Below are 57,671 nucleotides of genomic sequence, written 5' to 3'. Positions count from 1 at the left end.
GGTGGGGTTCCAGCGTGAACTCGAAATGCTCCGGGCCGCGCAGAACAGAAGCATGGCGACCCTCGCCTACGTTCGAACGGTGACAGAGGCACAGCAGGCGGCCGAAGCCGGCGTGGACATCATCAATCTCAATCTCGGCTGGAACGTCGGGGGAACCGTCGGAGGCCGCTCGGGGCTCAATCTGACGCAGGCGGCCGAGTTTGCGAAGATCGTTTTTCGTCAGATACGCGGCATTTCGGAGGACACCCTATGTGTTCTGGAGGGCGGCCCCATCGTCAGCCCGGACCAGATGTACGAGGTCTCGGCGGCTTCCAAAGCGGACGGATATATCGGCGGCTCCACCATCGACCGAGTGCCCCTCGAGGCCTCGATGGAGCAGATCACATCGGCCTTCAAATCCGTCGGCACGTTGCAAAAGCGCATTGATGAACTGGAGCGCCAACTCGAACATGTGCAGCGCGAATACTGGATCGTCGGGCGGTCGCCGTCGATCCAGCAGATCAAGCAACGGATCAAACAGCTCGCAGCCTCTCCTCTCCCGGTCCTGGTTACCGGGGAGGCCGGAACGGGAAAGAGGCTTCTGACACGAGGCATTCATGAAGCTGCCGGACGGCCTGCCAGCAAGCTCATCAGCGCGAGCACCCTCGAGCCAAGCGGAGAGTCGCTGTTCGGCTTTGCCCCCCCCGAGGGCGGCCGCAAGGTGCTTGGGCTGTTTCAGTACCATCCCAAGGCAACCTTGCTGATCGAGAATTTCGAAACACTGTCCGTTGACGCCCAGGAACGGCTGGTGGAGGTCATTGAAACAGGCGTCTACCGGCGCCTAGGCGATAGCGACAGAGGGCGATTCGAAGGACGCCTCATCCTGACATCAGGGCGGCCGCTCTCCCAGCTCTGCGCAAACGGGTTGCTGATACCTTCGCTGGAGGCGCGCCTCGCCCCCGGACACGTCTTCCTTCCCAATCTGCGCGATCGCCTTGAAGACCTTCCCCTTCTTGCGGAACACTTCCTCCAGGCTCTCCGAAAAGATCGTCGTAGCCGCAAACTGTCGGTTCACCACTCGGCCTACCGCGTTCTCATGACATATGGCTGGCCCGAGAACATCCGTGAGCTGCGCTCCGTGATCGAGACCGCCGCCATTCGGTGCGAAGGGGACTGGATCAAAGCCGAGCATCTGCCGCCCCTGAGCGATGCGGACGCGCCGCAGCCGAAGCCGGCAGACGAACGTGAATGGATACTCGACGCACTTCAGCGTCATCGTTTCCGTCGCGGAGAAACAGCGCGCTATCTCGCGATTTCGCGAAAGACCCTTTACAACAAAATGCGTGCTTGCGGCCTAACTTTGCAGCCACGGACAAACGCGTAGGCCAAGGACCCCTGCCTCATCTACAGGACACTTTCAATTTATCGCGAACCGCTGCATTCTTCCGCTGATTGTGAATACCTTCTAAGCATCGCAGTGGCGTTGATGCCGCGCACGCTGACTCTCACCCGCCGAATGTTCAACATGCAAACGGCCGCAGCGCGGGCAAGTGGCTGAAATTCGCGACTTGGGTGTCCTTATGTTGGTTCCAGCTTGTGAGGACGGTGCAGCGCCCTGCCTGGGAGAGGTTGCCGGTGATGACGGGCACACTTTGCGGGACCGGCTCCGTTGGCTTCCGAGCGGGCCGGCGCGATGCTGATGAATGGAAGGAGACGCCCCTGCTTCATGACGCCGCAAGGCTTCTTGAAAAAAGTCGAGATGCGGTTACTGCTGGTCGTAGCCCATCATCTTATGTCGCGCCAGATGGGGTGAGCTTCACGCTTACCCTCAAGCGGCGCCAAAGCCACAAGAACGCGGCACCCTGGATCAGGATACCAATCCCAGTTACCATGGAGGCGACGGCCGCGATGCTGGGCGTAATCTCGAGATTGATGGAACGCCACATCAAGCTCGGAATAGTGAGTGTTCCGCCTTGTCCGACAAAAATGGCAATGACAGCTTCGTCGAACGAGTTCACGAACGCCAGCGCCGCGCCCACCACGATTGCAGGCACTACAAAGGGAAGCAAGACGGTCCGCCACGCGTAAGAACGCGACGCGCCAAGCGACTCCGCAGCTTCGATAAGCTGATCATCGAAATACTCGAGCGCGGTGGACACCGACACGAACACAAATGGCATGACGAGCAGGCCATGCCCAATCGCCACACCAAATCGCGTCCCTACAACGCCGAGTTTGGCCAGCACGAAGAAAAGGGCGATAGCAAGTACGATGACAGGGACAATCATAGGGCCTGCGGCCGCCGACCTCACGAATGCCCGCCACCTAGGTGGAGCGTAATGGTTCGCGAGGGCCAGTCCGAGGCCGGCGGGAAGTGCAATAGAAACCGCGAGCAATGCTATTGAAAGAGAATTCAGAGCGGCTTGGCGCCACTGCCCGTTGGTAAGCACTTCTTGGTACCATCGAAGTGACAGTTCCTTGGGCATCGTGAGAAACTGCCCTGCAGAAAACGACATAATGACAATCACGGACAGCGGCAGCAAAAGGAAAAGAATCGTCATGATCGTCCAGAGGATCAGGAATCGCTCGCGCCATCCCTCTGCATCGAACGACCGTCTCATTGGTTTTCTCCGTGCGTTTGGCAGAGCTGCCGAAGCGTCGGCCGATTCATGCTGGTAGGATAATTTCGGAGATGTGCTGAGTGACATTGTCGAGTGTCCTATCGTCTAGGATAGCGAAGGCAGTGGCAAGCCGGGCTGCTTTGGAAGGACCGTAACCAAAAGTGCAGAGCCTCTCAAATTTCTCCAAGAGTTCGGAGCGGGTCATTGCGTTGTCTGGCTCTCCCTTTGGGAAGTCGACTTGGTGTTCATAGACGCCTGATCGCGTCTCCACGACCAACCGGGCGCTAGTCTGAGCCGGGAAAAGGGCGTCGAGTTGGGGATCGATCCTTAGGTCGACCTTCCGCGCGAAGCTGATGAGATCCGATCGGTGAAGGACGGCAGGATCGGGCAGGACCAGGGCATTACTTCCTTCAATCGCTGCCACCGCAAGGCAGAATGGAACACTGAACTGGGCCTCGAAATGTGCCGATGGATCCGGTTTGTTGTTCAACCGGACCGCGGGTCCGATCGTATGGACCTCTACGCGTGAGATGTCACGTGCCAGCACCGCCTCGCGATCCATGATAATGCGCAGAGCATCAATGGCTGCGTGAATCCATCTGCAACACGAATAGGGCTTCGTGTAGGTGCGTTCGATCTCGAACACCTCTCCCCAGTCGCGATGCAATGCGCTCCCATCGAAAAGCTCTGGTATATCGAAGACGTCGAGCGATGCAGTGAATCCATTCTGTGCAAGGTCGACCGCCACGAAGCCGGTGAAGGAAGCCCAAGCTATTCCCTCCTTAGCGTGTCCTAGCTGTTTGCTGGTCCCACTTGGCAGTTGCGCTGGGCGATGGGTCGCGGCTATCGCCAAGGCCTGCGCAAGGCTCGCCCTGTCGAGGCGGCGGAGAAAGCCAAGCCCCGCAGCAACAGCGACCGGTGCCCACCGCCCCGTCGCATAGAGGCGGCTATCCTGTCTGTTGGACTGGGCTGAGGCGACACGGATGCCAGCCTCATATCCGACAACGATCGCGGCGAGCAATTCCTCGGAACTCGCGCCGCGTGCTTCCCCTTCAGCGATCATGGCCGGAATGATTGCCGCACCCGGATGCCCGATCGCTCGCCGGTGTCCATCATCAATGTCGAGGGCAGCTGCAGCCGCGCTATTTGCAAACGCAGCGGCGGCAGGTGAGAGCCTTCTGTCAGTGAACCAGCACAGTGCCAAGCCGGGAAAGAAGAGGCCTTGGCACACGGCGCGGGTTGCAGCGGCGGCCTCGGTGCGAGCGCCGGCCGCGGCGGCGCCAACGATGTCAATGACCAGATCGGATACCTTTCCACGCGTGGCCTGCGAAATGACCGAAGGATCAAATTCGGTGATGAGGCCCGCCAATTTTTCGGCCGACCACATCAGAGAATCCCCAATTTGCGTTCATCGGCCCGCGACCTCGCCGAGGTTTCGTCAAGGCTCACCCACCTCCGTTCCGCGAGCGAAGTGCCGATGGCTTTGAGGGCGCGCTGGCTTTCGAGTCCGTCGTGAAAGCCCGGAGAGCGCCTAGGAGCCCCTGCGATCTCGGCGGTGAACTGGTGGGCGAGGCCGTTCATGAAGCAAGCACGCCACGATTCCGCCCAACCGACACGGTCGGTATAGCGCCGGTCGATCTCGACCGGCTGCATCTCTCGCGTGGGATCTATACTTGACAGAACCTGGCAAAACGGCCAGCTCTCGGTCTTACGCCAACCTAAAGCTCCTTTCTGACCGAAGACCGCGAACTCGACGCCAAAGCTAAGACTCGAACTCCAGCTGACGTGGAATAGGCCCTCCGCCCCTCCGGAAAAGTTGGCAAGCCAGGAGCAGACTTCATCCACGTCGACCTTCTGCATGGCGCCTCCGACATCCGGCCGTTCGGGAACAAGCGTGCGTGCATTGGCGCACAATTCTGTAATATCTCCGGCCACGTATCGAGCGAGGTCCAGACCATGGCAGCCGTATTCGACTGAGACACCGCCGCCGGTGCGTTCGGCGTCCATTGTCCAGTGGCACGGCGTCTGCGGATCGAAGAACTGAGCAAAATGCGAATGGTAAAGGACGCTGTGAATTGGACCCACAGCACCACTTTCAAGCAGCTCTTGCAACTGAAGGAAGGCTGGGCTGAAGCGCAACATAAAGCCCATGCAATCAACCAGTCCGGCTGACCCGGCCATCTCCTTCAGTGCCGCAGCTTCGTCAACCGTGCGCGCCAGTGGCTTTTCGCATAGTACATGCACCCCCCTGCGCAGCGCCGCAGACGCTATCTGAAAATGCTGGTCAACAGGCGCCGCAATCGTGACGGCGTCCACACCGCCGGCAAGCAAGTCCTCATGATTATCGTAGACGCTGGGTATACCAAAACGGTTGGCGAGCTCCCGCGCTCGATTGGTATCGGGGTCCGCGATGCCGACGATCTTCACTCCGCTGATGCGGGCAAATGCCGGCAGATGCGCTCGCTCAGCCCAAAGGCCGGCCCCCACGATGCCGAGCCGAATCTGTTTTGAACTCATTGTCTTTGCCCCGCTTTGGAGACCCACTGCACCGCACTGAGCAAGAAAAGTGTAATCACCATCAGCAGGACGCCGGCCGCCGCCGCAAAGCCGAAATCACCGAACTTCGATATGCTGATGGCGATCAACTGCCCCAGCATCATTTCGCTTGGACCGCCAAGGAGCGCAGGGGTGATGAAGAACCCCAGAGCAATAACAAAGACTAGTGACCCGGCGTTGATGATGGAGGGCAGCGCAAGCGGAAAATAAACGGTACGTAGCGCGTACCAGCGCGATGCGCCAAGACCTTCAGCTGCTACCACCAGATCAAAGGGCATGTTGCGAAATCCCGCGAAAGCGGTCAGCGCGTAGATAGGAAGGAGGAAATGAATCATGCCGACAACCACTGCTACCTGGGTTGCGAGGAGGGTATGTACATCCAGCCCGGCTGCGTTGAGAATTGCCACGATCGGCCCCTGTGCTCCGAACAAGATCATCCAGGCGAACGCGCGTATGAGCGAACTCGTGAGAAACGAGAGCCCCAACACGGCGAGGGTAGCGACGACCAAGGCGCGACGCTTCGAATGGGCAATTGCATAGGCAACGGGCGTGCCGATGAGGACGCACCCGGACATTGCAAGGAAGGATATCCAGATGGTGCGCCACCCCACTCGTAGGTAAGTCTGGGACCCTAGTACCGCTTTATAGTTACCCAAGCCAAACTCCGGGTCTGTGAGACTGCGAACTGTTAAGTTGGCGAGCGGAATGGCAAAGAAGATGAGGAGCAGAGCAATTCCGGGGGCAGCGGCGAGAACTATCGGATTGATTTTGATCCGGTGAGCTGGCATGGCAATCAACCCGCTGGCAGAACGATTAGATTTCCGGCGCGCCAGGCAACGTCTACTGACTGGCCAGGCGCATAGTCGTTGTTCAGGTGAGCTGTGATTTCCCCATGCCGGGTCGAAAAAACCACCTGGTAGTGCGTACCCATAAAGGTCGTGCTCAACACCGGCCCGGACATGGCGACCACGCTCGTATCGATCCGGTAGCCAGTCTCGGCTTTCTCCGGTCGTAATAAGAGAAGCGATTTTTCGCCCACACCAAGCCGCTCAGTAACACCTGCCGGAATGGGAACACCGACCTCCGTCCCATCCCCGAGCTTGACCGTTGCGAGCCGCCCATTGCGAGCAGTGACGGAGCAACACACGATGTTGCTGTTGCCGATGAAGCCCGCTACAAAGCGAGAATTCGGTTCAAGATAGATCTGCTCGGGTGATCCCACCTGCTCCAGGCGACCATCACGCATAATGACCACCAGCGATGAAAGCGCCAGAGCCTCAGACTGATCGTGCGTAACGTGAACAAAGGTAATGCCGAGGTCTCGTTGCAACTCCTTCAGGAAGTCCTGCATCTGCCCGCGTAAATGTTTATCGAGCGCGCTCAGAGGCTCATCGAGCAACAGAAGCTTGGGTCCGTAAACCAGACTGCGTGCCAAAGCCACGCGCTGCTGTTGTCCACCGGACAACTCGCGCGGATAGCGATCGGCCCACTCTGCCAGGTGCACCCGCTCCAGGTATTCCAACGCACGTCGGCGTCGCTCCTCGCGCGGCAACCTGCGGACTTTAAGCGGGTACTCAACGTTTTCTCTCGCCGTGAGATGGGGAAAAAGGGCATAGTTTTGGAAGACCATGCCGACATCCCTGGCGCGGGCAGCTCTGTCGGTTACGTCGACACCTGAAATGCTGACTGTCCCCTCACTAACACTGGCAAAACCAGCGATAATCCTGAGGAGGGTCGTTTTTCCAGAACCGCTCGGCCCAAGAAAGGTTGTGTAGGAACCTTCCGGAATTACAAGGTCGAGACCTCGCAACACTTCCACTGCGCCATAGCACTTCTTCAGTCGGCTGATCTGGATTGCGGGTGGCGACCCGCAATCCTTACTGGCGTTGGACACTATTGTTACCTCATTGCTTGCTATCGACCCGTAGGCGATCGAACTCGCCTACTTGGTGAGCCATTCATTAAAACGCGCGGTGACGTCCCGTGCGTTTTTTGCCCAATATTCGTCGTTCCACACGACGACGCCCTTCAGATTATTCGGGTCGACAGTGAACTTCTGATTGGCAGGCAGCAGGTCGTACGCCTTACGAAGGGCTGGAGCGTAGCCGATGCAGGTTGCGAATTTGGCCTGTCGTTCAGGGTTGTCGATGAAGGCAAGAAAACGAGCTCCGAGTTCGGAGTTGCCCCCCTTTGGCAGAATCCAAAGATCCGGCTTAACGATCGCCTGCTCAGTGGAGAATTCGATCGTACCGCCGTCTCGCTGAAGGGCTTTCACTCGGCCGTCCCAGCCGGCCCCGATCACTGCGTCGCCCTGTTGCAAAAGCGCGACTTGCTGAGTTCCAAAATCATACCAAAGGATGTCGCTCTTGATAGAGTCCAACTTCTTCAGCGCACGGTCTATATCCAGTGGGTAGAGATTTTCAGGCGCGACCCCATCGGCCAGAAGTGCAACTTCCAGCACACCGAAGTCGACGGGGACGTTGGAAAACAAACGTTTGCCCGGGTACTTTTTGGCGTTGAAGACATCAGCCCAGGTCTTGGGCTTGTCGCCCTTAAAAGCCTTGGAATTGTAAGTGACGACAGTCGAGAAAATTTCGGTGGGTAGAGCATAGATCTTGCCATCAAACTTGGGCACGAGGCCCGGAAAATCGACGAGGCCTCCATTTTTATTAGGGAGTTCTGGATCAATCGGCATGACCCACCCATTTCGGACCAGCTGGCGCAACTGGCCGGGGTCCGATGTGGCAACGTCCCACTCGGTCTTCCCGGTCTCCTGCTGTGCCCGCCAAACACCGAGGTCCCATGCCCCACCGCCTACAACGACTTTAATGCCTGTCTCTTTCTCCCACCCGTCAAGATAGGCTGCCTTGACGCAGGCGTCGTATGACCCCCCCGAAGCAGAAATCGTAAGCGTCTCTTGGCTCTGCGCATGCGATACATGGAGCAGCAGAGTAGCCACAATTGCTCCAATTGAAGTCTTCGAAATCATTCCTCTATTCTTCATGTTGTCCTCCCGGGTTGCCTGAACTGAGATCAGTTCAGGTATACGTTCCATTCTTGATTACGATTTTGACCAGCGGATGGTCGATCAAGCATGGGATTTTCTCGATATGACTGAGCCTCAAGGACGACGAAATCGGCGGTTTCGTCCTATTTTTTTGGCGGCCGGCCGCCTCTTCGCGGGCCGAGAGCACACGCCGCGCTGCAGTACCTACTGCGACCCCGTCATCGATCAGCGTTCGCCTGTCAGCCAGCTTAGGTGCCAATATGTAGTGGTGGGTTACTGGTGTCAGCACAGCGACTTTATTCCCCTTTGTTGAAGTTGTTAATTTATGTGCTTGCCGAAGACAGCGCCATCCTTAAGCGTGCATCGGACAAGATTTTGGTCGATCAGATATGGCAGATCTCGATAGGTCGGTGCCTCAAGGACCACCAGGTCGGCTGGCCGCCCAACCGCGATCTGGCCGGCGGTTGAGGCCGCTCCGATAGCGCAAGCAGCATTCCAAGTAGCCGCAACCAACGCCTCAGCGGGGTCCATACGCAACCAGGAACATGCCAGGCCCATGACGAATGGCATCGAAAGAGTTGGACTGCCTGGCCCATGATCTGTCCCGAGGGCAATCGGTACTCCGCTTTCGATCAGTTGTCGGGCATCCGCAAACCTGGGAGCAAGCAGATAGTGACACGTAGCCGGAAGCAAGACGGCAACCGTTTGTGCTTTGGCCAGGGTTAGGGCAGTATCCTTTCCTAGGAAGCACAAATGATCGGCTGAAACAGCGCCAAGCTCCGCTGCGAGTTCGGCCCCGTCGGCGGCGGAAAATTCATCGGCGTGAATCTTGAACTTTAAACCGCGCCTGCCTGCTGCTTGCAATATTTGCCGCGCCTCATTGTCAGCGAAGGCACCGACATCGCAAACAACATCGCAGAAGCGTGCATACGGAGCAACGGCCGGTAGAACGTGGTCGATGACGTATCTGGCATATTCTCCAGCTCCCCCAAATCGTGCCGGCGTGCCCAACGCGACATGGAAGGTTTGAACGAGGTCGACCGGCTGAGACGCTGAGACTTCGGCTATGATATCCAGCGCGGCGCATTCTCCTTCCGGAGCGACCCAGTAACCGGATTTGATTTCCGCAGTCGTTGTACCATTCAGCAAGGCTTTCTCCAGCCTCGCCCTCAACGCCTGCTTCAGTTCGCTTGAGGTTGCGCCGGTGCTTTCGCGAATTGTGCGGGTGACGCCGCCGCCGCTGGAACTGATTTCACTATAACTAGCGCCTGCGACCCGCATTGGGTACTCGTCGGCCCGCGAGCCGCTATAGAGCAGGTGGGTATGGCAGTCGACGAAACCAGGTACCACCGCGCCTCCGAGCGCATCAAGAACTCTAGGCACTCCTCCCTTCGGCAATCCGGCCGCAACTCGTTCGGCAGGCCCAAAATCCCTTATTCGCCCGTCAACGACATGGATTGCAGCGTTCTTGATCGACTTTAGGTGTTTCAGGCCACCTCTCTGAGGACCCGGCCCAAATTCATCAAGGGGTGTTAGTTCCGCAATGTTCGTGATCAGCAGCCCGGCAGCTTCGCCTTTCCCAAGATTGGAATTCGGACCGGAAGTGGCGCGGATCGACGAGGTGGGATTATTGGGCAATGTAGAGCTCCCGCGGCAGGGATGTCAGGCGTTCCGAACCCGTTTCCGTCACCAGGATAGTCTCGCTGAAAGAGATGCCGTTGGCATTGACAAGCATGTGAAAGATCATTCCCGCCTGGAGCAGCCAAGTATCGCCCGCCATGAAGTCGCATACTTCCCACTCACCAGAAACTGGCGGGAAGCCGATGCCCAAGGAATAGCCAACTCGCGGGTGATAGGTTTTCCGAAGTCCCGCCTCTAAGACCGGTTGGCGTACGGCCGCGTCGACTTCGCCAGCAATTGCGCCTGGCTTCATGATGCTGAAGGCATGGTCTTGGCAGTTTATCAGGAGATCGGCGGCCCGAGCGATTTCGGTAGTCGGCGCCCCCATCACCGCAGTACGCATCATGGCTGCACTGTAACGCTTCACGCAGCTAGTAAGCTCGAATTTGAGGACGTCGCCGGCCTCGATCACCTTCTCGGTCGGCGTGGCATGACCGATCCTCATTCTATAGCCAGATGAGAGATAGTTTGGCAGGCTTGTGTACTCGGAACCGCCTAGGATCTGCTGTTCCTGGATCGCCGCTGCGATTTCGAGCTCTTTTTTCCCGACAGCGAGAGCTTCAAGTCCTGTACGCATCGCAATGTCGGTTATTTCCGCAGCTCGACGCGCATAAGCAATCTCCTGCGACGATTTAATGAGCCGCACACGACCGACGATACCCGATCCGTCAACTACTTTATTGGGCCTCGCAGCATGGCAAAGCTCCTCGTAGTCTTTTACTGCCAAATTGAAGCAGGTTTTTTCGACGCCGATTGGGTCGCTGGCCGCCGTCCATCCAAGCTCAGCCAACCACCGACCCGTCACGGAAGCCGGATCTTCGTTGTCGAGATAAACAGCCTGCCGGTCTAGAGCCAGCCATGAATACTCGTCTGCATTGGTTCGTTCCAGTTCACGGACCAATAACAGAGGCTCTCCTTCGGCCGGGACAAACAAGACCTGGTAAGCGAAAAAGCCGGACGTGTGATAGCCGGTGAGATAGCAGATATTATGCGGCGAATGCACAAGCAGGCCAACCATCCCGCGCAGTTGAATGGCTTTTTGGACTTTTGCCAGCCTTTCTCGATATTCTTCAGGCGAAAACGCCATATTCCGTCCAGCCACGGCTTTATCTTCTCTCTAAATCTGCGGCGCTGTGTCGATCACGGGCCTTGATGCCTCCTATGGGCGCACGACTCGTTTTTCTTGTCAAGAAAATTCTTGCGCATCCTCTGCCGCCTGTATTTTCCTATAGGAGTATGTTAGGGGTACTGAACGGCCCAGAGATTTCCCCTGCCTTCCCCACCCGCCTTAGGTGCAGAGTAGCGGCCGCGATCGAGGCAAGCGCGCAGGAGCGGTAATGGACGCAAGATCCGAAGTGGAAAAACAGATCAATGGCTTGGTTGGAAAGCGGCTGCGCGAGGCCCGGAAGGCCAAGAGCCTTAGTCTCGAGGCGCTGGCCGGAAAGGTCAGCATGTCTGTGTCGCAGCTGTCGAAGCTTGAAACGGGAAAGGCCCCGGCGTCGATCGCAGCTTTGGTGCGTTTCGGCCTGGAATTGGATCGGCCAGCGCAATATTTTCTTCAGTCGGATTCCGAGATGCCGCGCTGTTTGGGCACTCTGGTGCCGTCCTGGGATCCTGAGGGCAGAGCTATCGAGATGTTCTCGTCCCTAGTCAGCGAAAAAACTGGATACGATCTTGCGATTTCGGTCTTTCCCGGGGGGCAACTTGGTCCCGCTGAAACTCAAGTGCGCGCCCTCGTCAACGGAATTATTGACATTTTCGTTGAAAGCCTGGGGTTTTTTCAGCACTATTCGGATCCCGTTAAACTAGCATCACTCCCGTTTTGTTTCGACGATGAAAAGCATCTAGAACGATTCTCGGAGAGTTCCTTGTTCGATCGAGAAGTCAGGCAGGCCCTCCGAAGCAATTCGGTCGAACTTCTAAATCCGAGCTTGAAGTGGAAGCGGGGTCCTTCCCTAGTTTTGTTATCGCGAACCCCTATCTTATCTCCGGATGACCTAAGAGACTTGCCCATAAGGTGCCCTGAAAACGATACCATGTTCCGTTATCTCGAGATTATGGGGTGCCGACCTGTCGTCGTTCCGTGGAATGAGGTGGTGGACGCGTTCCAGGACGGCAAATTTGCAGCGATGATTACCAATCTCAGTCATGTTGTGAGCATGCGTTTCACGCGATTTGCTCGGTTCATGACGGCATTGGACTACCGGCCGCTCGACCTGACATTTGCAATGAACCTACAGCGTTATCAAATTCTCGCTCCACACATTCAAACCGGGCTGGAACAAGCTGCCGTCGAGGCTGCGGAATTTTGTTCGAATTTGCTTGGACACACGCATGATTTTTTGCCTGACCTATTGGAGGAGGACGGAGCGGTTCTCTGTAACGTAGGAGTGAAGGCGTGGCGGGTAAAGTCGCGCCAGGTTTTTGAAGAGATGGAAAAGGAAGGCGCCTGGCGCAGTGGCCTTGTCAAGGAGATTAGCGCCTTGGCCGGGGTCTGAGACGGTGCATGAATTTTCTTGACAAGAAAATCGTGTGGCCTAAGAGGGGGCCATAATTGTCTTTGTCGCAAAGGTCGCAATTGCGATGGCGTCTGCGGAACCTATCCCAATCATGGTACTGTCGGGCTCTCCATATGAGCGTGGCTTTCAGCATGGCAATCGGTTCGCCGACGCAATCGGTCAGGCCCTCGGCCGTCGTTTAGCATCCTTGTCAGCCGCGGATCTGTCCCAGGCACACAGTCGCGCCAGCGATGTTCTGGCGACGATCGAAGTGATGGCTCCTCATGTCGGAGCCGAGTTGCGCGGAATCGCGGACGGTGCCGGCCTCGAGGTGTCGGGTATCGTCCTGCGTAGCTCATTTGAACTTCTTTCGCCGCCTACGGCGACGGGCTGCAGCGGTCTGGCAGTGCAAACGCGTGAGGGAGCGCTGGTTGCACAGAACTGGGACGGGCCGCCCGGGAGCGATGCGGAACAGGCTCTTTTCGTTCATGTAGGAACAAGTGGCTTCGAATTCGCTACCGTGGCAGCGGTAGGTGGCCTCGGTTGGTTAGGGGTCAACCGAGCCGGCTTTGGGTTCGTCAACAATGACCTTGTCTTGAAGTCATGTTGCGACGGAATTCCAAGCCAAATCGTTCGCCGCGTTTTTCTTGGCTGCCCAGACGCCAATGCAGCAATCGAAGCGGCAAAGTCTCTGCCGCATATGGCTGGTCGGGCATATCTTTTCGGCGATGCGTCAAACCAAATCGCCTCGATAGAGGTCTCTGCGAGACATGGCGTGTCGGTGTGCAGATCGGGTTCATTCTTTGCCCACACCAATCATGCCTTGAATGATCAAATTCGCGCTGATGAAGATTCGGAGCTTTTGGCCAGGCAATATCCGTCGAGCCAGAAGCGCCTCGAGGTTCTGAAAATACGAGAAGCAGGCTGCACAGACGCCTGCGAGGTCATGGATATTCTTCGGGATCGGACAAATGCACCTGACTCGGTCTGCAAGCAGACCTCGTTGCGTGAGCCGACTCAGACGGCCTTTTCGGTCGTCATGCAGTGCTGGAACAGAACCTTGTTTCTGGCTCGAGGAATGCCCTCAGCTACCGAGTATCAGCGCGTCAGCCTGTAAGATAACATATTGCGAGGCGACTATGAAAATTACCGGTGTAAATATCTATTTGCTCAAATCTGGGCGCCTCCATCCTGTCTTAGTTGAAATCTCGACGGACGAAGGCATAACGGGGGCTGGCGAGGCGGGAATAGCCTACGGCGTTGGCGGGACCGCAGCGGCAGGGATGATCAAGGATCTCTCGGAGAGATTCTTAATCGGCAAAGACCCATCTCGGATCGAAGAGCTGTGGTCAACAATGTACGATCATTCGTTCTGGGCAAAGAATGGTGGCGCGATTATCTTTGCCGGCATCAGCGCGATAGAGCAGGCTCTCTGGGACATCAAAGGCAAATGTCTCGGGGTCCCCGTTTATGAGCTTTTCGGCGGAAAGATCCGCGACCGGGTGCGCGCCTACGCGAACGGTTGGTACGGTGCGGCTGACACGCCGGACGATTTTGCCCGTGCGGTAGAACGCCCTCTAAAGGAGGGATATGGGGCGCTCAAATTCTACCCTTTGGCACAGCGGGTCGGCTCGGCTTTGCAACACGTAACTCGACGATCGATGTCAGCTGAAGCAATTGAGATTGCATACCGCCGGGTCAAGGCAGTCCGTGATGCGGCCGGGCCCGAAATTGAGCTCATGGTCGATCTCAGTGGGGGCTTGACTACCGATGAGACGATCCGGTTTTGCCGCAAAATCGGTGAGCTCGATATTTGCTTTGTTGAAGAACCCTGCGATCCATTCGACAACGGGGCGCTGAAAGTAATTTCGGAACAAATTCCCTTGCCGATAGCGGTTGGAGAACGTGTCTATACAAGATTTGGGTTCCGTAAGATCTTCGAGTTGCAGGCTTGCGGGATTATCCAGCCTGATATTGGGACGGCCGGAGGCTTGATGGAGACGAAGAAAATTTGCGCGATGGCAGAAGTCTACAATATGCGTGTAGCTCCACATGTGTGCGGAAGCAGTCTAATCGAAAATGCAACGCTACAGATTGAAGCCAATATCACGAATTTCATGATCCATGAGCATTATCCGGCTTTTAAGGAGGATGATGGATATGTTGAGGTTCTTGAGAATCCGCCGTCGATCAGTTCCGGATATTTCGAAATTTCTGATGCGCCCGGAATGGGAGCAGTTCTTATAAAACGAAACATCGAACCGTACCTCTGGGCTTCATGCACATAGGTATCCGCTCCGATAGACTTCCGCGAGTCCGGCTTTCGAGATTATGCTACCCGTGGCCTCATCGATAATGACTGTCGAGGAGTCCAATCGTTCACCTGCGGCGACCCTCGAATTGCTCTCGCCAGCAATCCATCAAGTTCAACCTGCTGCGTAGACGCTTGAGAGCGTGGCCGAGTATTCAGCCGCGGTGGAGATGATCCGGGCGGCGTCGTGAAAAACTCGATATTGACGCGCGCACCGTGGTTGTCCAAATCCGTCAGCTCAGATTCTCAAATCGAGATCATCCTTGAAATCAATTAACAGCCAAGGGTGGTCATTCTCGTCACCTTTCCTTTCCTACCACCTAAAGAGGGAAGCAGCGAACGTGGGAACGACTGGTTCTCCGGCAAAGAACTGTTGGAGCAGCGCACTGGGGAATATGCCTGCTTTGAAGTCACCAGCCGCGTCCCTATGTATGCCGCTGGCAATGAAGAGCACGTCCATACCCTCGTTTCGACCACCCGCAACGTCGGTCCGTAGCGAATCACCCACTGCGAGCACTTCATGTCTTTCGTAGCCGAGGAGGTCGAGTGCACGTCGGTAAGCCGATGAATACGGCTTTCCATGGTAGAAAACCTCTCCATCCAACGCTTCGTATTGCTCGGCGAGCGCCCCCGCACAAAGAACAAGTTGATCGCCAACTAAAACGATCAGATCGGGATTCGCGCAGACCATTGGAAGTTTGCGCAAAGCACATTCCTTCAACAGTGCCGCAACTTCATCTGGCGGCAGAGCGCTCCCTCCGGTGGTTAAAATAAAGTCGGCTTCCCGAGGTGAAAAGACCTCGAACCGATGTAACCCCCGGAGCAAGCCCGCCAGCTCAGGTGGTCCGATGTGGAAGTAGCGAGATGCTAGTGCTCTATGCCAGTCGTCTGAGACATTTTCTAACGCCTTGTAAACCAGCTCTCCAGACGTCACAATATAGTTATATTGAGATGGCTCTATTCCCATCGACCGTAAGTGTTTAGAAACTTGGTAGGCGCGACGGGGAGAGTTCGAAAGGAGGCAGATAGCAAGCTGCTTGTTTCGCAAAGCATTCAGGGCAGTGATCGCGTGAGGAAAGGCCACTTTCCCGTCGTGCAAGACGCCCCAAAGATCCAAAATGACGGCGCGATACTTTTCTATAATCTCCGCAATGCCTTCAATTATGATTGGTGGTTGCAAATTATCCATTGAGCTTAGCTCCTTTTTTCACGCCTTCCTGCAACTCCTGAGACAGCCGACCGTCAGCGCTACGGCGTGCCGCGAGTCTGGCCATCCCTAGAAGGTATCCAACTGTTGATGCGGTAATGATCCCACCCCCAACGAGGGTCGACAGGGAGGGTGTTTCGCCGAATGCGAGCCACACCCAAAACGGAGCGAGCGGCGTTTCTAGCGCTCCAATCAAGGAGGCTTGCGAAGCTGGAACGCGACGAGCGCCAGCCGAATAGAACACAAAAGCCAATCCCACTTGCACTAGGCCAAAAAGGGCAAGATAAACCAGATGTCTCAGACTTGGTAATAGCGGCGCGGTGAAGCACGAGCTGACCAGTGAGACGAAAACGTTGGCCGCGCAGATAGAAGCCAGAAGGGATTCTTCGCGGTACCGGCGGATACACACAGCAACAAACGCGGTCATGAAGGTCATGGCGACGGCAAGAGCGTTGCCAACAAACTCGGAGTCGAGACTTGTGCCCCAGACGAGCACGCCGGTGCCTGCAGACATCGTTACTATTGCCAACATGGTCGCAGGACGAATTGTCTCTCCCAGCCAAAGCCACCCCAGGATGGCCGTGAAGATCGGTGTCGTCCCATAGAGGACTGCTACGTTGGCGATCGAGGTCAACTGACACGCTGGGATGAACGCTAGCAGGGCGATTGCCAACGAGGCTGCAACAATCATCCCTCGCCCCGTTGGGCGGAGGCTATGTCTTGGCCCATCTACAAAGAGATGAATTGCCAGGAACGCCGCTGCAAACAGACTGCGCCAGAACAAAATTGTCCAAGCGTCAAGTGGCAGAACCCTAACGAACAGCCCTGCGGTGCTCCACGCGACTGCAGAGATCGTGACAAAAAGAAGCCCTTTCGAATAACTATCTAGAAGCAAGGCAGTCGGGCCTCTTCGCTCTACCCGCGCGGATCGTGGCGAGGGCCTGCATTAGTCAAATTGCCCGGGAACCTCGCAGATGCGAAGAACCATCCAAATACCGCCTTGCGCAACCGACACCAAGCCGCGTGAGCACTTCTTGTGGATGAACGCCAGCGGTCGCGGCAAGGTCATCGACCGTGAAATCGTCGCCCAGCAGTTCCACATTCGTACCCGGACCACAGAGCGTTTCAGGAACATCCGTTACATCAATCGTTATGTATTCCATGGACACCCTTCCGACTAAAGGAGCAGAATATCCACCAAACCGGACGGATATCTTGTTGGCGCAGCCCCATGGAAGCCCATGCTTATAGCCGATCGCGACGATCGCTATGCGGCTGGCTCGGGCCGTGCGAAAAGTCGGACCGTATCCAACTGCCTCCCCCCTTGCTACCTTGCGCACCTCGAGTGTCTTTGCCGTGAGGCTGGCAACGGGCTTTAGAGGATTTGGCCGGATGCCGGCATTGTTAAGTCCATAAAGGGCCGAGCCCACGCGCACCATATCGAAGTGATAGCGTTCCCCTAGCCACACACCGGCGGAGGCCGCGAGGCTACGAAGTGTCGGTTTAAGCAGATCTGACGTCGCCCGAAAGCGGTTCCTTTGTAGCAAATTCATTGCGTCCCCAGCGCGTTCGCTGCATGCGAGGTGGCTGAGTACGACCGAAGGCGGACGCCGCTCGAAGATACCATAAAGATACTTGCGCCGTACGTCGTCGAAAGCGAGACCAAGGCGAGAAAGTCCAGTGTCCACGTTGAGGAAGTATGTTTGCGGCTCCCGTGCGCCGCTAATGGCATCCAATTCGACACAATTGTTCACAACTGGTATAAGGCCGTTCGATCGATAGTGTCCGCCGTACCTCGCAAACTCATCGCAAAAAACCGCAACTGCCGCGCCCCTGTGGGAAGACCTCAGAAGCAGCGCTTCGTGCAGATTGCCGACGAACAGCAGATCACATCCGGCGTCAATGAGCGCGCCTGCAATCTTAACCAAGCCAAGCCCGTAGGCGTCGCTTTTGACGACCGCGGCTACCCTTACCTGTGGCCCAACGAGGGCCGATATGGTCTGAAAGTTCGCCTGAATCGCGCTGAGATCGATTTCGAGTACAACATCGGCAGGTGGTGCCGAGGTCAACATGTCTTGCTCTCCACCATCGTCGGCCCGCCTTTCGAAGCACCGCAAATTTACCGGGCGGCATGTAGACCGTCACATTGCTCGGCCGCACTCCATACCTCTTGCCGCACGTCAGTGAGTATTGATATAGGTATCGAATAACAGATAAACTGCTCAAAGCATAGTAATGACACTATAATTAATGTAAAACTTATATTACAACTTGTTTTCACACGTGTAACATAAAATTCACAGAGCTCTCCTTCCATCCTTGCTGGCTCCACGTTACAACATTCTTCGGCAACGAACCTGGAGATCTGCAGTGAATGGCCGCGTAAAGATCCTGATTGTTGGGCACGGCGTACTTGGTGGGGCCGTTCTTGATTTTCTCAGCCAAAGTGGCAGACCTTACGATCTGCATGTTGGAGCGCGAGATCTGCAGCGGGCCTCGTTGAGGGTCAACCTCGCGAAGTACACCGCCGTAAACCTCGGGCTCTCTCCGGCCATCGAGGTAGTTCCGCTGGATTTGATGAATACGGAGGCTACAGCAGAGCGCCTAGCGGCCCTCCGTCCTGATATAATTTTTAATGCCACGACTTTGCATTCCTGGTGGCGGATAACTCAATTGCCGACCGATGCATATCAGCAGATCGATCGAGCACGCGGCGGCGTATGGACGCCTATGCATCTAGTGCTCGTACGACGCCTCATGAGGGCCGTGCGGGAAGCCGGTGTGGAGAGCATCGTCGTAAACGCATCCTACCCTGACGTGACGAATGCCGCGCTCGCGGCCGAGGGTCTCTCGCCGACTATTGGGATCGGTAACATCGCAAATGCCGTGCCGGGCATCAGGTTGGCAGCCGCACATCTTCTGGGTTGCGAACTGAAAGCGGTGGATGTGCAGTTTTTTGCCCAACATTATGTCAGTTATCGTATGCCGAGCACCGGTTCCACGGACGGGGCACCCTATCACTTGACCATATATCGGAGCGGCCAGGAAGTTAAGCCACAGGACCTGGGGCACGATGAGATCTTCGCGAATGTAGCCGGACGTTTCCGCCGGGTGAAAGGCCTAGCGGGGCAATCCGTCACTGCTTCGTCAGCGACAGCGACTCTACGTGCCTTTGCCGATCACTTGGACCGCGTTGTTCACGCGCCGGGACCACTAGGTCTCGTGGGAGGCTATCCCGTCAGGATTGCTCCAACTGGTATTTCGATCGAACTGCCTCAAGGCTTGTCATTGGACGATGCGGTGGAGATCAATTCGCAATGCCAGACGTACGATGGGATCGAGGCGGTCGAAAGCGACGGTACTGTGCGCTTCACAGGAGAATCGGCAGGAATCCTGCGTGATCTGCTCGGCTACGATTGCGAAGCAATGGCACTGGATGAGTGCGAAAAACGCGCAGAGGAGTTGGCAGCCAAATATGCGGAATATTGCTGTCGCCTTCAATCAGGCGCCACTCACGCCCGCCTGATTTCATAACTCGCGGCCCGGCCTGCCAATGTACAGCTGTTTGTTCGATCTGAGCCCTGTCACCCCACCGAACGCCTGTAGGTTGTCTGCCACCGCAAGCGTCTCGCCTGATCGCAAAAAACAGCCGGCCTCCGGCAGTACTTGGCACACCGTTTTTTCCACTGAGTACCCTAGCAGTCGACCGGTTTTGCAACCTTGAGGCGTACCATCGTGAGAAGGCAAATCAATAAGGCTGAAACAGAAGAAGTGAAGGGCGCACAGCTTCTCGACCGCTCAGTGGCTCTTCTAAACTATCTTGCCGAGGTGGGGGACGAAGGGGCGCGCGTGCACGAAATGGCGAAAACTTTCGGCCTCACCATGTCAACAACGCATCGGATCGTTAGCGCGCTTGAACGGCATTTATTACTTGAGAGAGATCCCTCAACGAGGCGTTACCGCTTGGGTTTGTTATTATACACGCTCGGAGTCAGGGCCGTTGAAAGCACGACTTTACGTCGTTGCTGCCGCCCCGCGCTATTGCGGCTGGCAGCCAAAACGGGGAATTCTGTCTCTCTGGTGGCGCGAAGCGGCTTCCATAGTGTGTGCTTAGACTGGCAAGAGGGGACCTACCCCATTGACCGCGTGGCCCGTCACATGTGGAACCAGGTGCCGCTGGGGGTCGGTTCAGCAAGCCTTGCAATTCTGGCTTTTTTGCCGCCTGAAGAAGCCAATGAAATCATAAGCGCCGACGCCCCCCTGTACCACGCTTTCAACGGCCTAACAGCAGAGGAAATCCTGCACCAACTGCCGGGCATCCGTAAGTTAGGGTATGCTCTAGATGGGGGCCATCTCGTAGCTGGAATTTCATCGCTAGCGTTGCCGATCCGACCGCCTGGCAAGGATGTCGTGGGGGCCTTGGCTATCAAGGCGACAACTGCACACATGCCGCAAGAGCGGATTCCGAAGCTCCTGAGGTGGATGAGGCGCGAGATTCAAACCATACAGCAAATTGTGATTTCTGCCCGCCCCAAGGAGCAGTAGCAATGAATGGCGCGATATCATTCACACAGCCGAAGCTTGCCGGTCGCGGCATGAGCGACAATCCGCGCCTTCAGATCATCGCCGGTTTCCACGACGAGGCTCGACAACTTCGCATCGCCCAACAAATCCCTCGCCATCCAGGATGCCAAATCTCCAGCTCCTGCCGAAACCTTCTGGCAGAAACCTCAATGTTCAGAAACACGCGGAATCAATGGGCTGTAGGCGGCGCATACCTATCAACGAGGAGACTGCGGAGTTCTTCTCGAACGTGATACCGGCTCTCCGAATTCGGCTGCAAGCGCCTCGCGAAACCGCTGCGTGAGATGCATGGGGAGGCGGAGAATTTCGCCTCCGCGTCCTTCAAAACTGACGCGCTGCTCACTGAAGGCTGTAGCAGAGCGCCTTCGCTCGCTGCTGCGTTATCTCCACATCACAGGTCGCGTCACGACGGACCTGTCAGGGCACGTCATAGCCCCGACGCTTTATGCAATACGAAGGAGTGCCGTCAGTCCTGGACCGCGGCCAGATAGCCGCTGTGCTGGAGAGCGCCAAGAAGGACAAGACATCGGCGGGGTTGCGAGACCATGCGATCCTGCAACTCCTTGCAGCATATGGTCTACGGTCTGGAGAGATCCGCCATCTACGGATCGAGGACATCGACTGGCGAACGGAAGCCATCCATGTTCGACACTACAAGACACGACCCACCACATTCCTGCCCCTGCTTGAGCCGGTCGGCGAAGCGGTGCTCGCCTATCTGCGTTCCGGACGGCCCGTGACCGATGCCAGGGAGATCTTCATCCGCACGCGCGCGCCCTATCGCAAGCTCGACAAGCTTTACAGCGTTGTTCGCCGGCGGCTCCGTGACGCTGGCGTCCAACCGCCAGGTAAGTGTGGACCTCATATCTTCCGTCATGCGCGCGCGGTCGAAATGCTGCGGGCCGCGGTGCCTCAAAAGGTCATCGGCGACCTCCTGGGACACCGTTCGACAGGATCGACGGCTCCCTACCTCAAGCTTGCTACGGAGGACCTCCGGACTATCGCGCTTGACGTGCCGGGCATGGAGGTGCTGGCATGACCGCCCGCTGGCCCGATCCCGACCGCGCGAACATCGGCCGTTATGTCGCGAGCCTTGATCTGCGCAGCATGAAAAGCCGAACCTGTTATCGGCAGGTCTTGCATGGCTTCCAGGATGTCGCCGAACGTTACGAGGCACTCAATCAGGAGGTGCTGCTGGCCTGGCTACGAGAATCAGCCATTCGTCGGGCGGCATCCACGCTCTTGCACCGCACCCGCATCATTGACCGGTTCCTCGAACGCCTGGTGGAAATCGGCGCGATCGAACGCAATCCCGTCGCCGCTCTGCGCGATGAGTGCAATATCAAGCAGAGCATGCCGATCTGGCGGGCATTGGCGTCGCGGGATCCGGAACAGGCTCTTGCCGAACTGCGCCAGCCCAGGCCGTTTCGGCAGCGTACTGGGAAAAATGATGGCCGAGCATGTCGCGATGATGCGGCGCAGAGGATACAAATACACTTCGCAGCTGTTGCTCTTGCGGTTCGACCGGTTCCTGCAGTCGCATCCCGGACCGGAAACCGAACCGCTGAGCGCCATGATCGATCGATGGGCGGCAGCGAATGGCACGCGTCACCACGCGGAGGAATGCGAAAAGCTCAAGCGCGTCTTGGCGAAAATCCTTCGTCACCGCGACCCGTCGATGCCTGAGCGGCGACCGGACCCGAGACCGAGGAAGCAGGCCGCCAGCCAATGGCGAAAGCCCCATATCTACTCGCCTGCCGACGTGCGACAGATGCTCGACGTCGCACGTACCTATCCGTCGCCACGGGTGCCGCTTCGACCGCTGAGCATGTACACGATGCTGCTGCTGGCTTATTGCGCAGGCTTACGGCGCGGCGAGCTTGCCCGTCTCGATCTTGGTGACGTCGACCTGCGGGACGGTACGATAACCATCCGGCAGACCAAGTTCTTCAAAACCCGGATTCTGCCGCTACCCGACAGCGTTGTAGTCGAGCTCCGGGCCTACATCGATGCGCGGCGGCGTGCCGGTGGATCACAGGACGCGCGCTCCGGCCTGTTCTGGCACGAGCGAGGCGACGGCCATTACACGCCGGAAATGATCACCTGGCTGCTTGCCGATGTCATACGCCGCGCTGGGTTGAAGCCATTGCGAGGAAAAACGGGCCCTCGTGTTCATGATCTGCGTCACTCCATGGTCGTGAACAGAATCCTCGAATGGTACCGGACGGACATCAATCCACAGGATCGCCTGCCGTTCCTCGCGACCTACCTCGGCCATCGGGACATCAACTCTACCCTGGTCTACATCACGGTGACGCAGGACCTGCTGCATTATGCAAATGAGCGGTTCCGGGCAGTTGGCGCACCATGCCTCAATCTGCGGCAGGAGGTCGGGTCATGAGCAGGGATGATCGGTTCCCGGTCCTGCTGCGCGCGTTCTTCTATGAATGGCTGGTCGAGCAGCGCAACGCGTCCATCCACACAGTCCGGTCCTACCGCGATACCTGGCGGCTGCTGCTTCGGTTCGTTGCGCAGCGTGCTGGGAAGAAGGTGGCTATGATCACGCTGGCCGATCTGGCCGCCAACGAAATCGCCGCGTTCCTCCGCCACGCCGAACATGAACGTGGCGGCTGCGATCCGCAGCTTCTTCAACTTCGTGGCCACCAGGGACCCCGCATCGATCGCGCAATGCGTCGAAGTCCTCCACATCCCGATCAAGCGCGCTCCGGTGTCGGAACCTTGCTATCTGGATCCGGCGGAAGTGACCGCGATCCTCGCTCAGCCAAATCGTTCGACCGTTGAGGGCATGCGCGATCATGCGCTGCTCTCGTTCCTCTACAACAGCGGCGCACGAATACAGGAAGCGCTTGACCTATGCCCCGAAGCAATCCGGTTCGAAAGCCCGAACTGCGTGCGTCTGACCGGCAAGGGCCGGAAGGAACGTATCTGCCCGCTCTGGCCGGAAACCGTGATGTTGCTGAAGAAACTGCTTGAACGGCGACCGCGAGCGCCCGACCAGCGGCTGTTTGTCAACCGCTATGGTGAGCCGCTCAGCGCCTCAGGGGTCCGGTTCAAGCTCGCCGCCTACGTGAGGGCGGCGGCCGAAACCATGCAAACGCTGCGTGCCAAGCACGTAACGCCACACGCCTTCCGGCACGCCACCGCCGTGCACCTCATCTCGGCGGGCGTCGACGTTACGGTCATCCGAAGCTGGCTCGGCCATGTGAGCCTCGACACGACCAACCACTATGCCAGGGCCAATCTGGAAACGAAGCGGAAAGCCTTGGAAAAGGTCGCCGCTCCAACCACACCCGGCGGCCAGCCATCTTGGAAGCGCGATGCGAGCGTGCTCGCCTGGCTCGACACGCTCTGAAATAATGCGGAGGAACATGGACAAAAACGGCGGGAACCTGCCGATCAGACCGCGCTCCTCCGCATTATGGTCACCTGACGATTATTGAAGCGGCAGAAAAACGACGCAACGGATGCGGAAGCGATCGTGGAGGCGGCCAGCCGACCGGCCATGCGTTTTGTCGAACCGAAATCAGCGGACCAGCAAAGCCTGGCAATTTTGTTGCGCGCTCGGGAACGACTGGTCCATCAACGCACTGAACTGGTCAACGCACTGCGGGCCTGCCTCTATGAATACGGCCACGTTGTTCCGCAGGGAATTCGCCAGATCAAGCGGATCGAAGAGATCCTGGAGGCATCGAACAGCGACTTACCTGACTTGTTGCGTGAAGAATGCCGCGACTTGCTGGAACAGATCGCCGAGAAAACGGTGCGCATCAATGCCAGGACTGACACGATCAAGACGCTGGCGGCTGAGGCTGACACGGCGCGGCGACTGCAGACCATGCCCGGCGTTGGCCCCTTGACCGCCCTGGCATTCGAAGCCTTTGCCCCGCCAATGGGTAGCTTCAAGTGCGACTTCGCTGCCTGGCTCGGCCTGGTTCCGCGTCAATTCTCCTCCGGGGGCAAAGAACGGCTCGGGCGCGTTTCCAAGGCAGGGCAAGCTGATCTGCGTAGATTGTTGATTATCGGCGCAATGTCCCGTCTGAACTGGATGGGTCGTAAATCGATCCCGGAAGGTTCTTGGCTGGCGCAGATGATGGCGCGCAAACCACGGATGCTGGTTGCGATCGCGCTCGCTAACAAGATGGCCCGGACAATCTGGGCCATGCTGACAAAGCAGCAGGATTACCGGGTTCCGGCAGCAGCAACCGTAGCCTGATCAAGAGGCTGCGCAAGGCTGACGCTGGCAACGGGGAGGCGAGAAGGCGACGTCCTGAATGGGCAAAATGATCGAACAGATCTGGATCGGGAAAACCAGATAATTTCTCCGAGCCTGTGAGCTCGTCCCAGAGATATGGACCCGATCCGCGGATCACCATACCGGCCAGCGGCTTCTGAAAGGGCCGCATTCAAAGGCCTTACAGAAGACCGCACTCGATCACCACTCCATAAGGATCAAAAACTTCTTGCATCACAGGCGGCAACCACAGAAGAAGTTACCGGTCTCGATATCATTAGGCGAGATGTCTCACCTTTAAATGCAGCGCGACATCTAGCTCCCCCTGGGGTCCAGTTTTAAGCGGATTGTGCCGATCGCCTTCATGATGGTGTCGGCGGCATGCCGGTCCAGCGCGATGTCTAGTAGGCCTTCAGTTGTCCGGATCGAGAGAATGCCAAGGGTGCCTTTCTCGTCCATGACCGTGCCGACATGGATTTCGGTCGGCACGAAAGGCCGTGCTTTTTCCACACGTTTCATGGTTACTCGCGTCGCTTGGGCGGCTTCCGACAATCACGCGCGAGCTCAAGCTTATGGTTAGACAGGACCCATTTCTTGTCTGGGAACGTCATCTCATGGCCGTAAATTGCCGCCCGATCTGAACGACACAGCGGTAATGCTCTCGTCGAGGCAGACCGGAACCTAAATATGTCGGCGCGTGTGGCGAGCATTCCGGTGTTTTCAAGACGGTTCCAGTGTGCCGTCCGGAATTATCTGTCTCTCTCCGGAATTAAGCCAAGGTTAGAAGATCGTGTCGGTATTGCGCGCGCCCGGTCAAACCGGGTCGATTTGCGGCGTGGCCGACGTGTCTCACGCTAGTGCAGGCGGCGTCGCACGCTGTTCCCGATTGTCGCCCGAATATCTGCTTACTGGCGACAGTGAAAGCGCAGAGCTGGACCTTGGTCGAAAGGGCTGCTCCGGTTTACCAATCCTGTCGTCTTGAGGTTGACCAATCCGTTGTCGACCGTGAGCGGGTTTACCAATAAGGGCGGCTATATTCTACGCAAATCCAATCACTTAATGCCAATCCATAATTAACTGTCATTGAGGCCATTGGTAAACCCGATCTTTGGATCGGAAACCCCTACCCTCAGCCAGAAAACACTCCTGTTTTCAATCGCATAGGCCACCCACAAGCGACCCATAATTCCGGACTGGTAAACCCCGTGAAATGCCAAATAATTCCGGACGTCACACCAGACTGCCAATCATGCGACTTTTCGAGCACAGACCGGGAACATCTGACCGTTTGCATTCATCGCCCAAGGCCAGTTTAGCGCCGGAAAAGCCAAAGTGTGGGAGTTCAGAAATGACCGCAACTGGGCCGGAAGCGGACGGGCGGCTCTCGAGTGCCGATTAAATAGCTGCCGTTGTGTAACCGGCTCAAAATAGGCCGCGCCTACATTGCATCAGGTGTTGACGGTTCTGCAGAGCGTTTGCGCAAAACCTCACGGCGGCAGGAACTCACCCCCTGGCGCGTCGGGGAAGTTGAAGGATGGGTTCGCGCTGTGGAGTCGCCCGCCAGGCAGAGGCACCGCACGCGGCCGTTGGCACGCTGGTGAAAAAGTTAGGCGCGAGGCTTCGCCGCGGCCAGTTGCGAAGAGAAATCGATCGGTGGGGGCCGATGAGCCAACACTGCGGCAATGAAGGACGAGCCCGCATGCTTCTGATATTCGCCCTCGGCGAGGCCAAGGAGGGTGGCCCGCCGGTCAGGCGTGGCGATGTCCATGCCAAGGTCGACGGCCTGATCGGCCGAAGGCTGAGCGTCGATGCGCAGATAGCGATCCCCCAGCTGATGCCGTAGCATAAAATCAACCATCTGTTGCTGCGAGGAGATGATCGTGGAGATCAGCCGTTCGTTGGTCAGCCAGTCCTTGCCAGACAGAGACCTTCCGAGGGATTTTGGAAGCGAAAACCCGGTTGTGGTGGTTCCGATGCTCAACACGCGAAGGTCCTCGGCTTTCTGGCCGCAAAAATTGATCGCCTCGTGGACCGCGCAGAGGTCGGGCGAGTTGGCGACAAGACCACCGTCGACGTAGAAACTATCACCCATCGACGCCAGCGGGAAGTAAAACGGAGCAGCCGACGTCGCCATGGCGACTTCGGCTGCGTTGCGAACCAGATCGATCACGAAATTGGGGTGATGCGGCGTCTTGAACATCTGGACGCTGCCCTTGGTCATGTTCACCGCCGGAATGAGCAGACGGTTTTTGGCTTCGCCAAGCAGGGTATTGGCGCCAACCACCTTGTCGACGGTCGCCTTCAGCGGGGCTGGATCATACTTCGGCCCGCTGCTGTACATGTCGTACTTGGCCCGATACTCGCCAAGGAACGTCCGCGGAGGCGCGCGGTAAGGGAAGATTTTCAAACCCGCGCTTTCGAACGTTTCGAGGATCTCCTTGGCTGTTTTTCCCAGCCCAAGACCGATTGCGATGATGCCGCCGATGGACGTGCCGGCGATCATGTCGAAACACTCGCCGATCGGCCGTCCAAGCCGTTGCTCAAGTCGTTCGAGTACAGAAACCGTGAAAAGGCCGCGATAGCCGCCGCCACTCAAGCTGAGGATATGAAACGGCAAGGTTTTCCGCCCTCCAAGGTTTTCCACACGGTTCCGATTTTGTTCTTGTCGCGAATCCTAGTAGAATCGAACCCTGATTCCCACATGACGATTCGATTGCTAGATTTCAAGGGACGGGTAATTCTATGGCCAATGTTTCGAAGCTTCTCTACTCCAGTACCGCGTCGGCACCGCATTTTCTCACCAACATCAAGGCCGAGGACGACGATTTGCGCCTGGCCCGGCAACTGATCCGCGACCACCTGCGCGCCGCCTTCGAAAAAGGCGGCGTCGCTGCATTCGGGTTGGCGATCAGGCCGCGCTTCTTCACGCAGGGCAGCCACGCCTATAAGACGCTGAACGATCCGGCTTGGACGCCGCCGCAGCAGAAGGACTTGGACGACGGTTGCTACCTGCCCATGTCCTTCGTGAAGGGACCGGGGCCAGTCGGTCGATCCAAGCCCTCCGTGGCGGCCGATGCGTTCTTTCAGTTCGTCGACCAGGCGCTGATCGAACTCACCGCCCAGCACGACGGCTGGCGTTTCGTCAGGAAGCCGACCTGTGCGCGCCTGATCATTTCCAAGTCGGCGCACGTCGATGTTCCGCTCTACGCCATTCCGGATGCGGAATTTGTTCAGCTTCAGGAGCGCGTCAACAAACATGTTCTCGCATCCGAGGACGCGAAGCGGCCGGACCGTTGGGACGCGCTGCCAGAAGATGCCGTCTTGCTGGCCCACCGTGAGGAAGACTGGATCGTTTCGGATCCGCGCAAAATCCACACCTGGTTCCTCGAGGCGGTGGACACGTATGGCGAAGTGCTGCGTCGCGTTTGCCGTTACCTGAAGGCCTGGCGCGACCACCACCAGCCGCACCTTGACAGCGTCTCCTCGATCCTCCTGATGGCCTGCGCCTTCATGGCCTTTGAGGAGAAGACCCGCCAGTTGCTGCCGAGCCGCGAGGACGAAATTCTCCTGCTGGTCGTCAAGAGGCTGCCTACCCTCCTGAACCAGGACATTGCCAATCCGGCCGTGTCTTCGGAGAACCTCAATCGGATGGCAGCCGAGCAGCGCAAGCTTGCCGTATCCAAGGCGGAAGAGTTCCATACACGCCTGTCCCATGCGGTGACGACCAGTACGGTTGCCAAAGACGCGGTCGCCAACATGGTGTTCATCTTCGGTGAACGCCTGCCGGACCGTCCTGACCTCGTGACCATCGCCGAAACCGCAACCGTGACGATTCTGTCCCAGCCGCGCAAGGAAGTTGCCGCTCCCGTGGTCGGACGCTCGACGAGTGGCTGACCTGCGCCTCGTTAGGGTTCATGATGCCCTGACCCAGCGGGGGTTCAAACGGAACTGGCAGCTGCCGGAACGGTCTGTGTACTCCGGAATTTTGGACACCGGTGGCCTCGATATCCCTGTCGATATCGAGGTCACGGACCTTGATTTCGTCACCTATCCGTCGATTCGGTTGCATGCCTCGTGGAAAGCACCGGCGCGCAAGCTGCCGCATATCATCGGCCCCAATTACCTAGTGTGCTACTATGCCCGTGGCGCTGTCATCCTTGACCGCTACAATCCCGGCGGCACGGTCCTGCAGTGCCTCGACCAGGCCGAGCGCGTGTTGCGTGACGCCATCCGGGGTCGCTCCGATGGCGATTTTGCCGATGAATTCCAAGCCTACTGGGGCACCGTTGCCGCATATATCGACCTACCGGACGGATACGAGGGCCCGGCCACTGTCAAATACATTACCCTCGTTGACGATGGTAATCCGGTTCCGGTCGTCGCGACCGACCGATCGTGGCTTGTTGAGCGCGACCGCAGGCGCCATGTCGACAAGAGCGATGGCGAACGGGTCGAGGTGATCCGGATCGACAGTCCCCTTTCGGTCGACCCGGCCTTGCCGTGGCCGCCGACCTCGTTGCTGGCGCTTAACAAGTGGCTTGAAGGCGCCGCGCCCGAAGCCCTCGGCAGGGTCGAACGCCTGTTTGCGACCGGCAGCGGTTCGCTGCGCGCGGTCGTGCTCTCAGCCGAAAACGGCCATTTCTATTATCGGGCGACGCTGCCGACACGTTTCCGCACCAAGGAGTTCCTGAACAACCGGCGCGTCGCCCTGCCGCGCATCCTGGCGCAGGCCGCGAAGGACGTCGAAGTCGACCAGGCCGGCGGTATCTTGGCTGACCGCGCACATGTTTTCAGTCGCAATCTGGGTGGGGCCTACAACCTCTCCGATGCGCGCATCGCCCTCATCGGTTGCGGCACGATCGGTGGGTTTCTGGCCCAACAGCTGGCGCAGTGTGGTTGCGGCTCCGGAAAGGGTGGCCTGACCCTTTATGATAGCGAGAAGCTCAGCCCGGCCAATCTTGGCCGGCATGTGCTCGGCGTGCCTTTCATTGACCGCAACAAAGCGGTTGGGGTGGCGGAATTCCTCAAGACCCAGCTGCCGCCACTCGACATGACGGCGCGTGACCGTGACTTTACATGGGACGACCTGACCCGTGGCAGCTACGACTTGGTTATCGACGCGACCGGCGAGGAAGCGTTTTCGATTGCGCTCAACGCGCATGCGGTCCAGGGCCGCCCTTATACCCCGGCCGTACTGTTCGTGTGGCTTGCCGGGAATGGGGCTGCAGCCCGGGCCATCCTTACTGGTTCACCCGATCATGCGTGTTTCAAATGCTTGAAGACAGACCTGATCGGCGGGGAACGGTTCCCGACACTCAAAGCCGGCGTGGAGGTCGCACTGTTTAACGTACGGGGTTGCGGCGACACCGCCTTCGCGCCCTTTCCTGTGACCCGTGCGGTGACGGCTGCTGCGATGGCATGCGACATGGTCCTCGACTGGTCGAATGGCGGCGCATTCCACCATTTCCGGGCCCAGATTTTTGATGAACGTCTTGCACGGCTCACCAAGAGCGGAACCCCAGGACCGCTTGGCCAGTGCCCGGCCTGCGGGGCGCACCATTCGTGATCCGCGGATGGTCACAACAGCGTTATGCGATGGTTGCGCCCGTGGTCTTGGCCACGATCGGCACGTTTCTTATCGGTGATGAACGGCGCAGCGAGGCCGGGGGTATCCTGATCGGCAGCTATCGTGGGAGCCATGTCGAGGTCGTGGGGTGCACGGTGCCGATGCCGCTCGATTTGCGCAGCCGCTACTGCTTCGACCGGCGGGATCCCGGCCACCAAGCCGCGGCGCTGAAAGCATGGCATGCGAGCGGCAGGACCGAAACCTTTGTTGGTGAGTGGCATACTCACCCCGAGCCCCACCCTACGCCTTCTGGTCGCGATCGACAGACGTGGGCCGATATCATGAAGAAGAACTCCAACCCGTTGGTCTTCCTGATTGGCGGATGGGAGAGCTTCTGGTGGGGGGTCGGCGAACGCGGCTTGATTGTGGAGGCCGTGCCTCTGGACAGCGAGCCTAGCGCATTCTTGGCCGCGGTAGGGAGCCTGCCATGAAGAATTGCCCGCGTAGGGGCCCTTCGTAGGCTATGTCATCCGGCTCGACCGGCGGGCTGTCGAACCCAGCCACAGCAACATGTCCGCGCCAGCTGTCCCACAACCCCGCGCCAACCCAAGACCCTCTGATAGTCAAGATGGCGTAACCCTCGAGCTTAAAGACGGGCCACCGGGGTGGAAGATTAATGAACTACCTATGTTTCGATTAAGCGCTCGCAACTGACTTCCGCATATACAAAGGCGTCAAGTCCACGACATCGTCAGGCCGTGAACAAATTAATCGAGATGGACGATCACGCGATTGCGGCCGCCAGTCTTGGCTTCATACAGGGCTATATCCGCGCGCTTTATCAATCCGGCAACAGTATCGGCCCCCACGAAGATAGAGGACACGCCAATGCTGACCGTGACTTCGATCGCTTTGCCATCATAGCCGACGGAAAACGGCATTTGGGCGATTTCGACGCGAATGCGTTCCGCAACCTTTTCCGCCACCGCACAGTTGGTATCCGGCATCACCACGACGAATTCGTCGCCCCCGTATAGACATGCAAGATCAATACCGCGCACATTCTTGTGCAGCCGGCGCGCGCACTCGCGCAAGACGTCGCTGCCTGCATCATGACCGTACGTGTCGTTGACCAACTTCAGGAGGTCGACGTCGGTGATCATCACCGACAGAGGCCGCCGCCGCGCCACGGCGCGGTCGAATAGCGTCTGCAGATGGCTGTCGAGGTAGCGGCGGTTGTGCAAGCCAGTCAGCCCGTCGGTCACCGCCATCTCGATGGTCTGGGTGACGCTGGCGCGCAGCTGGTCGTTGTAGCGCTTGCGGCGCACCTGCGTGCGCAGCCGCGCCATCAGCTCGTGCTGATCGATCGGCCGCATCAGATAGTCGTTGATGCCGAGTTCGAGGCCGCGGATAATGCGGTCCTCCTCGCCTTCTTCGGCAAGCAGGATGATCGGCAGGAAGCGGGTGCGGTCGAGCGAACGCAATTGCGAGCATAGCCGCAGCGGATCGAAGTCGGCAAAACCGGTCGAGATCAGCACGCACTCATACGGCGCCTCGGCGGCCTGGAAGAAACCGGCATGCGGATCGGTGGCAATGTCGAGCTCGGCGCTGCCGCGCAGCATTTTCTGGATGCGCTCGAAGGAGGATTTGCGCTCGTCGATCAACAGCACCTTCGGCGTCGCATCCTCGGACGTGAAGCTACGGCTCAACAGCGCCTCGATGCCGATGTTGCGGGTGGTCGAGGCGCGCAGACGGAGTTCGTCGGTCAGCGACTTCAGCCTGACCAGGCTCTTCACCCGCGTCATCAGCTGCAAATCATTGACCGGCTTGGTCAGGAAATCGTCGGCGCCGGCCTCGAGGCCGCGCACCCGGTCCGAAACCTGGTCGAGCGCGGTGATCATGACCACCGGTATGTGCGAAGTCGCCGGACCGCTCTTCAGTCGCTTGCAGACCACGAACGCGTCCATGTCGGGCATCGTCACGTCGAGCAGTACTACATCAACCTTGCCGTTTTCACAGGTCTCGATGACATCAAACTCATTGGACGCCGTCAGGACCTCAAAATATTCGGCCAATAGCCTGACCTCGAGCAACCGCACATTGGCAGAGATACTGTCGACGACGAGGATTCGCGCGGTCATGACAAGCCCGGACTAGAGTTTAATTTAACACTATCGACTACAATAGATGCAAACACCGAGCACTAGACGTGCGTTCGGCCAACAAGGTGTTACCACCATCTCCCGTGCCGTATTTCCAAAAATAGGATTGCCAGTGCCATGGCGCGTGGTGTCAGCTTTGAGGCTGCGGTAGTGATTACGTCAATGGCCGAAAGAAGGCGCAAAACTGCCGTCCTCTCAGCAACAACCCCGACCATCAGTGATATCGGTCCTCACTGAAAAATCGAATTGAACTGCACTAATTCCCATACTCGAGTTTTGGGTATATTTGTTGGGCGGGAGGACTTGGTACGTGGGGGCGGCGCGCTTTTTAGGACGGGCAACAATCGAGATTCCACAAGACTTTCAGCGTTTTGTGGAAGGCGCGTTAATGCGACTACAAGTCCAGTATCCGTCGCTGCGGTTTTCGGCCTCCAGTCAGGGCGTAGCGGTAGAAGAGCTTCCGCCGGACAGGCTAGACGATCTGCGAAAGAACGTCCTTCACGCCATCTATCGTGAGAAGATTTACTTGGAAACGCTTCCGCTACGACATGCGTTGATCGGGGCGGTCACCGCCAGATGACCGTGTGGCCGCTCAAATTTAGAGATCTCCCGAACGGAACGCTCCTGTTTAGCGACGATGCCGGTGGGTTCTTTCTCGGAAGCGGCGAGTTTCTAGGGAGATACGCACGCGATGCGCTCTCACCCGACGACCTGAGATTTCTTCGAGGCAATGGACATACGTTTGAACGCGAAGGCGATCCTGATTGGACATCCTTTGCCTATCGTTGGGCGGGCAGGCAATCGAAGCAGCAAGAGCTCTCGTATCTCATTCTCGTCCCGACTTTGCGTTGCAATCTTACATGCGGCTATTGCCAGGTTTCCCGGGCCCCCGAGGCCGCGCGCGGCTTCGACTGGTCCAACGAAACATTGAACGCCTCCCTCGACTTCATCGGCAATTTGAAAGGCCCGGACATCAAGATCGAGTTCCAGGGGGGAGAACCATTGCTTCGCGTTGATCTCCTCGAGCAAATTCGGGCTTTCACCCGTTCGAAATTTCCGCGCAGCCAGTTTGTCGTTGCACCAACCTCCAGCGCATGGGCGAGGTGGAGTGGGCCTTTCTTGATCAGCCGGACACGTTCGTCAGCACGTCATTGGACGGGAACCACGAGACGCATACCCGGCAGCGCACTGGCGACGGCTTGGCTACCGACACCTTCTTCGGAAACATGGCTGAAACTGTGCGGCGCCTCGGTCCCGGCAAGGTGTCCGCCCTACCAACCATCGACGTGGAGCGTCCGCCAGATTTCGAAGACCTGGTAGAGAACTTCGAGCACTACGGGATACAGTCGATCTATCTGCGACCCATAAACCACCAAGGCTTTGCACGTCGCCGCAAAAACGAACCGAATGCGATCGCCCGATGGAATGCGCTCCATTCGGATTTCGTCGATTTCCTCATAGACCGTAATCACCGAACCGGCCGATACGTGGAAGAGTACTATTTCAGCCAGTGCCTGCGGCGATTTCTGCGATCAGGGACCGACGATCATGTCGATCTTCGCAATCCGAATTTCTTCGCGTCCGACTACATCGTCGTCGACCATGATGGGCAGTTGTACCCGACGGACGAAGCCCGGATGTTGTCGCGCATCGGGCGTGTCGACCTGTCGATCGGCACGGTGGCCGGCGGCGTTGACCAGAAGAAAGTGCAGCTTCTAAATAGTGCATCGATCAACAATTTCGATGCCGACTGCATCCACTGTGTTTATCAGCCTTTTTGCGGCACGGACATTGTCGACGATTTGTCGCGCGCCGGCCATATCGATCTCATTCGCAGTGAGACGTGGTTCTGCAGACGGCATATTTCTCTATTCGACAAAGTCGTAGAGGTGATGACGCGTCGCGACGACGCAGCTCGGCAATCCGTCGCCAAATGGGCCGGAGTTCCGTCCTGGGGAGATCACATGGTCCCGGTCCACGCATGATCCCGCTTCGCCTCAAAATCGAGACTGACGCGATCGATCCATATGTGGTTCGGCTCCGGTCCTTCGAGGGCGTTGCCCACGACACGCCAACGCTCAGCTCGTTCGATGCCGTGCTGGGTTACGCAACCGGCGAACGCGCAGACTTTTCGAGCGGAGCGGGAACCCTCCGGGTCTTCGGAATAGACGCCAGTGATGTAAATGGCGACGTGCTGTTCGTTGTGCCTCGACGTGGGACTGCACACCGTCTTATCCGGGCAAATTCCCGTCACAACACACTGCTGGTCACTGAACGGTGCGACCAGCTTTGCTTGATGTGCTCGCAGCCACCGAAAAAGCAGCATGTCGACATGTTCCCGTATTTTGAGACGGCAGTCCTGCTCTCGCCAGAAAACGCAACGATTGGTCTATCCGGCGGAGAGCCGACGCTGTTCAAATCGGAGCTACTGGAATTCCTAGGACGAATGCTAGCAGCGCGGCCCGACATCGATTTCCACGTTCTGACCAACGCGCAACACTTTGACGGCGATGACCTGGCTAAGCTCGGCGAGCTGGATTTAGATCGTGTCCTTTGGGGTGTTCCTGTCTACTCGAGCGACCATTACGTTCATGACCGGATCGTGGCAAAGCCGGGCGCGTTCGACAAAGTCAGAGAAGGCTTGTCAATCCTTTGTCAGGCCGGCGCAAAAATCGAATTGCGTACGGTGCTTATGAAGCCGAATGCAGCCGGTCTGGCGGATCTGGCCGGGTTCGTGACGACATCGCTGCCGTTCGTCGACAAGTGGGCGATCATGCAGCTTGAGAACATCGGCTACGGCAGGCAGAACTGGGACTCGTTGTTCTTCGACAGTTCCAGAGGTTTTGACACGGTTGGAAAGGCTCTCGATCTCGCCATCAGCCGCGGAATCAACGCCATGCTGTATAATTTCCCACTATGCACTCTTCCGCCCAACTACAGAACATTTGCTCCGTCGACGATTTCAGACTGGAAGCGAACCTACGTCTCGGAGTGCGCTGGTTGCGGACTGCGTGACGATTGCGGCGGCTTCTTCGAATGGCACCCGAAAGCGCATGGGTATGAAAGGTTCGGCGTCACATGAGAAAGCGGCTCTTTACTATCCCGTCGTTGCTCGCAGCCGGCTTCATGCCAATCGAGAGCACCGCAATGCCGATCGCTCCATTCAATGATGGAGGCAAGTCGAAATCATTGTTCGACATTTTCAAGCTGGATCACAAGTTCACATTGGCCGGGCATAGGTCGCACTCAAGCCACAGCTCCCACAGCAGCCATCGATCCTCTACGGGAGGCGGCACCTATTACCCGCCGGCCGCACCCGTCTATCAGGCTCCGGCACCAGTGTATCAACCGCCCTCGCCAATCTACCAGGCGCCGACCGCCACTGCGCCGGCTGCAGCACCTCTGATCGTGCTTCCCGGGAACGCTGCCAAGTTCAAGGAGATCGTCCTCCAGGTTCAGTTCGCGATGCTGTCGTTCGGTTATTACAATGGCGAGTTGGATGGAAAGATGAGCCCTGCGATGCGATCTGGGCTCCTGAAAATGCAGTCGGATTACAATCTGAAGGTAACAGGCACCATTACGCCGGAGACACTGAACGCCTTGCGCATTACAGCGGATTAATTTCACCGAACGATTCATGTGAGCAAACAGCGGGACTACCCCGCACTGGCGCCCCCGTCATTCTTCGGCGGATAGATCCACCCACCAAATTCCGACGATGCTGGCTTTAGCAAACCGCGAGACTGATCCCACGGCCAACACAAACGGCCTGCTTTCGGCAGGTGGGTAAGTCGGAAGGAATGATCGAGATGAGGCGCAAAGCGGTCATGCGTAGCTTCAGCTGCGGCTGTTCGAGGGATGGGGACATCACACAAAACCGTTACTTTTATTGTCTGATGTCAGACAATATGTATGAGGTTGCTGTATTTTTCGATAACCATCTTTCTCTTGCATCCTCAGAACGGGCTTCCGAACTGGTTCTCCCATTGCGTCAGTCTCGCACAGGCCTTCTGAAACGTCCGTTCGTCTTTGACGTATTGCAGCGGGCCCCCGATATCGTCTTCGCGTGCCCTTAGAAACGCGACCGCATCCGCGGGAGAAAGTCGGGCTTCGGCCAGCTCGCGAATCTTGTCCCGATAGTACGCTTTCTCGGCCGCGGCCTCGGCTTCCTTACGGCGCTGCCTAACAAAGACCGACAGAGCCTCCCGCGCGCGGGTCAATCCGGAGTCGCTGTCTTCCGCGTATTCCACGGGCGTCATGTCGTTCATGTCCGCGCGTTTGGTGTGCAGGAACGCGCTTCGATCCTCGCCGTTCAATTCCGTTTCCGCATCGACGCATAAACGGTCACGCCGCGAGTGACGAAGGCGACTTGCCTCCAGCAGCTGCCGTTGGCGGCGTACTTCGGCCTGTCCTTCCATCTTGGCTTTGCGGCGGGAAATCGCATTGCCGATAGGCAGCCCGGCACTCCCATAGAAAAGAGGACCGTTTCCTTCCAGCATCTGCACAATGGTTGCGATTTCGCCGATGATCTTGGGAGCCTCGACCTCCGAGCGCAGTGCCTTGTCATAGGTCAAACCGGATTCCTGGTGGATCGATTGCAGCCACCGCTCGACCGTTGTGGCGGCACGTTCGTCTTCGGGAAGCTCGCTAAGGATCCACCCTACTCGCTGCACGGTCTCCTGGATCAAAGCGGTTCTTTGGTTTTCAGCGAGGGTCCTCGCATTCCATGGTTTGGCGAACGCCGGCGCGAGTATGACGCCGAAGCCTTGTGGGGTAAGAACACCCTCGCCGAGCAGATATTTCAAATAATTGTCGACCGCTTTCCAAGCCGGGGCAAAGCGGGGCTCGATCGCGGTGGCGTCATCCGCCACCTCACTGGAAACACGGAGAAAGGGTTTCTGAATCAGCCGGCGTTTTTCCAAATGGTTGACGATCGGTACGGGTTTACACTGGGCGTTGCCGAGGCAGCGATCATGAAAGACCTCGGCCAGGATGATGGCTTGCCATACGGCTGGCGGTTCGGAGAAACAGGCGAAGCCCGGGACGTCGCGGCCGACAAACTTTGTAAGACCGATCGCTTGAAGCTCAACCTGGCGTGGGACAACGAAGTCTCGGTCGACCGGTTTCGCCAAGACCTGTCTGTATGCTGCCGCAGTTTCCTCGATGCGGCTTCGGTGCTTTGCCGTGGCGGCAGCCTCACGCCTGCCCCGTTCTTGCTGCCATTTGAGTTCATCCGCGTCTTGCTTGACCCGCGCAGCTTCGATGCCTGGATGATAAAGCCACCGACGCGTTGCGGTTTTCAGCACCGCCTCGCTGATGGCATCCCTTAGCGAGTCACGCGGAAGCTTGGACAGATCGATTTCGACTGCGGGGATATTGTGTTTCTTGAGGCGCTGTATCTTGGCGGCGTCCGCGAAATGGGTGACGGCGACCTCGACGAACAGATCATGACCGAGCGCGCGCACGTATAGGTCTGGAATGATCCTCTTGGGGTCTGTGTACTCCATGCGAAGGAATTCTGTTTTTACCTCGCGCGCAGGCTTCATCACGACGCGCTTGTTCTCAAGCCCGGCTCGCCCGGGCAGCATCATCGTCAGATTGCTGCGAAACGCTTCCTTCGCCAGCAAATGCAAAACTGTCTCCGGCCCGCCGCCACAGGCCTCGCCGTCGTGGTGCGCGAAATGCGCCACCCGGTGATCCTCCTTCAGCCGGGCAACCAGTCGACCATCGCAGGCCGGGCAGACACAGCCGCAAGCCAGCCCGCGCGCGACGTCGCCTATATGGGCGAATGTCCCGTCAGGGCGCTTTCCGTAGACGAGTTGCGCTCGATCGCTGCCATAGGATTTCTGCGCTTGCTCGTGATCCATGTTGGTAGCCTGGTGGTGTTCCATTCGATCAGAGAGGTTCAAGTTCCGCCAAAAACGCCGGCATTTCCTCGGATATGCGGTTGTAGGCGACCTCAAACAGTCCGAGTGAACCCACAAGTGCATTGGCGATCATCTCGACGATGCCGCTTGTATCTCTCAGCCCACGACCGAATTCCGTCAAAATCCGTGTTGTGTCTGGCTTCGAATACAGACCCGCAACACCTGACCAATTGGGATGCGCGATTTCGCTCAGGCTGTGGTAGCTGGCACGCACCCCCGGCGCCGACTTGTCCATGCGGTCAATGCAGCTCAGGATTTGCATGGCCTGTGGCCCATCGGCCCATTTCCTCGAGCCCACGAGCAGCCGCATCAGCAGGTCGTTCAGCTCTTGCGGCGAATGGGTATGCCGCACAGTGAGTATCTCCCAGAGTTTCCAGACCAGGGCTGCATTCTCTGTGAGCGCGCGGGTCAACAAGGCGGCAACGCTCAGATCCTCGCGCTCAAGCGCATCGCACGCATTGCGCGCCAGCTCTTCACTCCTCCAGATCAACGCTTCTCGTGTGCACATCAATTGGAATGGAGCTTTGGATTTCACCCCAAAAGCCGCGGGATCGATGCAAGGCGGTAGACTCTCGCGCAGCCTGGTCGCAGCGTCGCGTGCCTCTTCGATTTCCGCAGAAGCCATGTTGGGAGCCGCCTCTTTTTCCTGCTTATCTTAGCTGAGTCCCGCCAATCGGCGAAGTCCGGCCAAAATATCGGCCATCATCGGCATCGGCATCCGCGGCCAGCATCGGCCGCCTCGCCTATCCGTCATTTCGCGGACGCCAAGCTCGCTCACCTAGCACCGGGAGAGAGAGCCTTCCATCCCATCGATTTTTGAACTGAAATGTTCTGCCCCCTAAAGCGAGTCCCTAACCGAGACCGCCACTCAGAGACATTTCATCTTCGACGATCTGTGCTTTTGGCTCTTCCTCGTCCTCGTCGTCCCCGCTTCCCAACCCGGCCGGAATATCGCCTGCCAGCAGCTTCTCCTTGGAAAGTAGCCCTGCGTCCTCGAGCGCTTCGAAATCCGGCAGGTCGCGCAGCGTGTCGAGCCCGAACTCAAGCAGGAATTCTTTTGTCGTCACATAGGTGTAGGGCGCGCCCGGCGTTGGGCTGCGCGGACCGGAAGCGATCAGGCCGGCACCGCGCAGATGACCAATAAAATCGCGACTGATCTCCTTGCCGAAGAAAGACGACAGTTCGGCGCGGGTGATCGGCTGGAAGTAGCCGATGCACATCAGCACCAGCACTTCAGATGCGTGAAGTCTGCCGGGCGTTCGTTACCGCCGACTGCACAGCGGATGGCATCGGCATAGGCCGGGCGGGTGAGATGCTTCCAGCCTCCGGCGACCGAGACCAGATCATAGGGTCGACCGCGCAGCTCCTCGCGGATGTCGTCGATCAGCAGATCGATGCTGCAGTTTTTCCCGACGATCCGCGCGAGCGTCTCGCGGCCGACCGGTTCGTTGGCGGCGAAGATGGTCGCTTCGACACGGTTCATCCATTCGCGCCAGCGCGCCTCCGGCGGCAGGTGATCCAGTTCGCGGTCAAACAGCTGGTCAGCTGATCGACGGTCATCTGGCCGATCCTTTCGCGTCTGCGCACCGCTTCCACCATGGTCGTCACAGCCCGTAGATGCGAAAGGTTGGGCGGCCCGACAGCTCGCGCACGGCACCGAGTTCGACCAGCCGGTCGAATAGCCGGCGCAGGCCGCGGTCGCTCATGCCGGCGATTTGTTCTGAGGCGACGAACGCGTCGTTAGAGAGCAGCTTTTCCACGACGACGTCCGCCGCCTTGGCCCGGAGTTTCGGTGCAACGGCAAGCAGCCGGTCCGCGCGGCGCTCGAGCTCGGTGCAAAGATCAATGGCGCGCAGCGCGGCGCGCGCCTGTGCGGCCAGCAGGCCTTTGGCACGCTCAGGATCTGTCTCAATGCCTGTCGCCACAGAGCTGGCTGCCGATCGACGCGGGCGGGCGCTAGTCCCTAAGGCCGCCTCGGCGCCCAGCAGCGGCACCGCATGTGGCCAGCCCAGCCGCTGTGCCAACAACGCATCGGCGAGCCAGGTCCCGACGGCGCGCGCAAAGCCGTGGCGTTCGGCGGCCATGAATGTGCCGGTCAGCGTTGCGACCATGCCAGCGCCGGCCGCGAGTTGCCTAAGATCATCCGCCAGATCGCTGACCGCCTCATCATCCGGGGCGTAGCCGAACTCTTCCAACACCGCGGCGAGATTTTTCAACGTCAACAATTCCTCTGTGGGCCGGGCCGCCAGCCGGCGCCAGCCAAGCAGCAAAAGGCCGGCGGGGCCGACGGACAAAAAATCGCCCGGTCGCGCGAGCAGCACGGCATCGCGCAGTGCGCTTTCATCCTCGACGCGGCCGGCCTGTTTCGCCGTTGCCGCGGCCGCCGCAAGCGCCAGCCGCTGCCGCCAGGCGCCGGCCCATCGCTCCTGCCTGCGGACCACAGCATCGAGCGCGCCGATGGCCGCGCCGGCGGTGATGGCAATGTCCTCAACCTCTTTCCCCGCAAGGCTTTGCGCATCGGGGAGGGCCCGGCGCAGCCAGGCCGGCACCGTTGCGATCGGCGCGGTCGAAGGGGCACCGCCAAGCGTGGCGTAGTGGCGCGGAGAGGATTTGGGACGCAGAATCATCATTCGCAGGATGAATCCTGGCGGCGCTTTCCGCAAGCTAGAATGCACAAAACCGCCGCGCTTGTCGTAGTTGAACAATGACCGATAATGTTGCATTATCGTTCGTTATTGACATGTACCGCATGAAACTGTACATCTTGACGCCATGCCCCCGAAATCATACAGTCAAGCCTCAGAAAAGCGAAGGATTCGCCCTATGCCCCGCTCCGCCGTCCCTGACAGCCAGCGCATGTCGTTTCGCATCAAGCCCGCCGACAAGGCGGTGATCCTGCGCGCTACGCAGTTGGCGGGCGCCGCCGGGATAACGGATTTTGTCCTGCGCACCGTCCTCGACGCCTCCCGCGAGATTATCAAGCGCAACGACCGGATCGTTTTGTCCGAACGCGACGGACTGCGCGTTCTGGAGGCGCTGGAGAACCCGCCCGCCCCCAACGAGAAGCTTATCGCGGCGGCGCGGGCGTTGCCCGCCGATCTATGAACCTGCCGCCCTGGGGCGAAGAGCCCGTCGCCCGGCACGACCGCGACAGTTTCGATTGCGGCGATGCCGGCCTCAATGAATTTCTTCGTGTCCATGCGCGTCGCAACCATGAGCGGGGCGCCTCGAAGACATTTCTTGCCGTGGCAAAACAAGACGCAACGATTCTCGGTTTCTACACGCTGAGCCCCGCCGCTGCGGAGTTCGAGCGCGTGCCGGAGAAATTCCGCAAGGGCATCGGCCGTTATGAGATCGGCGGCTTCCGGTTGGCGCGCCTCGCCGTGGCGCGGTCGATCCAAGGTGGGGGACTGGGCGGCCAGTTGCTGCTTGCCGCGGCGTTGCGCTGCATTCGGGCAGCGGCCGAGGTTGGCGGAACACTGATGTTCATCGATGCCAAGAATGAGCGTGTGGCGGCATGGTATCGATCCTACGGCGCCCTGGGTCTGGAGGATCGTCCTTTGTCGTTATTCCTGCCGTTGGCGTCATTCGAGGCCGCGCTTCGCCGTGGCGGGAGGCTTTGATCATGACGGCCACCGACAGTTCCAAAGGCGCCGGACAGGACGACGATCTACCGGACGTGGTCGAGATTGTCCGTGCCATGGGACTTGATGCGATGGGCGACGACACGGAACCCCCCTCCCCTGCCCTTCCGGCAGCCGCACTTCATGCGGATGATGGTCCGCGCCTGCCGGCGCATCTCGAGAAGCTCGCCGATCGAGCTCGGGATTATGTCGAGGCAGCCAGTTCAGCAAACACCCGCCGCGCCTACGCCGCCGACTGGAAGCATTTTTGCGCCTGGTGCCGTCGCCAGTCTATTGACACGTTGCCGCCGGATCCGCAGACCGTCGGCCTCTACATCACGGCTCAGGCCTCGGGATCGGAGCGCGACAAAAAGTCAGTGGCGACGATCGAGCGCCGTCTCTCCTCCCTGACCTGGAATTATACGCAGCGTGGCCAGCCGTTGGATAGAAAAGACCGCCACATCGCCACCGTGCTGGCCGGCATTCGCAACAGCCACGCCTCCCCTCCCCGTCAAAAGGAGGCCGTCCTGCGCGACGATCTCATCGCCATGCTGGAGACGCTCGACCGCGGCACCCTGCGCGGCCTGCGTGACCGCGCCATGCTGCTTTTGGGCTTCGCCGGCGGCTTGCGCCGCTCCGAAATCGTCGGCCTCGATCTTGGCCGCGATCAAACCGAGGACGGCCGCGGCTGGGTCGAGTTTTTTCCGGACAAGGGCGTGCTGGTGACACTAAGGGGCAAGACCGGCTGGCGCGAGGTCGAGATCGGTCGCGGTTCGTCCGACGCCACCTGCCCGGTTGTCGCGCTCGAGACCTGGCTGAAGTTTGCCCGCATCGCGCATGGCCCATTGTTTCGGCGTGTCACGGGGCACGGCAAGGCGGTTGGTGCCGAGCGGCTCAACGACCAGGAAGTGGCGCGGCTGGTCAAGCGCACCGCCCTGGCGGGCGGGGTGCGCGGTGATCTGTCGGAGGGCGAGCGGGAGATGAAATTTTCCGGGCACTCGCTGCGCGCGGGCCTCGCCTCCTCGGCCGAGGTCGACGAACGCTACGTGCAAAAGCAGCTCGGGCATGCCTCGGCCGAGATGACCCGAAAGTATCAGCGGCGCCGCGACCGATTCCGAGTCAATCTCACCAAGGCGAGTGGCCTGTAGGAGGTCGGGAAAGCCCCCTCCCTTCCCCGTTTGAATCGAACAAGGAGTGCTTTCCCGTCAGAAGCCCGGCATGATCAGTCTCAACGACGGAACATAGGTCCGTATCGGCCGATATCGCGGGCTGCGCGAGGAGAAACGGCTTGCCCAGAGCGTGACGCTGCAAGCCTCGAGGAGTGTTTTGGCGCGAACGCAATACCCATCGCGCTCCTGACCCTAGCCCGAATTGGCCAAACAAATCGTAAACGCAGGAGCGCGCATCGGTGGAAACCAGGATCATCGACAGCCGTAACGATTTTGCGCAATGGGCCATCGACAGGTCCAATGCGATCATGACGGATCAGGGTTCGGAACTCGCCACCGCGGCCCGCAAGGGAAACGAAGCCCAGATCGCTGAGACAGCACAGGCGCTCGGCCAGGCGATCGTCGATGCGCTGATGGAGGCGTTCGACGGCCTCGCCGGCGACGAATGAACCACCGCTTGGCCGGCACGACTGACTGCGCCAACGGAAACGACGGCCGGTACGCGCGCTCCCAAATCGATCCAGCCATCATGACTTCAAACTGCGCTGAATCCGCCTCGGCGGCATCGCGAGAGCCTCGCGCGTCCTGCGGATTCTCAAAGGAGGGCAGTCGTTGCCGGCTTGCCGGCTGGTGATGCCAACGTATATACTTCATGAGTATCTAGCCCCCAGGAGGCCGAGCATGCCGAAAGAGGCGGTTTTCACGATGAAGCTTGAACCGGAGCTGCGCGACGCCTTCATGGCCGAAACCGAAGCCGACCATCGGCCGGCATCGCAGGTGGTTCGCGAGCTGATGCGTGATTACATTGAGCGCCGGCGCGAAGAGCGGGAGTATGACGAGTTCCTCCGCCGCAAGGTCGAGGTCGCGCGGTCCTCGATGCGTGCCGGCCGAGGCCGGACGAATGATGAGATCGAGGCTGACTTCGCCGCCCGGCGTGCCAAGACGGCAAGCCAGGCGTGAGGGTCGTATGGACGCCAGAGGCCGAACAGGACCGAGCCGACATTTGGGACTACATTGCGGCCGACAGCCCGTCAGCGGCCGCTCGGATGGACCAGCTTTTCAGCGACGCGGCGGCGAGGCGGATTTCCCCAAGCTCGGCCGCACCGGAAAAATCAGCGGCACGCGCGACTGATTCCACATGAGAGCTACCGTCTGGTTTACCAAGTCGAAGGCGAAAACTTGTGGGTGCTGGCCCTGGTGCATACAGCTCGCCGCTGGCGCCGACGAAAGAGTAGGGCATGGCGAAATTCGGGCTGGAATTTCAGCCTGGCGCTTCAATAGAAATCGGAAACTGTAGGCTAAAGCGTTTCATCACTTTCGCTCTTAGCGACAGCGATTGATCTCGCCGCCAGGATCAGCGAGAATTCTCACCTGGGCGGCTCTGAAACGCAGGGCTTTGTTGCTCTTCGTCGACCTAATTTAATGAATTCACTCGCCTCGCTTGAGTGGACCACCTGCATGCGAGGAGCGCCCTAACGACAGTAGAGCCGATCCGCCTGCCCGATACCCGCCACCGTCGAGGCCGAGCTCGCACCTCAGGAGGGCAGTCGGCCGATGCCCAGCTCGCCCTGCCCCAACAAGGCCTTTCCAGGTTTTGCCTTCACCGTCCTGACCATCGATGATCCTTATTGGCGGAACCCTCACGCCGTTATCGCTGCTGACGGCACGCGCTGCGGCGACGATCGCGCCTGGGTCGAGAGGCAGCTGGCCGAACTAACGGCGATCTCACCGCCTTCTGAAACCGGTATCGCGAGGACGGGAAGAAGTTCGCCGAATGGCGCGGCGCCAGCGCCTTCGCCTTTGCACCGACCGGGCCGGGCGTCGCCGACTTCGTGCAACTCTCGCTCGGCCGCGAAGTCGAGGTTCTGGCCGGTCCGGTTGTTGACCAAGATTATCGCCTTTATACCGCCGACGATCTTTTGGACCCGTCCTGGGTGAAACGCGAGCCCGATGTTGGCGCACTGACGCTCGCCGGCCCGTTCTATCGGCTAGGCACCCGCGCCACCGGCGGCGTCGTTGACATGAGGAGTGTCCCGGTGCGCAGAGCGCGCATCGACCAGGCACAGCGCGAGGCGACCCGTTCCGAACTCGAAAACCGCATCATCCGTGAGGTCGGCCTCGACGGCACTCGCGACGCCGCGTTTTTAGATGCCAATCCGGACTGGTCCGATTTCATGCCGCGCGAGAGCCGAACCGCTTTTTTGCCGACTGGGAGCGGTCGAGCGCATGCATCCACGGCACTTTGACCATTGGGCCTTTGACATCCACGATCTTGAGCATCGTGGCCGGCTCGAGATCGGTCTTATCCCGCGGCCGCTCAAATTGCCTGCCGAGAAGCTGGTGTTGGAAGAAAGCATATCGGCGCACCGGCTGATGGAGCGGACCGAGGCGATCGACGTCGAGATTAGCCTGCCCTTCGCCTGGTCCTTTCTAATGACGCACGGAACTGGGTCGATCCGGACGCCGGCGAGGCGATCGGTCAAGGGCTGCGCCTGATCGAGATGCCGCAGTGCTGCTCGCCTGGGCCGACCGGCGCTATCTGTTCTAAGCGTCGACGGATGAACGTCTGCCGAAGGCACGTAATCGACCATAAACTGCGCCTTGCGGAGGCGCTCGATGCGGTGGTGAGATTTCGACCGGCGCGACTTTCTGGCCGAGATCCTCTCCGACGACGATATCGCGAATCTCCTTCAGCTGCGGCTCCGGGACTATAAATCCACAAGGCCAGCGGTAGTCACGCGGGGCCCTACGTCAGGGGTCTTCGTCCATGATGGCTAGGGTAAGTAGTTTCACGTGAGTCGAATCCGGCAGACAAAGTTGACTGCAGTCAACTGGGGGCGGGCGACATCTCTGTTAACCTCTCGTTAATATTAAATTTGTTGCCGGAACGAGAGAATCAGAGCTACATGCGGTTGGTGGGCCGTAACGGCTTTCAAAACGCATGTGCGGAAGATTTCGATGAATGTGATAATCCGGGAAGAGATCGCAGAGGTCGATCTGCTAATCACCCAGCAGGCCAATGACCTCTCTGCAATGCTGCACGAACATCGGCTCGAAATGTTCCCGCCGAATGCACAGAAAACCTTGCGACCGTTCCAGCTGTCGGAGGCTGCGCAATATCTCAATGTAACGAGCGGGTATCTCAAGAATTTGTCTCTTGAAGGGAAGGGGCCGCAGCCGATGGTAACACCGTCCGGCCGCCGGTCCTACACGGCCCTGCAGCTACTGGAGATGCGCCAGTATTTGGATCGAAACAGCCGGGCGGCAGCGAAGTATGTTCCACACCGTCGAAGCGCGGAACACCTGCAGATAATTGCGGTCGTCAATTTCAAGGGCGGCTCCGCAAAAACGACGACGGCAGCCCACCTGGCGCAGCATTTGGCACTGACCGGGCACCGAGTTCTAGCCATCGACCTTGATCCGCAGGCCTCGCTTTCCGCTCTGCACGGCTTCCAGCCGGAGATCGACCACAATGAATCCCTCTACGAAGCCCTGCGCTATGACGACGAGAGAAAGCCGCTGTCGGCGCTAGTGCAGAAGACCAACTTCCCGAATCTCGATATCGTGCCCGCAAATCTCGAGCTGCAGGAATTCGAATACGATACTCCCCTGGCCCTCGCTCAAAAGGACGGCTCCATGGGACGCATCTTTTTCGGACGTCTCGACGAGGCCCTGGGGGATGTTGCAGACCACTACGATGTTGTCGTCATCGATTGCCCACCTCAGCTCGGTTATTTGACACTGACGGCGCTCTCTTCATCTACCGGCATCCTGATCACCGTGCATCCACAGATGCTCGATGTGATGTCGATGTGCCAGTTCTTGCTGATGATGGGCGAGGTCATGGGCACCCTGAAGAGGGCGGGAGCCAACATGCGGCTCGACTGGCTTCGGTACCTTGTTACCCGCTACGAGCCTACCGACGGCCCCCAAAGCCAGATGGTCGCCTTCATGCGATCGCTGTTCAAGCAGCATGTGCTCGTCAGCGAGATGCTGAAAAGTACCGCGATCTCCGACGCCGGGATAACGAAGCAGACGCTCTACGAGGTCGAACGCTCCCAGTTCACCCGGTCAACGTATGACCGCGCGATAGAATCGGTGCATCGCGTCAACTCTGAGATAACTGAGTTGATCCACAAGGCATGGGGGCGCTGATGTCCAGGAAGAACTTGCTGACCTCATTTACGGATCGAAAGTTGACCGCAGTCAACTCAGATCCGGCGAGTGATCTCTCGCCAGCAATGGAGCGAAACCGCAGCCGCGGTGCTTTCGGAGCCATTACGAGGTCGATCGACGAGCTAGCCGAGAAGGCGCAGGCGGCAAAAGACATTGAATCTCGACTCCTTGAAGGCGCTACGGTCATCGAACTCGATCCTGACACGATCGACGTCTCGTTCGTTTCAGATCGCATAGGTGATGATAAGGAGGCCTTTGACGATCTGGTGGAAGCCATCCGGCAGAGGGGGCAGGATAGTCCAATCCTAGTGCGTCCACATCCGGGCGTAGTCGGCCGTTACATGACAGTATTTGGCCACCGGCGGGCACGGGCTGCTAAGGCGCTCGGGAGACCGGTGAAGGCGGTCGTCAAGGAACTGGACGATAGGGACCATGTTATCGCCCAAGGCCAGGAAAACAGCGCCCGGGCTGATCTCTCGTTCATTGAGAAGGCCGTTTTTGCTGGCAACCTAGAGCGCAACGGCTACGACCGCGAAGTCATCATGGCAGCATTGTCAGTCGACAAAACAGTCGTCTCGAAGATGATTTCTGTCGCCAAGGACATCCCGGCTGAAATCATCAACGTGATCGGAGCCGCCAAAAACAGCGGCCGAGACCGTTGGTACGATCTTGCCAAGAAAGTCAGGGAGGGGGGCGTTGCCGTCAAGGAATTGATGGCATCCCCCGATTTCAAAGCAGCTCCAAGCGATGACCGATTAGAAATGCTGGCCCGGCATCTGGCGGGAAAACCCTCAGGCAAGATTCCGGCACCCAGACGGCCGATCAACTCCTGGGCACCGACGGATAGATCAGTTAGCGTTACACTGAAGAAGTCCGCGAAAAAGGCCATCGTCACCCTTGAGTCCCCGGACGGGCCGCGTTTCGCTGAGTTCATCACCGGACAACTGGACGATCTCTATGTGGCCTTCCGGATGTCCACCAAGGAAGCAACTGGAGACTGAAACCGCAAAAGAAAAAGGCCCCCGAACGTCACCGTCGCGGAAGCCCTTCTCAACCATAAGCAAGCTGAGAATCGCATTTCCCCGAATCACTGTCAAGAGTCATTGGCGTCGTTTCGGCGAGCAGATTTCTTTTGCCTGATAGAGGGTGAAAGAAAATGGAGACGGGTATTGCGACGACGCCCTTTGGGCGGCGGCCGATGTCGCTTGCCATGCTGGCAGCGCAAAACGATTCACGTGAAATCCCCAAGGGCAGGGTCGTCGACAAGTGGCAGATTTACCGCAACCTCTGCGAAGGCAAGAGCATTCTCGGCATCGGCGACCGTGCCCTGGCCGTGCTGAATGCGTTGCTATCATTCTATCCTGACAGCGAATTGAGTGAGGAAAACGACCTCATCGTTTTTCCCTCGAACGCACAGCTGTCGCTCAGGGCGCATGGTATGCCCGATGCCACGCTCAGGCGGCACCTGGTCGCGCTTGTCGACTGCGGGCTGATCATCCGTCGGGATAGCCCGAACGGCAAGCGTTACGCCCGCAAGGGCAGGGGAGGGGAGATCGAGGAGGCATTCGGCTTCTCCCTGGCGCCGCTGCTGGCCCGTGCTTACGAGTTCCAAGCGGCGGCCGAGCGTGTTCGCGCCGACAACAGGGCACTCAGGCTTATGCGCGAGCGGATCACCTTGCACCGCCGGGACATCCACAAGCTGATAGAGGCGGCCCTTGACGAAGAGGTCCCGGGCGACTGGGGAGGCCTGTGGAAGCGTTTCCGCAGCGTTGTGGAGGCAATTCCGCGCCGAGCTTGCATAGTCGAGCTTGAGCCTATCGTTGCCGATCTGGCCGCCTTGCGTGATGATGTGGATAAGCTGCTGGAAATTCATATGAAATCCACGAATCCGAGCGGCAATGACTCACAAAATGAGCGGCAGCAATCTGATTCAAATACCGACTCTATTTTTGAATTTGAACCTGCTTTAGAGAAAAGCGGGGCGACGGTCGAGCCAAGGACGAGGACCGCAGAGGCGCCGAAAACATACCCGCTGGGGATGGTGCTGAAGGCCTGCCCCGAAATTGCGGATTATGCCGTCGACGGGATCGGCAATTGGCGCGATCTCATGATAACCGCGGCTCAAGTGCGGGGATATCTGGGCGTTTCGCCGTCAGCGTATGAGGAGGCCTGCCATACGATGGGCCAGGAAACCGCTGCGATCGTGATTGCCTGTATCCTCCAGCGGGCACAGCACATCAATTCGGCCGGCGGATACCTGCGCGTCCTGACCGACAAGGCCAGGGCAGGGGCGTTTTCGGTCGGGCCGATGCTGATGGCGGCACTGAAGGCGAATGGCGTTACGGCGAGGATGGCAGGATGAGAAATGCGAGCGCCGCACACTTGATAACCGTGCCAGGTCGTATTTGTCGACGCGCCGAGGATGGTAGATTCGCACGGGACGTTCCGCACAGTGTCGGTTTTACTTCGCGACTTCAATTGAAGCGCTAAGCTGAAATTTTGAACCGCGGTTTCCACCTCACGGCTTCAATCGCTTGAGGGGAGGGGGCTTTCAGAGCCCCGACGCCTTGGTAAGGTTGGTCCGGAACCGATCGCGTCGGCGCTGATATTTGCGGGTCATCTCGGCCGAGGCATGGCCGAGATGCTTCTGTACGTAGCGCTCCTCGATGTCGGCCGAAGAGGCAAGGCCGCCGCGCAGCGAGTGCCCTGAGAACAGCAGCGCGCGCTCCCCTTCCGTAAGATCGGAGCGGACGCCGGCGGCCAGGGCGGGCGACATGCTTGTCGGAGAGACGTTCGACGTCGACGGTCTTGTTGTCCTTGAAGATGCGGCGGAAGAGAGGGCCTCTGGCGATGCGGCCAAAACGGATCCAGCTCTCGAGCGCGGCGACCGGGCAAGTCTGGGCGGATGCGCCACGGCTTCCTTCTGCCGCGGCGGTTTTGCGTGCTTGCGGCGGATGCCTGCGAGCACGGCGGCGATGCGGCGATCGGCGCGGTCGAGCGCAAACCCGCGCTGGTAAAGTTCCAGGCGAGACCGGTGAGGCGCCGCTCGATCGTCGCGACGGAGAGCGATGGCAGGCCGCGTTTCGGATCGCCGGCAGCGCAGGCACCGATGTAGAGACCGATGACCTGGCTCGAAGGCGGCAGCGGATCGAACCCGTCCCGACGGCACCAACTGGTGAAATGCCGCCATTCCTTGGCGTAGGCGTCTCGCGTATTCTCGGAGCTGGCGGCCTTCGCGTAGGCGGTCGCGGTCTCGACGAGGGCTTCCAGACGCGCTGGCGACGTTGAGGAGCCCATTTCCATGACCATGTCGACGATATCGGGGAGATCGCCATCCAGATGGTCGGCACGCGGGAGGTCGATTTTGGCGGGTGTCGGCTGACCGTTTTTCATGAGACTGCCAAATGCGTGTTCAATGAGTTGGTGGATTCGTATCCATTAGGATGATTCACTTTGGATGAGACTGAGCAGCGCACGCGGCCGGCAATGGTCGGTCTCGATGACAGCGAGCGAACGCACAATTGCCGCGGCGAGGCGCCAGAATCCAGTCATCTGGGCCGATCCGTCCACAGCACCAGTGCGAGAATCTGCTGAACCAGGACGAGCAAGCGCCGCAAAAGCGTGCGTTTGCGGGCTTTTCCAGCGATCTGGGGTGAACAGGAACATGATTCTGGCAGGCTAGCGCCATACGTCCGATAATGCATTATCGTTCGTTTTATTGTGCCGACAAGCGCAGCGCTTTTTATCCAATTCTGTTGCCAAAAGCGCCGCCATGATTCATCGTGCTTTCGATGATTCTGCGGCCCCAATCCCTCTCGCGCCACCCTGGCTCGCTCCCTGGAGCGCCAATCGCCACGCCGGCGGTCCTCGTCCCGACCTGGCTGCGCCGCGCCGTCGCCGATGCGCAAACCGTGGCGGGCAAAGACGTTGAGGATATCGCGCTCGTTGCAGGTGCCGTCATCGGCGCGCTCGATGCAGTGGTCCGCCGGCAGGAGCGATGGGCCGGCGCACGCCGTGCTGCTCACGCGACCGGGCGAATTTTTGTCCGTCGGTCCCGCCGGATCGATGCTGCTGGCTTGGCGCCGGCTGGCCGGCACGCCTGTGGAGAAACTGCTGACCGAGGCCAGCATCGGCGCGGCGCTGGATGACCTCGGTCTGCGCCGCGACGACGACGCAGTCAGCGACCTGGCGGACGATCTTCGGCAGCTTTCCGCGGGCATCGGAACGATCGGCATGCTGACCGGCGCGTTCACGGCCGCCGAACACTACGGCTTTGCGCGCGCCGTCGGGACCTGGCTCGCCGATGCCCTGCTGGCGCAAAGGCTGGGTTGGGCACATGCGGTGCCGCTGCTGGGCGCCGAAGCGATCGTGGGCAGAAGCGGTCGCCCGCGTCGATCGGCAGGCAGCTCTGTGACGACAGGCCTTGCGACAGATCCTGAGCGTGCCAAAAACCTGCTTGCCGCGCAGGCACGCGCGGCGCTACGCGGCATTGATCTTTCCGCCGAGCTCGAGCGCCGCGCGGACCGGCTGCTTGCCGTTGCGCCAAAACTCAGGGCCAAGGCAGCGGGCGCTGTCGTCGACAAGCTCCTGTCCGATGATGCGGTCGTAGCCTCGGAAAGGATCGCAGGCATAAGCGATCGCGGCCTGCGCCGCCTGTTCGACCGGTTGGTCGAACTCGGTGCCGTGCGCGAGCTGTCGGGCCGCCCCACCTTCCGCATCTACGGGCTGTGACGACCATGGCGGAGCCAGTGCGCAGGCGAGGTGGGAGCCGGTCAGATGAGCGTCGATCGGGCGAACGGCGATCAGCTGACCAGCTGTTTGACCGGGAGCTGGATCATCTACCGCCGGAAGCGCGCTGGCGCGAATGGATGCAGCGCGTCGAGGCAACGATCTTTGCAGCCAGCGAACCGGTGACACGTGAGGTGCTTGCGCGGGTCGTCAGCAAGAGCTGCAGCATCGACCTTTTGATCGACGACATCCGCGAGGAGCTGCGCGGTCGACCCTATGACCTCGTCGCCGTCGCCGGTGGCTGGAAGCACCTGACCCGGCCGGCCTATGCCGACGCCATCCGCTGTGCGGTCGGCGGTAGCGAGCGTGCTGTAGACCTCACGCAGTCAGAGGTGCTCGTGCTGATGTGCATCGGCTACTTCCAGCCGATCACCCGTGCCGAGTTGTCGTCTTTCTTCGGAAAGGAGATCAGTCGCGATTTTATTGGTCATCTGCGCGGTGCCGGCCTGATCGCTTCCGGTCCGCGTAGCCCGACGGCGGGCGCGCCCTACACCTACGTGACGACAAAAGAATTCCTGCTCGAGTTCGGGCTCGACACGCTGCGCGACCTGCCGGATTTCGAGGCGCTGGAAGACGCCGGCCTACTCAGCAAGGAAAAGCTGTTGGCGGGTGACATCATGCAAGAGTTGGCTGGCGCCTACGCGAACGCCGGAGCCGATATGGAGGAATAGCTCGGCGCGAGCGACGCTATGGCTGTGCTTTGCGGGTGCGTCCCGCTTTTCCATAGCCAATCTGGCGCCAAGGCCCCTATGTCCGAAATTCGTAGGCAAATTTCGGACATTGATCCGATCAGCGGCGTCAAGCAGCGGTATGCGGCCTGTGCACCGCTGCCGCCCAAAAATTCGTGGCCACGGGCAAGCCCAACTTGAGACCCCCAGAGAGAACGCTCGTGAGCGACGTAGGCGAGACCGTTGTGAGCTCAAGAGGAACACGACAAAGCGCCGATCTCTTTGGAAACGGTTTTGGTCCAAAGCTTGATACAGATGGCCTGCAGATGGTCCCGATCCCGTTGGGGGAAGGGTTTCAAAGCGCTCGAAGACGCGCCTTTCGCAGAGTTAAAAGCCAGCGACGAACTCGTGTGTCGTTTGTCGCCAACTGCAAATTCGACAGTTAGCACAATTATACTGCGCCGAGTCTGCCATCTCGAGCCTCACGGGTTTGTGAGGCCTCTTGGCTCACCACCGCCTTTGCTAACCGCCGTCATTCCAAAGACGCGTGCCTTTACGGAGGGGGTCAAACGGCCTATATTATTCTTTACAAGGAGAAGAATAATGGGCGCACTTGCTCGCATCTACACTCCCGCAGAGGCAGCCGCCGTCAGCGGGATAGGAATCAAGGCCGTGCACAATGCGATCGACAAACGCATTGTCGATACTGTGCCAAGCACTGCTCGGCCCATCGGTGGGATCGTCCGACGGGCATTGACCGGCGAGGATTTGCTGCGGCTCAAGCTTTGGTATGGCGTGGGTGCGACATTGCCCGCTGATCGTCGCTACCGCCTGTTCGAGGAAATCAAAGCTGCCCCAAGGGCCAAGACCGTAAGGGCCGACGACCTGCTGATCGTCGACGTCGCCGAGGCACGTAAACAGCTCAAAGCGCGCATCGTGGATCTTGATGAAGCGGAGGCCGCCATCGGCCGCGTTAAAGGGGTGATGGGTGGAGAGCCTGTCTTCAAAGGAACCCGCATCCCTGTTCGTATGATCACGACGATGCTAGCGCAGGGCGCAGATGAAGCGGAGGTTCTGGAGGGATATCCGAAGCTAACGCCGCGCGTGATTGAACTCGCCAGGATGTGGGTCGCCGCGCACCCAGTTCGTGGGCGGCCTAAGAAGCTGGTCGAGCAGGGCGTGAAAATAAAGTCGTCGAAGCGCGTGGTCTTGAAGGGCGACCCACGTCCGTCGGCTAGGTCGAGACGCGTGTGACCTCGTGAGGTTTCTGATCGATGAGTGCCTGCACACGTCTCTGGTTGCGGTAGCCCAAGAACGCGGACATGAAGCAAACCACGTCAACTGGCTTGGGCTAAGCGGCGAAACCGACTGGGACCTCATGCCCCTCATTATCGATGAGGATTTCACCTTCGTCACCAACAATGCTAAGGACTTCAGGAAGCTCTATGCCAAAGAACCGGTTCACGCCGGCCTGATCATCGTCGTCCCTCAGGTCGGGCCTGAAAAACAGAGAGAGCTCTTCGATGCTCTCCTCGAGGATCTTGGCCCAGAGGAATTCCTGATTAATGAGGTTATCGAAATCGAGATCGAAAACGGCATTGCAATCGTAACACGATACGATCTGCCGTCGCCCTAGCTGCGGCTGCGCGATCTCCGCTTATGACCGACCCGGTTGCCAGTCGCTCATCTGCAAAATGTTACCGCCGAGTTTTGCGAACGCGCGTTGGCGGCAGGAGAAAACGAGAATCTGCTGATCGTGTGATTGACGATGCAAAGCGTCGAACATGCGCTCGATGCGGTCGTCATCGGAATAAACCAAAGCGTCATCCAGGATAACCGGTGTGGGTCGGCCGTCGCGGGCAAGCAAACGGGCGAAGGCCAGACGGGTCAGAACCGAAAGCTGTTCTCGCATGCCGCCACTCAACCTATCGACATCCTCGTCTTGACCATTGCGATGAACGGTCTGCGGCAACAGTGTATTCTCATCGAACACTATGGAGATGTCGTCGAATAACAGTCTGAGCAGCGGCCGCAGCTCGGACATGACCGGCTTAAGATATAGATCGCGTGCCGCCGAGCGCGTAGCGCCCAGCGTTGTGCGCAGCCGGTCGAGAACGGCCTTTTCGATTTCGAAGCGTCCCACTCGCTCTTCAGCTACTTCCAATTTTTCCCTGGCCTCGCGCCAAGCTTCTTCCACCGCGTCGTCGGACCGAGTGCGAATATGGCCATTGAGATCTGCAAGAGTCACACGCAACTGACCTGCCTCCTGAGTGGCGGCATCCTGAACCGAGCGGGCACGGCGCAGAACGGCCTCGGCGCTGGTGAGATCGTGAGCGCCATCGCGCAGGGGCGCAGCGCGCATTTCGGCGGCTTCGCGCAGAGTTTGTCGTGCGGTGGCCTCGGTAAGCAGCAAGCGCTCCTTTTCCTCGCGCGTTGCTTCAGGCCCCAATATGACCTCGAGGCTGGTTAGTTCCGCCTGGATGGTGACATAAGCCGTCTCCGCGGCCATGACAGCCCCGTCGGCATGGCTGCGCAAAGGCAAGGCCTCGCGCACGCTGTTGCGTGTTGTCGCCACACGCTGCTCGGTTGCGGCATGATGCTGCCGGATCTGTTGCGGATCGACTTTGAGTTCGAGGTCCCCGGCCCCGAGGGCACTCAGACGAGCAAGCTCCTCGTGCAATTGCTGTATCCCCTTAGGCGCGAGATCGGCAAGTCGCTGACGCGCCAAGCCCAGTTCGGTAGCCTTGTCGCGCGCTTCCACCAGGCGCTGGCGTGCCGTCCTGAGGCTGTCGACACCGAGGGACGCAAGTAGGCTGCGGTGCTTCGCTTCGGCGTCTTCGATGGTCCGGTCGGCCTGCTGCGGCCGATTCGATCGCAGGGTCAAGGCTCAGATGCCGGCAATATCCAGGCGCACGGTGCCAGCAAAGCTTTGGTCTTCTGCATGGGGCAAGGGCTTGGCATCGATCGTCACCAAATCGGCGGCGGCGTCCCGGTATTCCATGCATAGCGTCGGCAGGGTTGCCAGGTGAGCTGCACGAAGGCTGGCGATCTCGATTTCGAGCGCCTGCAGTTGCTCGACAGCCTGTTCCGGCACCGCCAGCATCGCCAGTGCTGCCTCTCCATCTTCGATCTGGGTTCTGGCGACTTCGGCTTGTTTCAACCGGTTGTCCGAGCCGGCCAGTTGTTCGGCAGCGTCACGCGCCAGAAGGGTCGCATCCAGCCGCGCGAGCAATTCGCGAGCTTCGCGCTCTTCCAGTTCAGCTGCTTGAACCTCGGCCATCGCCTGTTCGTTTTCGGTGATGGCTGAAGCGCGACGATCGAGAACCTCAGTGCGGCGATGCTGCGCAATAATCGACTGCTGGCGCAAATCCGTGGCTCGTTTGAGCGCGGTCCGAAAACTATCGAGGGCGTGCTGCGCCGCGTCGTGGTGAATTGCGGCAAGGGCAGCTTCCGCCTCGGCGGCTTTCAAGGCTTCGCTGTGCGATTTGGCGGCCTCGACTGCGGCTTCCGCGGCCGAGATGGCTTCCCGCCGGGTGGCGCCTTCTTCGGGGTTTTCAAGCTCAGACAGACGCGCCAACGCCATGCGCCGCTTGTCGAGCGCATCGCGCAGACCGGTGACTTCGGCGCTGAGACGCTGCTCGTCTTTCAGCAGCTTGTCACGCTCGTCGAGCGCTGCCGCATAGAGACCACCACTCTTGGGACGCAGCGTTGACGTGACCAGGCTATAGAGTTCTTCCTCGCACGCTGCGGTGATTTCGGCCATGCGTCGTCCGCCGGTCAGGGCCTCAACTTCCCCCTGAACCGAGGATAGTAGGCTTTCGCGCACGCGTTTTTCGCCATCCTCCTCGCTTTTGCTGCGCTTTTCGAGGCCGGTGACCCCTTGGCGAACCCAGAGCAATCCTGCCGGTCCTGCGGTTCCGCCGTGGATTAGTTTGCCGATAAACGCTTCGGCCTCGTCCGCTTGAGCCAACAGTCGCCCCCGATCGAGGTCGACAACGTTGGCCAGCTTGCCTCCATAAAACTGCTTGGTAAGCCGATATCGTCCTTCTGAAGTGGTAATGTCGGCCTCCACCACCGGATTGCCCCCATTATAAGGCCGCAGCAGTCTTACGCCTTCGGGCGTCCCGGTGTGGGACTGGAAAAAGAGTGCATGGAGTGCTTCGAAGAAGGTTGATTTGCCGAATTCATTGACTGCGCAAAGCTCGTTGACGCCGTCGCCTATGTTCTCGATGGCGACGCCTTGCCCAGCGAACCGTTTGACGTTGTGGAGCCGAAGGGCTGTAAGTTTCATGATCCCATCGCCTCGCAATAGCTGAACAGCCGAACCAGTGCTTCTCGCGATATGTCGCGTTCGACAGTCGACCGCCTTTCGTCGGCGCTTTCATCCAACAGTGCCTGCGCTGCCTCGCGAAGGGCACCAGAGCGGTCGATCCGATCCAAGTCGCCACTTTCGCAGTCGGTCGCGAGCCCGTCCCCGTCCAGCTCCAGATAAGCGAAGTCGGGCGCGGCTGCCGCGATCGCCGCTTGAAGGGCGGTTCGCCCACTTAACCGCACCCGGCCAGACACGGCAATTCGCAGCAAGGTCTGGCGCTGCAGATGTGCCGGTGGAAGCAACGCTTCAAACGCCGCCGCGCTGTCGTCACCATACAGCAGATGCAGTGGAGCGGTTTTCCAGGAAAACCTGGCTGTTTCGACGGCTACGATCTCGGGCAGGGCGCTGGTCCGTCGCAAACTGCGGCCGAACCCTTCCAGTCCCGAGCGGGTCATGTCGACCCGTCCGTGATGGCGCAGCCGGCCATCTTCCCAAACCACCACGTCCGCAAAGGTGCGGTGGATGTCCATTCCAATCACGTCTCATCGGCTCCCTCTCCTCAAACAGTCGGGAGCCGGCGGGCGA

General features: G+C 59.0%; 49 protein-coding genes and 5 pseudogenes (1 of these 54 running past the window's edge). 33 read left to right on the top strand and 21 right to left on the bottom strand.

The features are described 5' to 3' along the window. Positions 1-1,363: the 3' portion of a phosphoenolpyruvate hydrolase family protein gene (locus tag FCU66_RS28800; RefSeq protein ID WP_136620883.1), read on the top strand. The gene continues 467 nt to the left of window position 1, outside the view; the window shows 1,363 of its 1,830 coding nt (coding positions 468-1,830); the start codon falls outside the window, past its left edge; it ends in the stop codon at positions 1,361-1,363. A 406-nt stretch (positions 1,364-1,769) separates the two neighbouring features. Here the strand turns inward: FCU66_RS28800 and FCU66_RS28795 are convergent, their stop codons facing one another. The 8 genes from FCU66_RS28795 to FCU66_RS28760 all read right to left on the bottom strand — a co-directional run bounded on the left by FCU66_RS28795 (position 1,770) and on the right by FCU66_RS28760 (position 10,945). Continuing rightward, complete coding sequence (locus tag FCU66_RS28795) at positions 1,770-2,600, bottom strand: ABC transporter permease (protein ID WP_136620884.1); 831 nt, start codon at positions 2,598-2,600, stop codon at positions 1,770-1,772. Between the two features lie 46 nt (positions 2,601-2,646). After that, positions 2,647-3,987, bottom strand: a complete 1,341-nt coding sequence (locus FCU66_RS28790) for an MmgE/PrpD family protein (protein ID WP_136620885.1) — start codon at positions 3,985-3,987, stop codon at positions 2,647-2,649. Then, positions 3,987-5,117 carry a Gfo/Idh/MocA family protein gene (locus FCU66_RS28785; protein WP_136620886.1) on the bottom strand — a complete coding sequence of 377 codons (1,131 nt, stop codon included), beginning with the start codon at positions 5,115-5,117 and terminating at the stop codon, positions 3,987-3,989. The genes FCU66_RS28790 and FCU66_RS28785 overlap by 1 nt, the downstream gene beginning before the upstream one ends. Continuing rightward, positions 5,114-5,944, bottom strand: a complete 831-nt coding sequence (locus FCU66_RS28780) for an ABC transporter permease (RefSeq protein WP_136620887.1) — start codon at positions 5,942-5,944, stop codon at positions 5,114-5,116. Before FCU66_RS28780 ends, FCU66_RS28785 begins: the two co-directional genes overlap by 4 nt. A gap of 5 nt (positions 5,945-5,949) precedes the next feature. Further along, entirely contained in the window at positions 5,950-7,050 is a 1,101-nt protein-coding gene (locus FCU66_RS28775) for an ABC transporter ATP-binding protein (protein WP_136620888.1), read from the bottom strand. Positions 7,051-7,098: 48 nt separating this feature from the next. Beyond that, a complete protein-coding gene (locus tag FCU66_RS28770) occupies positions 7,099-8,160 on the bottom strand; it encodes an extracellular solute-binding protein (RefSeq protein WP_136620889.1) in 1,062 nt (353 codons plus the stop codon). 321 nt (positions 8,161-8,481) lie between these two features. Beyond that, positions 8,482-9,801 carry an imidazolonepropionase gene (gene hutI / locus FCU66_RS28765; protein ID WP_136620890.1) on the bottom strand — a complete coding sequence of 440 codons (1,320 nt, stop codon included), beginning with the start codon at positions 9,799-9,801 and terminating at the stop codon, positions 8,482-8,484. Next, positions 9,791-10,945: a M24 family metallopeptidase gene (locus FCU66_RS28760; protein WP_246094059.1), complete on the bottom strand. Its 1,155-nt coding sequence runs from the start codon at positions 10,943-10,945 to the stop codon at positions 9,791-9,793. Before FCU66_RS28760 ends, hutI begins: the two co-directional genes overlap by 11 nt. Positions 10,946-11,180: 235 nt before the next feature. Between FCU66_RS28760 and dctP the strand changes: the two genes are divergently transcribed. The 3 genes from dctP (at position 11,181) to FCU66_RS28745 (ending at position 14,629) form a co-directional block, all read left to right on the top strand. Continuing rightward, positions 11,181-12,341, top strand: coding sequence for a TRAP transporter substrate-binding protein DctP (dctP, locus tag FCU66_RS28755; RefSeq protein WP_246094058.1), 1,161 nt, complete (start codon positions 11,181-11,183; stop codon positions 12,339-12,341). 112 nt (positions 12,342-12,453) lie between these two features. After that, positions 12,454-13,458: a C45 family autoproteolytic acyltransferase/hydrolase gene (locus tag FCU66_RS28750; RefSeq protein WP_136620893.1), complete on the top strand. Its 1,005-nt coding sequence runs from the start codon at positions 12,454-12,456 to the stop codon at positions 13,456-13,458. Between the two features lie 22 nt (positions 13,459-13,480). Continuing rightward, positions 13,481-14,629, top strand: a complete 1,149-nt coding sequence (locus FCU66_RS28745; protein WP_136620894.1) for a mandelate racemase/muconate lactonizing enzyme family protein — start codon at positions 13,481-13,483, stop codon at positions 14,627-14,629. 336 nt (positions 14,630-14,965) lie between these two features. On the opposite strand, the gene FCU66_RS28740 is transcribed toward FCU66_RS28745, so the two are convergent. Genes FCU66_RS28740 through alr form a run of 3 tightly spaced genes read right to left on the bottom strand, consistent with a single transcriptional unit; the run spans position 14,966 to position 17,931 of the window. Then, a complete protein-coding gene (locus tag FCU66_RS28740; protein ID WP_136620895.1) occupies positions 14,966-15,841 on the bottom strand; it encodes a TIGR01459 family HAD-type hydrolase in 876 nt (291 codons plus the stop codon). Then, the gene (locus tag FCU66_RS28735; RefSeq protein ID WP_136620896.1) at positions 15,834-16,754 is read right to left on the bottom strand and encodes a DMT family transporter; all 921 of its coding nucleotides are present in this window, start codon (positions 16,752-16,754) and stop codon (positions 15,834-15,836) included. Before FCU66_RS28735 ends, FCU66_RS28740 begins: the two co-directional genes overlap by 8 nt. Positions 16,755-16,809: 55 nt before the next feature. After that, positions 16,810-17,931: an alanine racemase gene (gene alr, locus FCU66_RS28730; protein ID WP_168992080.1), complete on the bottom strand. Its 1,122-nt coding sequence runs from the start codon at positions 17,929-17,931 to the stop codon at positions 16,810-16,812. Between the two features lie 298 nt (positions 17,932-18,229). On the opposite strand from alr, the gene FCU66_RS28725 reads away from it, so the two are divergent. From FCU66_RS28725 to FCU66_RS28690, 8 genes and pseudogenes are all read left to right on the top strand, one after another. Further along, a complete protein-coding gene (locus FCU66_RS28725; protein WP_246094057.1) occupies positions 18,230-19,393 on the top strand; it encodes an NAD-dependent epimerase/dehydratase family protein in 1,164 nt (387 codons plus the stop codon). Between the two features lie 201 nt (positions 19,394-19,594). Continuing rightward, positions 19,595-20,404 carry an IclR family transcriptional regulator gene (locus tag FCU66_RS28720; protein ID WP_136620897.1) on the top strand — a complete coding sequence of 270 codons (810 nt, stop codon included), beginning with the start codon at positions 19,595-19,597 and terminating at the stop codon, positions 20,402-20,404. Between the two features lie 499 nt (positions 20,405-20,903). After that, complete coding sequence (locus FCU66_RS28705; protein ID WP_136620898.1) at positions 20,904-21,482, top strand: tyrosine-type recombinase/integrase; 579 nt, start codon at positions 20,904-20,906, stop codon at positions 21,480-21,482. Beyond that, positions 21,479-22,129: a hypothetical protein gene (locus FCU66_RS42175; protein ID WP_246094056.1), complete on the top strand. Its 651-nt coding sequence runs from the start codon at positions 21,479-21,481 to the stop codon at positions 22,127-22,129. The genes FCU66_RS28705 and FCU66_RS42175 overlap by 4 nt, the downstream gene beginning before the upstream one ends. An 85-nt stretch (positions 22,130-22,214) precedes the next feature. Beyond that, a complete protein-coding gene (locus FCU66_RS42170; RefSeq protein ID WP_246094055.1) occupies positions 22,215-22,844 on the top strand; it encodes a tyrosine-type recombinase/integrase in 630 nt (209 codons plus the stop codon). Further along, the gene (locus tag FCU66_RS42165; protein WP_246094054.1) at positions 22,841-23,245 is read left to right on the top strand and encodes a site-specific integrase; all 405 of its coding nucleotides are present in this window, start codon (positions 22,841-22,843) and stop codon (positions 23,243-23,245) included. Before FCU66_RS42170 ends, FCU66_RS42165 begins: the two co-directional genes overlap by 4 nt. Further along, the gene (locus FCU66_RS42160; RefSeq protein ID WP_246094053.1) at positions 23,205-23,816 is read left to right on the top strand and encodes a tyrosine-type recombinase/integrase; all 612 of its coding nucleotides are present in this window, start codon (positions 23,205-23,207) and stop codon (positions 23,814-23,816) included. Before FCU66_RS42165 ends, FCU66_RS42160 begins: the two co-directional genes overlap by 41 nt. An 84-nt stretch (positions 23,817-23,900) precedes the next feature. Beyond that, positions 23,901-24,677, top strand: a pseudogene (locus tag FCU66_RS28690) (IS110 family RNA-guided transposase); the annotation flags it as partial. 333 nt (positions 24,678-25,010) lie between these two features. Here the strand turns inward: FCU66_RS28690 and FCU66_RS28685 are convergent. Together FCU66_RS28685 and FCU66_RS28680 are read right to left on the bottom strand one after the other, a co-directional pair. Next, complete coding sequence (locus tag FCU66_RS28685; RefSeq protein WP_136620899.1) at positions 25,011-25,214, bottom strand: hypothetical protein; 204 nt, start codon at positions 25,212-25,214, stop codon at positions 25,011-25,013. Between the two features lie 1,087 nt (positions 25,215-26,301). Further along, positions 26,302-27,312 carry a CBASS cGAMP-activated phospholipase gene (locus FCU66_RS28680; protein ID WP_168992081.1) on the bottom strand — a complete coding sequence of 337 codons (1,011 nt, stop codon included), beginning with the start codon at positions 27,310-27,312 and terminating at the stop codon, positions 26,302-26,304. 125 nt (positions 27,313-27,437) lie between these two features. Between FCU66_RS28680 and FCU66_RS28675 the strand changes: the two genes are divergently transcribed. From FCU66_RS28675 to FCU66_RS28665, 3 genes are read left to right on the top strand one after another with little or no spacing between them, the layout of a single operon-like run. Continuing rightward, a complete protein-coding gene (locus FCU66_RS28675; protein WP_136620901.1) occupies positions 27,438-28,589 on the top strand; it encodes a CBASS cGAMP synthase in 1,152 nt (383 codons plus the stop codon). Beyond that, the gene (locus tag FCU66_RS28670; RefSeq protein ID WP_168992082.1) at positions 28,582-30,261 is read left to right on the top strand and encodes a ThiF family adenylyltransferase; all 1,680 of its coding nucleotides are present in this window, start codon (positions 28,582-28,584) and stop codon (positions 30,259-30,261) included. The genes FCU66_RS28675 and FCU66_RS28670 overlap by 8 nt, the downstream gene beginning before the upstream one ends. Beyond that, positions 30,258-30,752: a Mov34/MPN/PAD-1 family protein gene (locus FCU66_RS28665; RefSeq protein ID WP_136620903.1), complete on the top strand. Its 495-nt coding sequence runs from the start codon at positions 30,258-30,260 to the stop codon at positions 30,750-30,752. Before FCU66_RS28670 ends, FCU66_RS28665 begins: the two co-directional genes overlap by 4 nt. Positions 30,753-31,028: 276 nt before the next feature. Here the strand turns inward: FCU66_RS28665 and FCU66_RS28660 are convergent, their stop codons facing one another. Further along, the gene (locus FCU66_RS28660) at positions 31,029-32,402 is read right to left on the bottom strand and encodes a PleD family two-component system response regulator (protein ID WP_136620904.1); all 1,374 of its coding nucleotides are present in this window, start codon (positions 32,400-32,402) and stop codon (positions 31,029-31,031) included. Positions 32,403-33,517: 1,115 nt separating this feature from the next. Between FCU66_RS28660 and FCU66_RS42675 the strand changes: the two genes are divergently transcribed. Genes FCU66_RS42675 through hxsA form a run of 3 tightly spaced genes read left to right on the top strand, consistent with a single transcriptional unit; the run spans position 33,518 to position 36,044 of the window. Further along, a complete protein-coding gene (locus FCU66_RS42675) occupies positions 33,518-34,408 on the top strand; it encodes a hypothetical protein (RefSeq protein ID WP_342778213.1) in 891 nt (296 codons plus the stop codon). Continuing rightward, on the top strand, positions 34,405-35,505 hold the full coding sequence (gene hxsC, locus FCU66_RS28650) for a His-Xaa-Ser system radical SAM maturase HxsC (protein ID WP_136620905.1): 1,101 nt from the start codon (positions 34,405-34,407) through the stop codon (positions 35,503-35,505). Before FCU66_RS42675 ends, hxsC begins: the two co-directional genes overlap by 4 nt. After that, on the top strand, positions 35,502-36,044 hold the full coding sequence (hxsA, locus tag FCU66_RS28645; protein WP_136620906.1) for a His-Xaa-Ser repeat protein HxsA: 543 nt from the start codon (positions 35,502-35,504) through the stop codon (positions 36,042-36,044). Before hxsC ends, hxsA begins: the two co-directional genes overlap by 4 nt. Positions 36,045-36,379: 335 nt before the next feature. Here the strand turns inward: hxsA and FCU66_RS28640 are convergent, their stop codons facing one another. From FCU66_RS28640 to FCU66_RS28625, 4 genes and pseudogenes are all read right to left on the bottom strand, one after another. Further along, positions 36,380-38,290: a competence protein CoiA family protein gene (locus FCU66_RS28640; protein ID WP_136620907.1), complete on the bottom strand. Its 1,911-nt coding sequence runs from the start codon at positions 38,288-38,290 to the stop codon at positions 36,380-36,382. A gap of 28 nt (positions 38,291-38,318) precedes the next feature. After that, positions 38,319-38,975, bottom strand: coding sequence for a hypothetical protein (locus tag FCU66_RS28635; protein ID WP_136620908.1), 657 nt, complete (start codon positions 38,973-38,975; stop codon positions 38,319-38,321). Between the two features lie 226 nt (positions 38,976-39,201). After that, positions 39,202-39,833, bottom strand: a pseudogene (gene scpB / locus FCU66_RS28630) (SMC-Scp complex subunit ScpB). A gap of 121 nt (positions 39,834-39,954) precedes the next feature. Then, entirely contained in the window at positions 39,955-40,977 is a 1,023-nt protein-coding gene (locus tag FCU66_RS28625) for a DUF1403 family protein (protein ID WP_136620929.1), read from the bottom strand. 196 nt (positions 40,978-41,173) lie between these two features. Between FCU66_RS28625 and FCU66_RS28620 the strand changes: the two genes are divergently transcribed. From FCU66_RS28620 to repC, 11 genes are all read left to right on the top strand, one after another. After that, a complete protein-coding gene (locus FCU66_RS28620) occupies positions 41,174-41,455 on the top strand; it encodes a type II toxin-antitoxin system TacA family antitoxin (protein WP_128174838.1) in 282 nt (93 codons plus the stop codon). Then, positions 41,452-41,973, top strand: coding sequence for a GNAT family N-acetyltransferase (locus FCU66_RS28615; protein WP_136620909.1), 522 nt, complete (start codon positions 41,452-41,454; stop codon positions 41,971-41,973). Before FCU66_RS28620 ends, FCU66_RS28615 begins: the two co-directional genes overlap by 4 nt. A gap of 2 nt (positions 41,974-41,975) precedes the next feature. After that, positions 41,976-43,121, top strand: a complete 1,146-nt coding sequence (locus FCU66_RS28610) for a site-specific integrase (protein ID WP_136620910.1) — start codon at positions 41,976-41,978, stop codon at positions 43,119-43,121. A 260-nt stretch (positions 43,122-43,381) separates the two neighbouring features. Beyond that, positions 43,382-43,591: a hypothetical protein gene (locus FCU66_RS28605; RefSeq protein WP_136620911.1), complete on the top strand. Its 210-nt coding sequence runs from the start codon at positions 43,382-43,384 to the stop codon at positions 43,589-43,591. 232 nt (positions 43,592-43,823) lie between these two features. After that, on the top strand, positions 43,824-44,102 hold the full coding sequence (locus tag FCU66_RS28600) for an antitoxin of toxin-antitoxin stability system (protein WP_128174847.1): 279 nt from the start codon (positions 43,824-43,826) through the stop codon (positions 44,100-44,102). Beyond that, positions 44,099-44,284: a type II toxin-antitoxin system RelE/ParE family toxin gene (locus FCU66_RS42155; protein WP_246094051.1), complete on the top strand. Its 186-nt coding sequence runs from the start codon at positions 44,099-44,101 to the stop codon at positions 44,282-44,284. Before FCU66_RS28600 ends, FCU66_RS42155 begins: the two co-directional genes overlap by 4 nt. Positions 44,285-44,974: 690 nt before the next feature. Continuing rightward, complete coding sequence (locus FCU66_RS42150) at positions 44,975-45,388, top strand: hypothetical protein (protein ID WP_246094050.1); 414 nt, start codon at positions 44,975-44,977, stop codon at positions 45,386-45,388. Further along, positions 45,369-45,638 (top strand): hypothetical protein, encoded by a 270-nt coding sequence (locus tag FCU66_RS42145; RefSeq protein ID WP_246094049.1) that lies wholly within the window; start codon positions 45,369-45,371, stop codon positions 45,636-45,638. The genes FCU66_RS42150 and FCU66_RS42145 overlap by 20 nt, the downstream gene beginning before the upstream one ends. A 462-nt stretch (positions 45,639-46,100) precedes the next feature. Beyond that, a complete protein-coding gene (gene repA / locus FCU66_RS28585; RefSeq protein WP_136620912.1) occupies positions 46,101-47,297 on the top strand; it encodes a plasmid partitioning protein RepA in 1,197 nt (398 codons plus the stop codon). Continuing rightward, positions 47,297-48,319 carry a plasmid partitioning protein RepB gene (gene repB / locus FCU66_RS28580; protein ID WP_168992083.1) on the top strand — a complete coding sequence of 341 codons (1,023 nt, stop codon included), beginning with the start codon at positions 47,297-47,299 and terminating at the stop codon, positions 48,317-48,319. The genes repA and repB overlap by 1 nt, the downstream gene beginning before the upstream one ends. 155 nt (positions 48,320-48,474) lie before the next feature. Beyond that, positions 48,475-49,680, top strand: coding sequence for a plasmid replication protein RepC (repC, locus tag FCU66_RS28575; RefSeq protein WP_136620913.1), 1,206 nt, complete (start codon positions 48,475-48,477; stop codon positions 49,678-49,680). Between the two features lie 189 nt (positions 49,681-49,869). Here the strand turns inward: repC and FCU66_RS28570 are convergent. Next, positions 49,870-50,711, bottom strand: a pseudogene (locus FCU66_RS28570) (site-specific integrase). A 398-nt stretch (positions 50,712-51,109) separates the two neighbouring features. On the opposite strand from FCU66_RS28570, the pseudogene FCU66_RS28565 reads away from it, so the two are divergent. The 4 genes and pseudogenes from FCU66_RS28565 (at position 51,110) to FCU66_RS28550 (ending at position 54,410) form a co-directional block, all read left to right on the top strand. After that, positions 51,110-52,049 (top strand): annotated as a pseudogene (locus tag FCU66_RS28565) (DUF1403 family protein). Between the two features lie 5 nt (positions 52,050-52,054). After that, positions 52,055-52,777 carry an SMC-Scp complex subunit ScpB gene (scpB, locus tag FCU66_RS28560; RefSeq protein ID WP_136620914.1) on the top strand — a complete coding sequence of 241 codons (723 nt, stop codon included), beginning with the start codon at positions 52,055-52,057 and terminating at the stop codon, positions 52,775-52,777. Between the two features lie 600 nt (positions 52,778-53,377). After that, positions 53,378-54,028: a DUF433 domain-containing protein gene (locus FCU66_RS28555; RefSeq protein ID WP_136620915.1), complete on the top strand. Its 651-nt coding sequence runs from the start codon at positions 53,378-53,380 to the stop codon at positions 54,026-54,028. 4 nt (positions 54,029-54,032) lie between these two features. After that, on the top strand, positions 54,033-54,410 hold the full coding sequence (locus tag FCU66_RS28550; protein WP_126057625.1) for a DUF5615 family PIN-like protein: 378 nt from the start codon (positions 54,033-54,035) through the stop codon (positions 54,408-54,410). Positions 54,411-54,431: 21 nt separating this feature from the next. Here FCU66_RS28550 and FCU66_RS28545 read toward each other — a convergent pair. Further along, positions 54,432-57,065, bottom strand: a pseudogene (locus FCU66_RS28545) (AAA family ATPase). Next, on the bottom strand, positions 57,062-57,616 hold the full coding sequence (locus FCU66_RS28540) for a hypothetical protein (RefSeq protein ID WP_181956572.1): 555 nt from the start codon (positions 57,614-57,616) through the stop codon (positions 57,062-57,064). The pseudogene FCU66_RS28545 and the gene FCU66_RS28540 overlap by 4 nt, the downstream one beginning before the upstream one ends. Positions 57,617-57,671 lie beyond the last annotated feature (55 nt).

The sequence above is a fragment of the Mesorhizobium norvegicum genome, assembly GCF_004919685.1.
Taxonomy (GTDB): domain Bacteria; phylum Pseudomonadota; class Alphaproteobacteria; order Rhizobiales; family Rhizobiaceae; genus Mesorhizobium; species Mesorhizobium norvegicum.
Note: the sequence above shows the minus strand (reverse complement) of the source record. Positions and strands in the feature narration are given on the sequence as shown.

Bases quoted from the DNA above. Each gene is read 5' to 3' on its own strand.
- FCU66_RS28795 (WP_136620884.1), bottom strand. From the start codon at position 2,600: ATGAGACGGTCGTTCGATGCAGAGGGATGGCGCGAGCGATTCCTGATC.
- FCU66_RS28790 (WP_136620885.1), bottom strand. From the start codon at position 3,987: ATGTGGTCGGCCGAAAAATTGGCGGGCCTCATCACCGAATTTGATCCT.
- FCU66_RS28785 (WP_136620886.1), bottom strand. From the start codon at position 5,117: ATGAGTTCAAAACAGATTCGGCTCGGCATCGTGGGGGCCGGCCTTTGG.
- FCU66_RS28780 (WP_136620887.1), bottom strand. From the start codon at position 5,944: ATGCCAGCTCACCGGATCAAAATCAATCCGATAGTTCTCGCCGCTGCC.
- FCU66_RS28770 (WP_136620889.1), bottom strand. From the start codon at position 8,160: ATGAAGAATAGAGGAATGATTTCGAAGACTTCAATTGGAGCAATTGTG.
- dctP (WP_246094058.1), top strand. From the start codon at position 11,181: ATGGACGCAAGATCCGAAGTGGAAAAACAGATCAATGGCTTGGTTGGA.
- FCU66_RS28750 (WP_136620893.1), top strand. From the start codon at position 12,454: ATGGTACTGTCGGGCTCTCCATATGAGCGTGGCTTTCAGCATGGCAAT.
- FCU66_RS28745 (WP_136620894.1), top strand. From the start codon at position 13,481: ATGAAAATTACCGGTGTAAATATCTATTTGCTCAAATCTGGGCGCCTC.
- FCU66_RS28740 (WP_136620895.1), bottom strand. From the start codon at position 15,841: ATGGATAATTTGCAACCACCAATCATAATTGAAGGCATTGCGGAGATT.
- alr (WP_168992080.1), bottom strand. From the start codon at position 17,931: ATGTTGACCTCGGCACCACCTGCCGATGTTGTACTCGAAATCGATCTC.
- FCU66_RS42175 (WP_246094056.1), top strand. From the start codon at position 21,479: ATGACCGCCCGCTGGCCCGATCCCGACCGCGCGAACATCGGCCGTTAT.
- FCU66_RS42170 (WP_246094055.1), top strand. From the start codon at position 22,215: ATGCTCGACGTCGCACGTACCTATCCGTCGCCACGGGTGCCGCTTCGA.
- FCU66_RS42165 (WP_246094054.1), top strand. From the start codon at position 22,841: ATGAGCAGGGATGATCGGTTCCCGGTCCTGCTGCGCGCGTTCTTCTAT.
- FCU66_RS28685 (WP_136620899.1), bottom strand. From the start codon at position 25,214: ATGAAACGTGTGGAAAAAGCACGGCCTTTCGTGCCGACCGAAATCCAT.
- FCU66_RS28675 (WP_136620901.1), top strand. From the start codon at position 27,438: ATGGCCAATGTTTCGAAGCTTCTCTACTCCAGTACCGCGTCGGCACCG.
- FCU66_RS28660 (WP_136620904.1), bottom strand. From the start codon at position 32,402: ATGACCGCGCGAATCCTCGTCGTCGACAGTATCTCTGCCAATGTGCGG.
- FCU66_RS42675 (WP_342778213.1), top strand. From the start codon at position 33,518: ATGGGCGAGGTGGAGTGGGCCTTTCTTGATCAGCCGGACACGTTCGTC.
- hxsC (WP_136620905.1), top strand. From the start codon at position 34,405: ATGATCCCGCTTCGCCTCAAAATCGAGACTGACGCGATCGATCCATAT.
- hxsA (WP_136620906.1), top strand. From the start codon at position 35,502: ATGAGAAAGCGGCTCTTTACTATCCCGTCGTTGCTCGCAGCCGGCTTC.
- FCU66_RS28640 (WP_136620907.1), bottom strand. From the start codon at position 38,290: ATGGATCACGAGCAAGCGCAGAAATCCTATGGCAGCGATCGAGCGCAA.
- FCU66_RS28635 (WP_136620908.1), bottom strand. From the start codon at position 38,975: ATGGCTTCTGCGGAAATCGAAGAGGCACGCGACGCTGCGACCAGGCTG.
- FCU66_RS28625 (WP_136620929.1), bottom strand. From the start codon at position 40,977: ATGATTCTGCGTCCCAAATCCTCTCCGCGCCACTACGCCACGCTTGGC.
- FCU66_RS28620 (WP_128174838.1), top strand. From the start codon at position 41,174: ATGCCCCGCTCCGCCGTCCCTGACAGCCAGCGCATGTCGTTTCGCATC.
- FCU66_RS28615 (WP_136620909.1), top strand. From the start codon at position 41,452: ATGAACCTGCCGCCCTGGGGCGAAGAGCCCGTCGCCCGGCACGACCGC.
- FCU66_RS28610 (WP_136620910.1), top strand. From the start codon at position 41,976: ATGACGGCCACCGACAGTTCCAAAGGCGCCGGACAGGACGACGATCTA.
- FCU66_RS28600 (WP_128174847.1), top strand. From the start codon at position 43,824: ATGCCGAAAGAGGCGGTTTTCACGATGAAGCTTGAACCGGAGCTGCGC.
- FCU66_RS42145 (WP_246094049.1), top strand. From the start codon at position 45,369: ATGCATCCACGGCACTTTGACCATTGGGCCTTTGACATCCACGATCTT.
- repA (WP_136620912.1), top strand. From the start codon at position 46,101: ATGAATGTGATAATCCGGGAAGAGATCGCAGAGGTCGATCTGCTAATC.
- repB (WP_168992083.1), top strand. From the start codon at position 47,297: ATGTCCAGGAAGAACTTGCTGACCTCATTTACGGATCGAAAGTTGACC.
- repC (WP_136620913.1), top strand. From the start codon at position 48,475: ATGGAGACGGGTATTGCGACGACGCCCTTTGGGCGGCGGCCGATGTCG.
- scpB (WP_136620914.1), top strand. From the start codon at position 52,055: ATGGCGGAGCCAGTGCGCAGGCGAGGTGGGAGCCGGTCAGATGAGCGT.
- FCU66_RS28555 (WP_136620915.1), top strand. From the start codon at position 53,378: ATGGGCGCACTTGCTCGCATCTACACTCCCGCAGAGGCAGCCGCCGTC.
- FCU66_RS28540 (WP_181956572.1), bottom strand. From the start codon at position 57,616: ATGGACATCCACCGCACCTTTGCGGACGTGGTGGTTTGGGAAGATGGC.